This is a genomic window from Pseudomonas nitroreducens TX1 (genome assembly GCF_000313755.1).
Taxonomy (GTDB): Bacteria; Pseudomonadota; Gammaproteobacteria; order Pseudomonadales; family Pseudomonadaceae; genus Pseudomonas; species Pseudomonas nitroreducens_A.
The window spans coordinates 1-57,271 of the sequence record NZ_AMZB01000124.1 but is presented as its reverse complement, the minus strand read 5'-3'; the positions used below and the strand labels follow the sequence as shown (position 1 = coordinate 57,271).

49 protein-coding genes, 1 pseudogene and 1 riboswitch (1 of these 51 cut by a window edge) are annotated in these 57,271 nt (G+C 66.1%); of the genes and pseudogenes, 34 read left to right on the top strand and 16 right to left on the bottom strand.

Going from position 1 to position 57,271, the window contains the following annotated elements; all coding sequences use genetic code 11:
* The 3 genes from C167_RS0121830 to C167_RS0121820 all read right to left on the bottom strand — a co-directional run.
* On the bottom strand, nt 1-235 hold the 5' portion of the coding sequence (locus C167_RS0121830) for a helix-turn-helix domain-containing protein (protein ID WP_017520432.1). The gene continues 359 nt to the left of window position 1, outside the view; only the first 235 of its 594 coding nucleotides appear in the window; its start codon is at nt 233-235; its stop codon lies off the left edge, out of view.
* A gap of 160 nt (nt 236-395) precedes the next feature.
* A complete protein-coding gene (locus tag C167_RS0121825; RefSeq protein WP_017520431.1) occupies nt 396-2,345 on the bottom strand; it encodes an FAD-dependent oxidoreductase in 1,950 nt (649 codons plus the stop codon).
* A 164-nt stretch (nt 2,346-2,509) separates the two neighbouring features.
* Nucleotides 2,510-2,860 carry an AraC family ligand binding domain-containing protein gene (locus tag C167_RS0121820; RefSeq protein ID WP_017520430.1) on the bottom strand — a complete coding sequence of 117 codons (351 nt, stop codon included), beginning with the start codon at nt 2,858-2,860 and terminating at the stop codon, nt 2,510-2,512.
* A 333-nt stretch (nt 2,861-3,193) separates the two neighbouring features.
* Here C167_RS0121820 and C167_RS0121815 point away from each other — a divergent pair, with 333 nt between their 5' ends.
* Both C167_RS0121815 and C167_RS0121810 read left to right on the top strand, forming a co-directional pair.
* Nucleotides 3,194-4,267 (top strand): ABC transporter substrate-binding protein, encoded by a 1,074-nt coding sequence (locus C167_RS0121815; protein WP_017520429.1) that lies wholly within the window; start codon nt 3,194-3,196, stop codon nt 4,265-4,267.
* Between the two features lie 66 nt (nt 4,268-4,333).
* Nucleotides 4,334-5,122 carry a class II aldolase/adducin family protein gene (locus C167_RS0121810; protein ID WP_017520428.1) on the top strand — a complete coding sequence of 263 codons (789 nt, stop codon included), beginning with the start codon at nt 4,334-4,336 and terminating at the stop codon, nt 5,120-5,122.
* Between the two features lie 107 nt (nt 5,123-5,229).
* Here the strand turns inward: C167_RS0121810 and C167_RS0121805 are convergent, their stop codons facing one another.
* Entirely contained in the window at nt 5,230-6,684 is a 1,455-nt protein-coding gene (locus C167_RS0121805; RefSeq protein WP_026079200.1) for a TolC family outer membrane protein, read from the bottom strand.
* 171 nt (nt 6,685-6,855) lie between these two features.
* Nucleotides 6,856-6,963: riboswitch (TPP riboswitch) on the top strand.
* A 111-nt stretch (nt 6,964-7,074) separates the two neighbouring features.
* On the opposite strand from C167_RS0121805, the gene thiC reads away from it, so the two are divergent.
* Both thiC and cytX read left to right on the top strand, forming a co-directional pair.
* Nucleotides 7,075-8,955, top strand: a complete 1,881-nt coding sequence (thiC, locus tag C167_RS0121800) for a phosphomethylpyrimidine synthase ThiC (protein ID WP_017520426.1) — start codon at nt 7,075-7,077, stop codon at nt 8,953-8,955.
* Between the two features lie 161 nt (nt 8,956-9,116).
* Nucleotides 9,117-10,403, top strand: coding sequence for a putative hydroxymethylpyrimidine transporter CytX (cytX, locus tag C167_RS0121795; protein ID WP_017520425.1), 1,287 nt, complete (start codon nt 9,117-9,119; stop codon nt 10,401-10,403).
* Nucleotides 10,404-10,882: 479 nt separating this feature from the next.
* On the opposite strand, the gene C167_RS0121790 is transcribed toward cytX, so the two are convergent.
* Nucleotides 10,883-11,635, bottom strand: coding sequence for an RsiV family protein (locus tag C167_RS0121790; RefSeq protein ID WP_017520424.1), 753 nt, complete (start codon nt 11,633-11,635; stop codon nt 10,883-10,885).
* Here C167_RS0121790 and C167_RS34595 point away from each other — a divergent pair.
* The 12 genes from C167_RS34595 to C167_RS0121735 all read left to right on the top strand — a co-directional run bounded on the left by C167_RS34595 (nt 11,634) and on the right by C167_RS0121735 (nt 24,268).
* Nucleotides 11,634-11,795, top strand: a complete 162-nt coding sequence (locus tag C167_RS34595; RefSeq protein WP_157791863.1) for a hypothetical protein — start codon at nt 11,634-11,636, stop codon at nt 11,793-11,795. The genes C167_RS0121790 and C167_RS34595 overlap by 2 nt on opposite strands.
* Nucleotides 11,796-11,863: 68 nt before the next feature.
* Complete coding sequence (locus C167_RS0121785) at nt 11,864-12,481, top strand: NUDIX domain-containing protein (protein WP_017520423.1); 618 nt, start codon at nt 11,864-11,866, stop codon at nt 12,479-12,481.
* Nucleotides 12,472-12,930, top strand: coding sequence for a DUF1249 domain-containing protein (locus C167_RS0121780; protein ID WP_017520422.1), 459 nt, complete (start codon nt 12,472-12,474; stop codon nt 12,928-12,930). The genes C167_RS0121785 and C167_RS0121780 overlap by 10 nt, the downstream gene beginning before the upstream one ends.
* Before the next feature lie 169 nt (nt 12,931-13,099).
* A complete protein-coding gene (gene cpdA / locus C167_RS0121775) occupies nt 13,100-13,909 on the top strand; it encodes a 3',5'-cyclic-AMP phosphodiesterase (protein WP_017520421.1) in 810 nt (269 codons plus the stop codon).
* A gap of 75 nt (nt 13,910-13,984) precedes the next feature.
* Nucleotides 13,985-14,614, top strand: coding sequence for a YqiA/YcfP family alpha/beta fold hydrolase (locus C167_RS0121770; protein WP_017520420.1), 630 nt, complete (start codon nt 13,985-13,987; stop codon nt 14,612-14,614).
* 11 nt (nt 14,615-14,625) lie between these two features.
* Nucleotides 14,626-16,521 carry a DNA topoisomerase IV subunit B gene (gene parE / locus C167_RS0121765; protein WP_017520419.1) on the top strand — a complete coding sequence of 632 codons (1,896 nt, stop codon included), beginning with the start codon at nt 14,626-14,628 and terminating at the stop codon, nt 16,519-16,521.
* The gene (locus C167_RS0121760) at nt 16,521-17,561 is read left to right on the top strand and encodes an esterase-like activity of phytase family protein (protein ID WP_017520418.1); all 1,041 of its coding nucleotides are present in this window, start codon (nt 16,521-16,523) and stop codon (nt 17,559-17,561) included. Before parE ends, C167_RS0121760 begins: the two co-directional genes overlap by 1 nt.
* A complete protein-coding gene (locus C167_RS0121755; RefSeq protein WP_017520417.1) occupies nt 17,558-18,082 on the top strand; it encodes a retropepsin-like aspartic protease family protein in 525 nt (174 codons plus the stop codon). Before C167_RS0121760 ends, C167_RS0121755 begins: the two co-directional genes overlap by 4 nt.
* Before the next feature lie 7 nt (nt 18,083-18,089).
* On the top strand, nt 18,090-20,354 hold the full coding sequence (gene parC, locus C167_RS0121750; RefSeq protein WP_017520416.1) for a DNA topoisomerase IV subunit A: 2,265 nt from the start codon (nt 18,090-18,092) through the stop codon (nt 20,352-20,354).
* 151 nt (nt 20,355-20,505) lie between these two features.
* The gene (locus C167_RS0121745; protein WP_026079199.1) at nt 20,506-21,228 is read left to right on the top strand and encodes a PqiC family protein; all 723 of its coding nucleotides are present in this window, start codon (nt 20,506-20,508) and stop codon (nt 21,226-21,228) included.
* 245 nt (nt 21,229-21,473) lie between these two features.
* Nucleotides 21,474-23,033, top strand: coding sequence for an ArnT family glycosyltransferase (locus C167_RS0121740; RefSeq protein WP_017520414.1), 1,560 nt, complete (start codon nt 21,474-21,476; stop codon nt 23,031-23,033).
* Nucleotides 23,030-24,268: a hypothetical protein gene (locus tag C167_RS0121735; RefSeq protein ID WP_017520413.1), complete on the top strand. Its 1,239-nt coding sequence runs from the start codon at nt 23,030-23,032 to the stop codon at nt 24,266-24,268. Before C167_RS0121740 ends, C167_RS0121735 begins: the two co-directional genes overlap by 4 nt.
* Nucleotide 24,269: 1 nt before the next feature.
* Here C167_RS0121735 and C167_RS0121730 read toward each other — a convergent pair whose 3' ends face one another.
* Together C167_RS0121730 and C167_RS0121725 are read right to left on the bottom strand one after the other, a co-directional pair.
* On the bottom strand, nt 24,270-24,821 hold the full coding sequence (locus C167_RS0121730; RefSeq protein ID WP_017520412.1) for a metal-dependent hydrolase: 552 nt from the start codon (nt 24,819-24,821) through the stop codon (nt 24,270-24,272).
* 51 nt (nt 24,822-24,872) lie between these two features.
* Nucleotides 24,873-26,438, bottom strand: a complete 1,566-nt coding sequence (locus C167_RS0121725) for an AhpA/YtjB family protein (protein WP_017520411.1) — start codon at nt 26,436-26,438, stop codon at nt 24,873-24,875.
* Between the two features lie 235 nt (nt 26,439-26,673).
* On the opposite strand from C167_RS0121725, the gene serB reads away from it, so the two are divergent.
* Complete coding sequence (gene serB, locus C167_RS0121720) at nt 26,674-27,885, top strand: phosphoserine phosphatase SerB (protein ID WP_017520410.1); 1,212 nt, start codon at nt 26,674-26,676, stop codon at nt 27,883-27,885.
* A gap of 377 nt (nt 27,886-28,262) precedes the next feature.
* On the opposite strand, the gene C167_RS0121715 is transcribed toward serB, so the two are convergent.
* The 6 genes from C167_RS0121715 to C167_RS0121690 all read right to left on the bottom strand — a co-directional run bounded on the left by C167_RS0121715 (nt 28,263) and on the right by C167_RS0121690 (nt 36,715).
* Complete coding sequence (locus C167_RS0121715) at nt 28,263-30,347, bottom strand: EAL domain-containing protein (protein WP_017520409.1); 2,085 nt, start codon at nt 30,345-30,347, stop codon at nt 28,263-28,265.
* Nucleotides 30,348-30,412: 65 nt separating this feature from the next.
* Entirely contained in the window at nt 30,413-32,221 is a 1,809-nt protein-coding gene (locus C167_RS0121710) for a hypothetical protein (protein WP_017520408.1), read from the bottom strand.
* 128 nt (nt 32,222-32,349) lie between these two features.
* On the bottom strand, nt 32,350-33,327 hold the full coding sequence (locus C167_RS32855) for an HPP family protein (protein WP_037006303.1): 978 nt from the start codon (nt 33,325-33,327) through the stop codon (nt 32,350-32,352).
* 76 nt (nt 33,328-33,403) lie between these two features.
* The gene (asd, locus tag C167_RS0121700; RefSeq protein ID WP_017520406.1) at nt 33,404-34,273 is read right to left on the bottom strand and encodes an archaetidylserine decarboxylase; all 870 of its coding nucleotides are present in this window, start codon (nt 34,271-34,273) and stop codon (nt 33,404-33,406) included.
* A gap of 3 nt (nt 34,274-34,276) precedes the next feature.
* The gene (rhdA, locus tag C167_RS0121695) at nt 34,277-35,089 is read right to left on the bottom strand and encodes a thiosulfate sulfurtransferase (protein ID WP_017520405.1); all 813 of its coding nucleotides are present in this window, start codon (nt 35,087-35,089) and stop codon (nt 34,277-34,279) included.
* A gap of 114 nt (nt 35,090-35,203) precedes the next feature.
* A complete protein-coding gene (locus C167_RS0121690) occupies nt 35,204-36,715 on the bottom strand; it encodes an HDOD domain-containing protein (protein ID WP_416774222.1) in 1,512 nt (503 codons plus the stop codon).
* Between the two features lie 133 nt (nt 36,716-36,848).
* On the opposite strand from C167_RS0121690, the gene motA reads away from it, so the two are divergent.
* Both motA and motB read left to right on the top strand, forming a co-directional pair.
* A complete protein-coding gene (motA, locus tag C167_RS0121685; RefSeq protein ID WP_017520403.1) occupies nt 36,849-37,700 on the top strand; it encodes a flagellar motor stator protein MotA in 852 nt (283 codons plus the stop codon).
* A 15-nt stretch (nt 37,701-37,715) separates the two neighbouring features.
* The gene (gene motB, locus C167_RS0121680) at nt 37,716-38,774 is read left to right on the top strand and encodes a flagellar motor protein MotB (RefSeq protein WP_017520402.1); all 1,059 of its coding nucleotides are present in this window, start codon (nt 37,716-37,718) and stop codon (nt 38,772-38,774) included.
* 37 nt (nt 38,775-38,811) lie between these two features.
* On the opposite strand, the gene rsgA is transcribed toward motB, so the two are convergent.
* Complete coding sequence (gene rsgA, locus C167_RS0121675; protein ID WP_017520401.1) at nt 38,812-39,843, bottom strand: small ribosomal subunit biogenesis GTPase RsgA; 1,032 nt, start codon at nt 39,841-39,843, stop codon at nt 38,812-38,814.
* Nucleotides 39,844-39,932: 89 nt separating this feature from the next.
* Here rsgA and orn point away from each other — a divergent pair, with 89 nt between their 5' ends.
* The gene (gene orn, locus C167_RS0121670) at nt 39,933-40,475 is read left to right on the top strand and encodes an oligoribonuclease (RefSeq protein WP_017520400.1); all 543 of its coding nucleotides are present in this window, start codon (nt 39,933-39,935) and stop codon (nt 40,473-40,475) included.
* A gap of 103 nt (nt 40,476-40,578) precedes the next feature.
* Here orn and queG read toward each other — a convergent pair whose 3' ends face one another.
* On the bottom strand, nt 40,579-41,640 hold the full coding sequence (queG, locus tag C167_RS0121665) for a tRNA epoxyqueuosine(34) reductase QueG (RefSeq protein WP_051167987.1): 1,062 nt from the start codon (nt 41,638-41,640) through the stop codon (nt 40,579-40,581).
* A 104-nt stretch (nt 41,641-41,744) separates the two neighbouring features.
* Here queG and C167_RS0121660 point away from each other — a divergent pair, with 104 nt between their 5' ends.
* The 14 genes and pseudogenes from C167_RS0121660 (at nt 41,745) to C167_RS35505 (ending at nt 57,062) form a co-directional block, all read left to right on the top strand.
* Complete coding sequence (locus tag C167_RS0121660; RefSeq protein ID WP_017520398.1) at nt 41,745-43,241, top strand: bifunctional ADP-dependent NAD(P)H-hydrate dehydratase/NAD(P)H-hydrate epimerase; 1,497 nt, start codon at nt 41,745-41,747, stop codon at nt 43,239-43,241.
* On the top strand, nt 43,229-43,696 hold the full coding sequence (gene tsaE / locus C167_RS0121655) for a tRNA (adenosine(37)-N6)-threonylcarbamoyltransferase complex ATPase subunit type 1 TsaE (protein ID WP_017520397.1): 468 nt from the start codon (nt 43,229-43,231) through the stop codon (nt 43,694-43,696). Before C167_RS0121660 ends, tsaE begins: the two co-directional genes overlap by 13 nt.
* Nucleotides 43,697-43,703: 7 nt before the next feature.
* A complete protein-coding gene (gene amiB, locus C167_RS0121650) occupies nt 43,704-45,134 on the top strand; it encodes an N-acetylmuramoyl-L-alanine amidase AmiB (protein WP_081596704.1) in 1,431 nt (476 codons plus the stop codon).
* Complete coding sequence (gene mutL / locus C167_RS0121645; protein ID WP_017520395.1) at nt 45,131-47,038, top strand: DNA mismatch repair endonuclease MutL; 1,908 nt, start codon at nt 45,131-45,133, stop codon at nt 47,036-47,038. Before amiB ends, mutL begins: the two co-directional genes overlap by 4 nt.
* Nucleotides 47,039-47,116: 78 nt before the next feature.
* A complete protein-coding gene (gene miaA, locus C167_RS0121640) occupies nt 47,117-48,079 on the top strand; it encodes a tRNA (adenosine(37)-N6)-dimethylallyltransferase MiaA (RefSeq protein ID WP_037006300.1) in 963 nt (320 codons plus the stop codon).
* 106 nt (nt 48,080-48,185) lie between these two features.
* Complete coding sequence (hfq, locus tag C167_RS0121635; protein ID WP_017520393.1) at nt 48,186-48,434, top strand: RNA chaperone Hfq; 249 nt, start codon at nt 48,186-48,188, stop codon at nt 48,432-48,434.
* Between the two features lie 12 nt (nt 48,435-48,446).
* Nucleotides 48,447-49,748, top strand: coding sequence for a ribosome rescue GTPase HflX (gene hflX / locus C167_RS0121630; RefSeq protein WP_017520392.1), 1,302 nt, complete (start codon nt 48,447-48,449; stop codon nt 49,746-49,748).
* 95 nt (nt 49,749-49,843) lie between these two features.
* Nucleotides 49,844-51,013 carry an FtsH protease activity modulator HflK gene (gene hflK, locus C167_RS0121625; protein WP_017520391.1) on the top strand — a complete coding sequence of 390 codons (1,170 nt, stop codon included), beginning with the start codon at nt 49,844-49,846 and terminating at the stop codon, nt 51,011-51,013.
* Entirely contained in the window at nt 51,013-51,882 is an 870-nt protein-coding gene (hflC, locus tag C167_RS0121620; RefSeq protein WP_017520390.1) for a protease modulator HflC, read from the top strand. The genes hflK and hflC overlap by 1 nt, the downstream gene beginning before the upstream one ends.
* Before the next feature lie 340 nt (nt 51,883-52,222).
* Entirely contained in the window at nt 52,223-52,408 is a 186-nt protein-coding gene (locus C167_RS0121615; protein ID WP_017520389.1) for a DUF2065 domain-containing protein, read from the top strand.
* 33 nt (nt 52,409-52,441) lie between these two features.
* Nucleotides 52,442-53,620, top strand: a complete 1,179-nt coding sequence (locus tag C167_RS0121610; RefSeq protein WP_017520388.1) for an ATP phosphoribosyltransferase regulatory subunit — start codon at nt 52,442-52,444, stop codon at nt 53,618-53,620.
* 66 nt (nt 53,621-53,686) lie between these two features.
* Nucleotides 53,687-54,982, top strand: a complete 1,296-nt coding sequence (locus C167_RS0121605) for an adenylosuccinate synthase (protein ID WP_017520387.1) — start codon at nt 53,687-53,689, stop codon at nt 54,980-54,982.
* A gap of 145 nt (nt 54,983-55,127) precedes the next feature.
* Nucleotides 55,128-56,204: pseudogene (locus C167_RS35510) on the top strand (HAMP domain-containing protein); the annotation flags it as partial.
* Nucleotides 56,178-57,062 carry a methyl-accepting chemotaxis protein gene (locus C167_RS35505; RefSeq protein ID WP_416774253.1) on the top strand — a complete coding sequence of 295 codons (885 nt, stop codon included), beginning with the start codon at nt 56,178-56,180 and terminating at the stop codon, nt 57,060-57,062. The pseudogene C167_RS35510 and the gene C167_RS35505, both read left to right, overlap by 27 nt.
* On the opposite strand, the gene C167_RS35205 is transcribed toward C167_RS35505, so the two are convergent.
* A partial coding sequence (locus C167_RS35205; RefSeq protein ID WP_235154349.1) for a hypothetical protein occupies nt 57,026-57,271 on the bottom strand: 246 nt, incomplete at its 5' end. The two genes, C167_RS35505 and C167_RS35205, sit on opposite strands and share 37 nt — an antisense overlap.

Here is a 57,271-nt window from a genome sequence, read left to right as displayed (position 1 = left end):
TGGCGAAGAACCACTGGATGGTCACGCCCAGGGCGCGGGCGATGTTGAACAGCGCGGGGATCGACGGATAGGCCAGGTTGCGTTCGAGCTGGCTGATGTAGCCGGCGGTGAGGCTGCTTTGCTCGGCCAGCTCCGCCAGGGTCATGCCGCGCCGCTTGCGCAGGCCGCGAATGCGGGTGCCGAGGAACTGCGCTTCGGCGTTGGCGGGGGCTTCCTGCGGGGCTTTGCGGCTCATGCGAAGGGGTCCTGGCGAGTGGCGTCGTGGGGCATTCTAAACAATGCGCCGGGGCTGTGGACCGATTGCTCTTCGTAGGAGCGAGCTTGCTCGCGAACGAATCTTCCGGCGACTTTGGCGCTGGGCGGTTCGCGAGCAAGCTCGCTCCTACAAAAAAGGCTCAGATCGCCCAACCCGCCTTGAGCCCTTCGTAGATCGCTTCCTCCGCCGTGCGCGGCGCCAGGCAGTCGCCGATGCGGCGGACCTCGGCGAGGTCGGCGATCTGGTCGGCCAGCTCGTCCACCGGCTGGTGGCCCTGGCAGAGCACCAGGGTGTCGATGTTTTCCACCAGCATCGGCTCGCCGCTGGCGGTGTGTTGCAGGTAGACGGTGCTGTCATCGACGCCGTACAGGCGGGCGTAAGGCGTGATGGTGATGCCCAGACGGTGCAGCTCGCCGGCCATGTGGTCGCGCACGTAGAGCGGCAGGCTCTCGCCGGCGTGGGTGCCGTTCACCGCCAGATGCACCTGGTGGCCGTCGCGCACCAGGCGCTCGGCGATGCCGGGGGCGATCCAGTCGGCGCGCCAGTCGCTGACCAGCACCGAGCGGCCGAGCTGCACTTCGCCACGCAGCACCTGCCAGGCGTCCACCACCTGCAGCTCACCGGCCTCCTCGTAGGGCGGGCGGTAGGGCTTGGCGCCGGTGGCGACGATGACCACATCGGGACGCTCCTGCTCGACCAGCGCGCGGTCGACGCGGGTGTTGCGGCGCACTTCGACGCCGGCCAGTTGCATCTCGCGCTGCAGGTTGGTGGACGCGCCGCCGAATTCGGCGCGGCGCGGCAGCAGCTGGGCGAGGTTGACCTGTCCACCGAGCTGGCCACTGGCTTCGCAGAGGGTGACCTCATGGCCGCGCTGCGCCGCGACGGCGGCAGCCTTCATGCCGGCCGGCCCGCCGCCGACCACCAGCACGCGCTTGCGCTGGATGGCCATCTGGCGTTCGGCGTAGATCAGCTCGCGGCCGGTTTCCGGGTGCTGGATGCAGGAGATCGGGTAGCCGCGGTGGAAGTGGCCGATGCAGGCCTGGTTACAGGCGATGCAGGCGCGCACGTCCTCGACGCGGCCGCTTTCGGTCTTGCTCGGCATCTGCGGATCGCAGATCAGCGCGCGGGTCATGCCGCAGACATCGGCCTGGCCGCGGGCGACGATCAGCTCGGCTTCCTGCGGCTGGTTGATGCGCCCGGTGACGAACAGCGGGATCTCCAGGTTGCGCTTGAAGGTGCCGGCTTCATTGGCCAGGTAGGCCGCTTCGATGGCCATAGGCGGGACGATGTGGATGGCGCCGCCCAGCGATGCCGAGGTGCCGGCGACGATGTGCACGTAGTCCAGCTGGTTCTGCAGGGATTTCACCGCCTGCAGCGACTCGTCCTCGGTCAGGCCTTCCGGGTCGCGCTCGTCGGCGGAGATGCGCAAGCCGACGATGAAGTCTTCGTCGGTGGCGGCGCGCACGGCGGCGATCACTTCCCGGGTGAAGCGCAGGCGGGCGTCGAGGTCGCCGTTGTAGCCGTCGCTGCGGCGGTTCACCCGCGGGTTGAGGAACTGTGCCGGCAGGTAGCCGTGGCTGGCGACCACTTCCACGCCGTCGATGCCAGCGGCGTGGAGGCGTCGCGCGGCATCGGCATAACCCTGGACGATCTCGTCGATCATCGCCTGGCTCAGCTCGCGGGGCATCACCCGGAAACGTTCGTTGGGCGAGGCGGACGGCGCATAGGCCACGGCCAGCAGGCCGTCGCTGGACTCCATGATCTCCCGGCCGGGGTGGAAGACCTGGGACAGCACCACGGTGCCTTCGGCGTGGCACGCCTCGGCGATGCGCCGGTAGCCGGGAATGCACGCGTCGTCGGTGGCCATCAGCACGTGGGAGGTGTAGCGGGCGCTGTCGTGCACGCCGGCGACCTGCAGCACGATCAGGCCGACGCCGCCCTTGGCGCGGGCGGTGTGGTAGGCCACCAACTGGTCGTTGACCAGGTTGTCGGTGGGCATCGAGGTGTCGTGCCCGGTGGACATGATGCGGTTCTTCAGCATTTTGCCGCGAATGTGCAGCGGGCTGAACAGGTGGGGAAACTGGCTCATCGGGCAACTCCGGATTCTTGTTGTAAATACAGCGCTAAACATCGACCGCGCGAGCTAGAGCGCAACAAGGCGGAGACCGGAGAGGCGGCGGAGTTTACTCCAGTAAATGAGCATGCCGAGCCGGTTTCCAACGCCGTTGCGCCGACGCGCAGCCGGTCGACTGGCTAGGCGTTGCGCGCCTGCCAGTCCACCGGGTAGAGGGCGTAGAACACGCAGGCTTTCTCACCCTCGTAGGCCAGCGGCGTGCGTTCGGGGACCCAGATCACGTCGCCCGGCCTGGCGTCGATCACCTGGTCGGCCAGGCGCAGGCGGAAGTTGCCTTCCAGTACCACGATCAGTTCGTCGTAGAGCACGGTCCACTCGATGGAGACCCCGTCGAAGCGGGCGAGGCCCGCCCCCATGGTCTCGCTGTCCGCCGGGCCGATCAGCCGGCAGATGGCGGCGCTTTCGAGGTCCTGGCCAGCGTAGGGCTGGAACTGCAGGGCGGATTGCTGGAAGTGGCGGACCTGGGACACGGCGGCTTCTCCTGAGTCGGAAAGTGTTCTTAAGTTACGCCTATGGAAATTTACCGAAAGTAAAAAATCAACTTGTTTTTTTAAAAGTGACTGAGTAGTTTCAATCCCGCTCCGGACGATTCCGGGGTCACCGCGACGTGCTCCACAACAACTACAAGAGGAGAGGCGCATGAACCGTTCCGTACGGTCCCCCCTCGCATGGCGGGCTCACCCGCTGGCAATCGATAGTTCTCTGCCCTGCCTTTCCTGCAACGTTGTTTCGGCGCGCCCGTCCAGCGTGTGCGCGGCCATCCCGGCTGCGCCCATGGCCACCTACGACTGGGGGTATGCTCGATGACTTTTCACCGCAACACCTGCCACAAACGCTCCTTCTTCAGGACCGCCGTCTCGCCGCTGCTGCTCGCCCTCGGGCTCTGCTGCGGCACCGCCCAGGCCGCCGAGAACATGGTGGTGGTCGGCTACGGCGGCGCCGGCCAGAAGGCGCAGGATGCGGCGTTTTTCCAGCCGTTCAGCAAGCAGTCCGGGGTCGGGGTGACCCAGAGCGAATACAACGGCGAAATGGCCCGTATCAAGGTGATGGCCGACACCGGCCATGCCGATTGGGACGTGGTGCAGATCGAGGGTCCGGACCTGGCCCGTGGCTGCGACGAAGGCCTGTTCGTGCCGCTGGACTGGCAGCAGATCGGCGGCAAGGACCAGCTGATCGCCAATGCCGCCAAGGACTGCGGTTCCGCCGCCCTGGTGTGGGGCGTGGCGATCGCTTATGACGCCGACAAGCTCAAGCCGGCGCCGCAGTCCTGGGCGGATTTCTGGGACGTACAGAAATTCCCCGGCAAGCGCGGTCTGCGCAAGCGCGCCATCTACAACCTCGAGTTTGCCCTGATGGCCGACGGGGTGAAGCCCGCCGATGTCTACAAGGAACTGGGCACCCAGGCCGGCGTCGACCGCGCCTTCGCCAAGCTCAACCAGATCAAGCCCTACGTGCAGTGGTGGGAAGCCGGCGCACAGCCGGCGCAGTGGCTGGCTGCCGGTGACGTGGTGATGACCACCACCTACACCGGACGTATCGCCGATGCCTACAAGGGCGGGCGCAACCTGCAACTGGTCTGGCCGGGCAGCCTGTATGGCATGGACTACTGGGCGATCATCAAGGGCTCGCAGCACGTCGATGCGGCGAAGCGCTTCATCGCCTTTGCCAACCAGCCCGATGCCCAGGTCGACTACGTGAGGCACATTGCGTATGGTCCGACCAACAAGCAGGCCGCCGAGCGCCTGCCGTCCGACCTCGCCGGCTGGGTGCCGACCTCCACGCAGAACCTGCCCCAGGGCCTGGCGATGGACGATGAGTTCTGGGTCGACCACGGGGAGGAGCTGGAAGAGCGCTTCAATGCCTGGGCTGCCCAATGACCAGAACCTGACCGTGACGCCGGGGCCCGTGCCTCGGCGTCTTCCCGCCTTGAGGAGAAGTGCACCATGACGTCGCTGCAGGCGCCCAGCCGCGCCACCTGTTCGCCCGGGGAATGGAAGCTGCGCGAGGAGCTGGCGGCCTGCTACCGCCTGATCGCGCATTACCGCATGACCGACCTGATCTTCACCCACATCTCGGTGCGCATCCCCGGTCCCGACCACCATTTCCTGATCAACCCCTATGGCCTGATGTTCGACGAGATCACCGCCTCCAGCCTGGTGAAGATCGACCTCAGCGGCCGCGCCGTGGAGCCGTCGCCCTACAAGGTCAACCCGGCCGGCTTCGTGATCCACAGCGCCATCCACGGCGCTCGCGAAGACGCGCAGTGCGTGCTGCACACCCATACCCGCGCCGGCTGCGCGGTGGCGGCGCAGGCTTGCGGGCTGCTGCCGCTGAACCAGATATCCCTGGAGTTCTACGGGCGCATCGGCTACCACGACTACGAAGGCATCGCCCTGTCGATGGACGAGCAGGAGCGCCTGGTGCGCGACCTCGGCGATCACTTCGGCCTGATGCTGCGCAACCACGGCCTGCTGACCGTAGGACAGACGGTGCAGCAGGCGTTCCTGCGCATGTACTACCTGGAGAAGGCCTGCGACATCCAGCTGGCGGCCCAGGCGGGCGGCGAGCTGGTGATCCCGCCGCAGGAGGTGTGCCGCCATACCGAGCAACAATTCAACGCCCCGGCGCGGCCGCTGGCGGAAGGCGAGTTGAGCGACCCGGATGGCTACGACCTGGCGTGGAGTGCGCTTCTGCGGATGCTGGACCGGGTATCGCCGGGATATCGCGACTGAGCCACGGGGAAGGTCTGGCGTTGGTGTTGGACGATCGGGTTCGCTTCGCCGAGCTATCGACATGAGCAAAAAAGCCCCGCATCGCGGGGCTTTTTCATGGGGCCGGATCAGTACTGGGGCTTGGACTTGAGCTGCGCCTCGGCGGCCTTGGCCAGGTCCGGCGGCAGGAAATCCTTGTCCGGGTTGTAGTCCGGCTTCAGGTAGGCGCCCAGTGCCTCCAAGTCGCTCGGCGCGAGGGTGCCGGCGGTCTGCTTGAGGCTCAGGTTGTCGAGTATGTAATCGTAGCGGGTGTTGTTGTAGTCGCGCACCGAGTTGTACAGCGAACGCTGGGCGTCCAGTACGTCGACGATGTTGCGGGTACCCACCTGGTAACCGATCTCGGTGGCTTCCAGCGAGCTCTGGTTGGAGATGATCGCCTGGCGACGCGCCTTCACCTGTTCGACGTCGGTGTTCACCGCGCGGTGCTGGTTGCGGGCGTCCTGCACCACCTGGCGGCGCTGGCTTTCGCGCAGCTGCTCGCTCTGGTTCAGGCGCTGGTAGGCCTCACGGACCTGGGAACTGGTCAGGCCGCCGCTGTAGATCGGTACGTTCAGCTGCAGGCCGATGCTGGTCTGGTCGACGTACTTGCCGTAGTGCGGCTCGCCCGGCTGCCCGGTGTTGGCGAAGCCCAGGGCATCGTTGTCGCCCTTCTGGTACTGGGCCACGGCGTCCACGGTCGGCAGGTGGCCGGCCTTGCGCTGGCGCAGGGTTTCTTCGGCGGCGTCGACCGCGTAGTTGCTGGCCTGCAGGCGCAGGTTCTGCTGGACCGAGGTGTCCACCCAGGCCTTGGCGTCGTTGGGGACCGGCGCGACGACCGGCAACGAGTGGAGGATGCCCTCGATGGAGCTGTACTCGCGGTTGGTCAGGGTCACCAGGGCCTGGAAGGCGTCATCCACCTGCTGTTCGGCCACCAGGCGGTTGGCCCGCGCGGTGTCGTAGCTGGCCTGGGATTCGAGCACGTCGGTCTTGTCGGAGAGGCCGACGTCGAAGCGTTCGTTGGACTGGTCGAGCTGGCGCTTGAACGCCGCTTCCTCGGCCTTGCTGGCGGCCAGGTTGTCCTGGGCACGCAATACGCCGAAGTAGGTCTGGGCGGTCTGCAGGATCAACTGCTGTTGGGTTGCGGAGAATTCCAACTGGGCCTGTTCGGTGGTGTTTTCCGCGGCCTTGAGCTGGAACCAGCGGTCCGCGCGGAACAGCGGCTGGCTCAGGCTCGCCTGGACCAGCTGGGTGTTGCGGTTCAGCGTAGCGCTGGGGGTGTCCAGCGAAGTGCGGGTGCTGCCCGTGCTGGCGCCCGCATTGATCTGCGGCAGCAGGCCGGAACGTGCCTGGGGCACGGCTTCCTTGCGCGCCAGGAAGTCGGCCTGGGCGGCGGCGAGGTCGGCGTTGTTGTCGACGGCATCTTTATAGACGCTGATAAGGTCCGTCTTGGAGGGCAGCATTGGAGCGGCCGGAGCGGGCTGGGCAGCCCAGGCAAAGCCTGTCGTTGCGGCTACAGCGACAGCCAGAGAGAGTCTGCGCAGCATTCGTTCATCCTGGAAAGTGATGCGAGGTGGAGCAAGGCTACGGTTGCCGCCGATGGCGGTCAAGGCACGTTCGTACGAGCCCTTCGAGGCAGGAGTGTAGCTGTGTGTAGGTAATTGCGCGTTTCGGCCGGACGGCGTTGGCTAATCCGCGCGCACTTGATTAGACTGCGGACGTTCTTGTCGGGGTGCCCCATTGCGAGGGGCTGAGATCGGATAGTTCCGGATCCCGTTGAACCTGATCGGGTTAAGACCCGCGTAGGGAACAAGAAGTACGCATCCCGCGGCGCATTCCGCCCCGGCCCCAGCCCTTCCCGGGGTGCGTCCCTTCGCTGCGGCAAGCAGCTCCTCTCGTCCCAGGTTCTCCCCGGCAATCACCCCAGGAGAGCCAGGATGAGCACCCAGAAAAACAACGTCACCCGCCTTGAACAGCTCGACCGCCAGTCGACCCAGCCCTTTCCGAATTCGAAGAAGGTCTACCTGACCGGCTCGCGCCCGGACATCCGCGTCCCCGTGCGGGAAATCTCCCTCGCCGACACTCCCACTGCCTTCGGCGGTGAGAAGAACGCCCCGGTGATGGTCTACGACACCTCCGGCCCCTACACCGACCCGGACGTGCGCATCGACCTGCGCAAGGGCCTGCCGGACGTGCGCTCGCGCTGGATCGACGAGCGCGGCGACACCGAGATCCTCCCCGGCCTGACCTCCGAGTTCGGCCAGTCGCGCCTGGCCGACCCCAGCCTCGACGCCCTGCGCTTCGCCCACGTGCGCACCCCGCGCCGCGCCAAGGCTGGCAAGAACGTCACGCAGATGCACTACGCGCGCCAGGGCATCATCACCCCGGAGATGGAATACATCGCCATCCGCGAGAACATGAAGCTGCAGGAAGCCCGCGCCGCCGGCCTGCTCGATGCCCAGCATCCGGGCCAGAGCTTCGGCGCCAGCATCCCGAAGGAAATCACCCCCGAGTTCGTCCGCGAGGAAGTGGCCCGCGGCCGTGCGATCATCCCGGCGAACATCAATCACACCGAACTGGAGCCGATGATCATCGGCCGCAACTTCCTGGTGAAGATCAACGGCAACATCGGCAACAGCGCGCTGGGTTCCTCCATCGAGGAAGAAGTGGAGAAGCTCACCTGGGGCATCCGCTGGGGCGCCGACACGGTGATGGACCTGTCCACCGGCAAGCACATCCACGAAACCCGCGAGTGGATCCTGCGCAACAGCCCGGTGCCCATCGGCACCGTGCCGATCTACCAGGCGCTGGAGAAGGTCAACGGCATCGCCGAGGACCTGACCTGGGAAATCTTCCGCGACACCCTGATCGAACAGGCCGAGCAGGGCGTGGACTACTTCACCATCCACGCCGGCGTGCTGCTGCGCTACGTGCCGCTGACTGCCAAGCGCGTCACCGGCATCGTTTCCCGCGGCGGCTCGATCATGGCCAAGTGGTGCCTGGCCCATCACCAGGAGAACTTCCTCTATACGCATTTCGAAGAGATCTGCGAAATCATGAAGGCCTACGACGTCAGCTTCTCGCTGGGCGATGGCCTGCGTCCGGGCTCGGTGGCCGACGCCAACGACGCCGCGCAGTTCGGGGAGCTGGAGACGCTTGGCGAGCTGACCCGCATCGCCTGGAAGCATGACGTCCAGGTACTGATCGAAGGCCCCGGCCACGTACCGATGCACCTGATCAAGGAGAACATGGAGAAGCAGCTGGAGTGCTGCGACGAGGCGCCGTTCTACACCCTCGGCCCCCTGACCACCGACATCGCGCCGGGCTACGACCACATCACCTCCGGCATCGGCGCGGCGATGATCGGCTGGTACGGCTGTGCCATGCTCTGCTACGTCACCCCCAAGGAACACCTGGGCCTGCCGAACAAGGATGACGTGAAGACCGGCATCATCACCTACAAGATCGCCGCGCACGCCGCCGATCTTGCCAAGGGCCATCCGGGCGCGCAGATCCGTGACAACGCGCTGTCGAAGGCGCGCTTCGAGTTCCGCTGGGAAGACCAGTTCAACCTTGGCCTGGACCCGGACACCGCCCGCGCCTTCCACGACGAGACGCTGCCCAAGGACTCGGCCAAGGTGGCGCACTTCTGCTCCATGTGCGGGCCGAAGTTCTGCTCCATGAAGATCACCCAGGAAGTCCGCGACTACGCCAAGGAGAACGGCCTCACCGATGAGCAGAAAGCCATCGAGGCCGGGTTCCAGCAGCAGTCCGCGCGCTTCAAGGAAGAAGGCTCGGTGATCTACAAGCAGGTATGACCGGTCGTGCTCACCCTTGACGACAAGGGTGGGCAGACTTGTAGGAGCGAGCTTGCTCGCGAACAGCCCAACTGCGGAGCTGGCGGCGGGCACCGTTCGCGAGCAAGCTCGCACCTGCGAAAACAACAACATTCAATCCAACTTCGAGCCCTGCACGCATCGTGACCACCACCGCCACCAACTATTCCCCCACCGTCGCCGTCGACACCGCCCAGCGCGTGCTCGGCCTGCGCGATGTATTTTCCCTCTGGTTCTCCCTGGGCATCGGCCTGATGGTGCTGCAGACCGGCGCATTGCTGGCGCCGGGCCTGGGCCTGGCCGGTGCGCTGGGTGCGATTCTGCTGGGCACCCTGGTCGGCGTGCTGCTGCTGGCCAGTGCCGGGGTGATCGGCACCGACACCGGCCTGGCGGCCATGGCCTCGCTCAAGCTGAGCCTGGGTAGCCGCGGCGCCGCGCTGCCGGCGCTGCTCAACCTGCTGCAATTGGTGGGCTGGGGCGCCTTCGAGATCATCGTCATGCGCGATGCCGCCAGCCTGCTGGCGGGCCGCGCCTTTGGCGACGGCAGCGGCTGGACCAGCCCGGCACTCTGGACCCTGGTGTTCGGCGCCCTGGCGACCTTGCTGGCAGTCAGCGGGCCGCTCGCCTTCGTTCGCCGCGTGCTGCGCCGCTGGGGTATCTGGCTGTTGATCGCCGCCTGTATCTGGCTGACCTTCGACCTGTTCCAGCGCGCCGACCTGGCCGCGCTCTGGGCCAAGGCTGGCGACGGTTCGATGCCGTTCGCCGTGGGCTTTGATATCGCCATCGCCATGCCGCTGTCCTGGTTGCCGCTGATTGCCGATTACTCGCGCTTCGGCAAGCGCGCCGGGCACACCTTCGGCGGCGCCGCGCTGGGCTTCTTCATCGGCTGCTTCTGGCTGATGGGTCTGGGTGTGGCCTACACCCTGGCCTTCGCCGAGGGCAGCGACGCCAACGCGCTGCTGCTGGCACTGGCCGGCGCCGGCATGGGCATCCCGCTGCTGCTGATCCTGCTGGACGAATCGGAGAAGGCCTTCGCCGACATCCACTCGGCGGCGGTGTCCAGCGGCCTCCTGCTGCCGCTCAAGGTCGAGCACCTGGCGCTGGCCATCGGCGTGATCTGCACCCTGATCGCCTGGTTCGCGCCGCTGGCGCAGTACCAGAACTTCCTGCTGCTGATCGGCTCGGTATTCGCCCCGCTGTTCGGCGTGGTGCTGGTGGACCACTTCGTCCTGCGCCGTCGCGCGCCGGCCGCCATTCCCCATGGCCTGCGCTGGGGTTCGCTGCTGGCCTGGGCCGGTGGCGTGGCGGTCTACCACCTGCTAGCGAATTACCAGCCGGACCTGGGCGCGACCCTGCCGGCATTGGTCGTGGCGGGCGTGCTGCAGCTGCTGCTGGGGCGGGGTGGGGCGAAGGTGCCGGCTTCGGCCTGAGGCAGGCCCTGCGCCAAACGGGGGCAGGTAATCGCAGATGAGTCCGCTCCACGAGCCCGAAAGCCCTCTCCCTAACCCTCTCCCGCAAGCGGGAGAGGGGACCGTACGGCGCAGCATGACACCTTGACGTCAGCCGGCACGGGCAGCTCCCTCTCCCTTCGGAGCGGGGCGCGCAGCCAGGGCTGGGGAGAGGGAAAATCGCAGACACGACCTCACAAGAAGACAGTTGTTCCTACCTGAAGTATCGCGCCAAGGCCCGCCCTCTCCCTGAACGGAGAGGGCGCAGTGCGGTGTCGCCGGTCGGCTCAGTGCTCCGCTTGATGCCGGTCAGTCCCCTCTACCTTCAGGGAGAGGGCTAGGGAAAGGGAAACGTCAGACACGAAGTTTCGGTGAAAGACAGTTGCTCCTACGCACATGCTGAAACCTGGCGTAGGAGCGGCCTTCGTCCGCGATGATTCGCCGGCAATTCCAGCGCTGATCTACTGCGCACCGCGCCCCGGGAAGTAATAGGTCTTCACGATGCCATTCAGGCGCGGATACGGAATCTTCAGCTCCGGGTGTCCGACCGAGTGCGGGGCGATGCGGTCGATGTCGTACTTCAGCGTCATGGCGCCGTAGGTGAGGGCGAAGTGCTCGGTCGGCTGGAACGGCCAGTCCTTCGAGAAGTTCGGGTCCTGCTCGTCCAGCTTGTTCTGCAGAATCCACGCCTGGTGCGCCATGCGTGCCACCTTCCAGAAGTTGTCCTCCTGGCCGGGCAGGAGAATGTCCTGCAGGCTGAGCACTTTGTGAAGGCGTCGATCATAATTGATGAACGCGCGGCCGGGCTGGCCGTACTCGCCGCCGGTGAAGCGATAGCTGGACAGCTCGATGATCACCAGACCGTCATGCTGTTCGCGGATCTTGGCCTGCAGGTAACTGCTCCAGCCCGGCTCGGCCGAATCGAGGAAGCGCTTCTCGTAGACCTCCAGGTTCGCGAGGATCGCGCCGTCGCCTTCGCGGGCCAGTTGCAACAGTTGCCCGTTGATCGCTTCGTTGAGCGCCGGTTCGTCGTCGAAGCTGACGGTGTCGAGATTGAACAGCGGGCATTGATCGCCCTGGCAATCCGGCTTGGCGTGTTCGAAGGCGGTGTGTTGCGCGGTCAGCGGTTCGTCGAGCGCGGGCTTGAACAGACCCTGGCAGGCCCCCAGTAACAGGCTGATGCCGCAAAGGGCTGCTAGTTTCAGAAGTCGCATGGGATTCCTTGTCGTGGACATTCGCCGGCAATGGAGTGGTTCGACCGCCACTGGCGCTGCCGGTTCGGCGGTGGATTATGAACCACTTTGCGAACCGCGGCTGCGTGCGGCGGTCACAGCCCATCTGGCCATTCGCCTGCTGGCAAAAGAGGCTGCGTGAGCCTCGGCGGCGCGATAGGATGGCGCGAAGTTCAACGTACAGTCAGTAGGAACGGGAGTAGGAACGGGATGTCGGAAACGTTCAAGCCAGGCCCCCAGGACATCGAGATCCAGAAGCGCGAGCAGTGCTTCAAGGGCTTCTACAAGGTCGACCGCCTGCACCTGCGCCACCGCCAGTTTGCCGGCGGCATGGGGCCGGTGCTCAAGCGCGAGCTGTTCGTGCGCCACGATGCCGTGTGCGTATTGCCCTACGATCCACAGCGCGATGAAGTGGTGCTGATCGAGCAGTTCCGCGTCGGCGCCATGGACGCCGGGGTCAATCCCTGGTTGATGGAACTGGTGGCCGGGCTGATCGACAAGGACGAGGAGCCCGAGGAGGTCGCCCGCCGCGAAGCGGTGGAAGAAGCCGGCCTGACCCTCGGCGCGCTCTGGCCGATTGCGCAGTACCTGCCATCGCCCGGCGGCAGCAACGAACTGGTCCACCTGTTCGTCGGCCGCTGCGACAGCAGCAATGCCTCGGGTATCCATGGCCTCGAAGAAGAGGGCGAGGACATCCGCGTCCATGTCATGCCTTTCGAGGAAGCACTGCAGGCCGTGCGTGACGGCCGCATCAACAACGCGGCGAGCATGCTCGCCCTGCAATGGCTGGCGCTGAACCGCGCCGAGGTAAGGGGGTTATGGGTGTGAATCTGCTGCGCGAGCGCTATCGCGTCGACCTGGCGGGGTTGCAGGCGACCTGCGAGGCGAACTACTTGCGCCTGATGCGCCTGTTGCCGGAAATGCGCGAGGCCCAGGTCTCACGCCGTGTGGCGCTCAGCGAAGGCGAGCGGCTGCTCGGCGTGCTGGCGCTGGATGTGATCGAAGCCTGCCCGTACACCACCGTACTGCAGGTGCGCCAGGAACTGGGCCTGCCCTGGCTGCCGGCGCCCAGGCTGGAAGTGCGGGTGTACCACGACGCGCGCATGGCCGAAGTGGTCGGCGCCGAGCAGGCGCGCCGCCTGCTGGCGATCTATCCCTACCCGAACCAGGCGATGCACCAGCCGGACGAGAAGAACCAGCTCAACCAGTTCCTCGGCGAATGGCTGAGCCACTGCCTGTCCTGCGGCCACGAACTCGAGCCGGTGCTGCAACGCTGATATCTCGATGATGGCCAAATGGCATGGCGGCGCGTGATATCCTGCCCGCCCATCGCAGACTCGTGTCCCTAACTGTGATCTGTGACGCTTTCCCGGTTTGCTCAGGGGGGCGCCTGTCACCATACTTCGTCACGAATTCCCGCACGCCCGCCTCACAGGAGAAGGCGTTTTGCCCACCCAGCCCACCGCTTCCGATTCCGTCCTGGTCGTCCAGCTTTCCGACAGCCACCTGTTCGCGCAAGAGAACGGCCGGCTGCTGGGCATGGATACCGCCGATAGCCTGACGCAGGTCGTGCGCCTGGTCGGCGAGGAGCAGCCGGCGATCGACCTGGTGCTGGCCACGGGTGATCTCTCCCAGGATGGCTCGGTGGAGTCGTACCAGCGCTTTCGCGCCATCACCGCGCCGATTTCCGCGCCCATCCGCTGGTTTCCCGGCAATCACGACGAAATGCAGCCCATGCGCGAAGTCGCCGCCGGTACCGACCTGCTCGACCCGGTGATCGACCTGGGCGCGTGGCGTGTGATCCTGCTGGATTCCACCATCCCCGGCGCGGTGCCGGGGCAGATGAGCATCGAACAGATCCAGTTGCTGGAGCGCGCCATTCAGGCCGCGCCGGACAAGCACCTGCTGATCAGTTTCCACCACCATCCGGTGCCTATCGGCAGTCAGTGGATGGACCGTATCGGCATCTACAACCCGGAGCGGTTGTTCGCCGTGCTCGACCGCTACCCGAACGTGCGCTGCCTGCTCTGGGGGCACGTGCACCAGGAAATCGACCGCCTGCGCGGTGACGTGCGCCTGCTGGCCTCGCCCTCGACCTGCGTGCAGTTCACACCGGGCAGCGAGGACTTCTGCGTCGACAGCCCCGCGCCTGGCTACCGGTGGTTGCGCCTGCTGCCCGACGGGGGAGTGGAAACCGGCGTTTCGCGGGTGACCGACATCGCGTTCGAAGTCGACTACAGCATCAAGGGCTATTGATCGGTCACGCTTCGAACGCCTTGCGACGCTGACCCACTTGCGGCATGCCACTTGCAGCTTGTAGCCTCCCGGCCCATGACCGCATTCCTCTATATCCACGGATTCAACAGTTCGCCCGGCTCGCACAAGGCGCGCCAGTTCATGGCGGCCATGGAGCGCCTGGGCCTGGCCGATCAGGTGCGCGTACCTGCGCTGCATCACCATCCGCGCAAAGCCATGGTGCAGTTGGAGGCCGCCGTTGCCGAACTGGGCCAGCCGCTGCTGATCGGCAGCTCCCTGGGCGGCTACTATTCGACTTACCTGGCCGAGCGCCATGGCCTGAAGGCGGTGCTGATCAACCCGGCCGTGGCCCCGCACCGGCTGTTCGACGGCCAACTCGGCCCGCAGACCAACTACTACAGCGGCGAGACCTGGGAGCTGACCCTTGACCACGTCGCCGCGCTGGCGGAACTGGAAGTCCCCGCACCTACCGACGGATCGCGCTACCAGGTGTGGCTGCAGACCGCCGACGAAACCCTCGACTACCGCGCCGCCGAGCGTTATTACCGGGCCGGGGCGCTGCGCATCGAGTCCGGCGGCGACCACGGCTTCCAGCGCTTCGTCAGCCATCTGCCGGCGCTGCTGGCTTTCGCCAACGTGCCGTCCAGCCAGTGGCGCGACGTCGACTTCTCCGAATTTGAAGCCATCACCTCTTCGACCGATTAAGCAGGAACCCCATGGCCCAGCAGAACGCCTATAACGCAGATGCCATCGAGGTTCTCTCCGGCCTCGACCCGGTGCGCAAGCGCCCGGGCATGTACACCGACACCACCCGGCCCAACCACCTGGCCCAGGAAGTCATCGACAACAGCGTCGACGAAGCCCTCGCCGGCCACGCCAAGAGCGTGCAGGTGATCCTCCACGAGGACAACTCGCTGGAAGTGATCGACGACGGCCGCGGCATGCCGGTGGACATCCACCCCGAAGAGGGCGTGCCCGGTGTCGAACTGATCCTCACCAAGCTGCACGCCGGCGGCAAGTTCTCCAACAAGAACTATCAGTTCTCCGGTGGCCTGCACGGCGTAGGCATCTCGGTGGTGAACGCGCTGTCGACCCTGGTCGAGGTGCGCGTCAAGCGTGACGGCAACGAATACCGCATGACCTTCGCCGACGGCTTCAAGTCCAGCGACCTGGAAGTGGTCGGCACCGTCGGCAAGCGCAACACCGGCACCAGCGTGCATTTCTGGCCGGACGCCAAGTACTTCGACTCGCACAAGTTCTCCGTCAGCCGCCTCAAGCACGTGCTCAAGGCCAAGGCCGTACTGTGCCCGGGCCTGCTGGTGACCTTCGAGGACAAGTCCAGCGGCGAGCGCATCGAGTGGCACTACGAGGACGGCCTGCGCTCCTACCTGGTCGACTCGGTGTCGGAGAACCTGCGCCTGCCTGACGAGCCGTTCTGCGGCGCGCTGGCCGGCAACAAGGAAGCCGTGGACTGGGCCCTGCTGTGGCTGCCCGAGGGCGGCGAATCGCTGCAGGAAAGCTACGTCAACCTGATCCCCACCGCCCAGGGCGGTACCCACGTCAACGGCCTGCGCCAGGGCCTGCTGGATGCGATGCGCGAGTTCTGCGAATTCCGCAACCTGCTGCCGCGCGGCGTGAAGCTGGCCCCGGAAGACGTCTGGGAGCGCATCGCCTTCGTCCTCTCGATGAAGATGCAGGAGCCGCAGTTCTCCGGTCAGACCAAGGAGCGCCTGTCCTCCCGCGAAGCCGCCGCGTTCGTCTCCGGCGTGGTCAAGGATGCCTTCAGCCTGTGGCTCAACGCCCACCCCGAGCTGGGCCTGCAACTGGCCGAACTGGCCATCAGCAACGCCGGTCGCCGTCTGAAGGCGGGCAAGAAGGTCGAGCGCAAGAAGATCACCCAGGGCCCGGCATTGCCCGGCAAACTGGCCGACTGCGCCGGGCAGGACCCGATGCGCGCCGAGCTGTTCCTGGTGGAAGGTGACTCCGCCGGCGGCTCGGCCAAGCAGGCGCGGGACAAGGAGTTCCAGGCGATCATGCCGCTGCGCGGGAAGATCCTGAACACCTGGGAAGTGGACGGCGGCGAAGTGCTCGCCAGCCAGGAAGTCCACGATATCGCCGTGGCCATCGGCGTCGACCCGGGGGCGGCCGACCTGACCCAGCTGCGCTACGGCAAGATCTGCATCCTCGCCGACGCCGACTCCGACGGCCTGCACATCGCCACCCTGCTCTGTGCATTGTTCGTCCGCCACTTCCGCCCGCTGGTGGAAGCCGGCCACGTCTACGTCGCCATGCCGCCGCTGTTCCGTATCGACCTGGGCAAGGAAGTCTTCTACGCCCTGGACGAAGCCGAGCGCGACGGTATCCTCGATCGCCTGGCCGCCGAGAAGCGCCGGGGCAAGCCGCAGGTCACCCGATTCAAGGGCCTGGGCGAGATGAACCCGCCGCAGCTGCGCGAAACCACCATGGACCCGAACACCCGCCGCCTGGTCCAACTGACCCTGGAAGACACCGACGGCACCGTGGAAATGATGGACATGCTGCTGGCCAAGAAACGCGCTGGCGACCGCAAGTCCTGGCTGGAAACCAAAGGCAACCTGGCGGACATCGCCTGATGCGCGGATTGCTGGCCTGCTCCTGGCTGATCACGGGGCTTTGCGCGGGACTTGCCGTCGCCGCCCAGGCACCCGAGCAGGCTCCCAAGGCTGCCGCGCCCATGGCGCCGGCGTCGTTGCAGTTCGTCGCGGAACATCCGGTGGACGGCATGCCCAGCGGCAATCTCTCCGGATTGGCGTTGTGCGGCAGCGAGATGTGGACGGTGTCCGACCGCGACGACGATCGCATCTACCGCCTGCTCATCGACGAGACGCCGGGCAAGGCCTGGCGGGCCACCGCCGAACCTTTCGTGGTGCCGGGCACGCCGGAAAGCGGTTTGTCCTGGGGCACGCGCGCGCGGGTCAGCATCGGCGGCCTGCTGCGTGGCGGCGCCATGGATTTCGAAAGTATCAGCTGCGACCAGGCGGGCAACCGTTATGTGGTCAGCGAGGGCTATGCCGCCGTCCTGCTGTTGCCCGCCGTTGGCGAGCCGAGCTGGCTGCCGCTGCCGCAGAGCCTGCTGCGCCAGGCCCGTGCCAGCGGCCTGCTGATGGAGTTCAACGCACTCTACGAAGGCGTCGCCGTCAGCGCCGACGGCAAGCAGCTGTGGCTGGCCGCCGAGCGCCAGCGCCGTGGCCTGCTCAAGGTGCACAACGAGAATGGCACCTGGAAGTGCGAGGGCAACTGCGTGATGCTCAGCGAGGGCGGCACCGCACTGCCGCCGCCGGAGCTGGGCGCCGAGCGCGCGCTGCCGATCGATTTCTCCGACCTCGCGCTGTACAAGGACAGGCTGTTCACCCTGGAGCGCCTCGCGCACCAGATCTGCCGCCGCGATGCGAAGACCGGCGTGCAGGAACAGTGCTGGTCCTTCGCCGCAGGCGCGCTGGCACCGGAGCGGCGCTATGACCTGCCCTACGGCGTGGCCGAGGCGCTGATCCTCGACGATGCGGGCGCCTGGATCGGCCTGGACAACGGCGAGCACGCCCGCGCTGACGGCGATAGTCGTCCCTATGTGCTGCGCTTCGCAGCACCGGCCGGCGGCTGGCTCGGTGGCAAATGAACGACGCGGTGCCGGGCAAGCGGATCGGCAAGATCATGATGTTCCTCGCCTGGGGCGCGGGCATCCTGCTGGCCACCCGCTATTTCGGCGCCTGGGAAACCCGCCAGCACAACCCCAACCCGCAGCCGCAATCGACCCATGCCAGCGGCCAAGTGGAAGTGCGGCTGGTGGGCAATCGCTCCGGCCACTATGTGGCGGATGGCCGGATCAATGGCGAGGCGGTGACCTTCATGCTCGACACCGGCGCCACCCAGGTGGCCCTGCCGCAGCGCCTGGCCGACCGCCTCGGCCTGCCGCGTGGCTTGCCGGTGACCCTGGACACCGCCAACGGCCGCAGCCAGGGCTGGCGCACGCGCCTGCCCAGCCTGCAGCTTGGCGACATCCGCCTGACCGATGTGCCGGCGCTGATCGCGCCGGGCATGGAAGGCGACGAGGTGCTGCTCGGCATGAGCGCACTCAGACAACTCGATTTCACCCAGCAGGACGGCACCCTGGTGCTGCGCCAGCGATCCAAACCGTGAGGCACGCATGAGCGAAACCCTCGATCTGAGTCTGGAGGGCGTGGAGCGCCGGTCACTGGCCGACTTCACCGAACAGGCTTACCTGAACTACTCCATGTACGTGATCATGGACCGTGCGCTGCCGCATATCGGCGACGGTCTCAAGCCTGTGCAACGGCGTATCGTCTATGCCATGAGCGAACTGGGCCTGGACGCGGACGCCAAGCACAAGAAATCGGCGCGTACCGTCGGCGACGTGCTGGGTAAATACCACCCCCACGGCGACTCGGCGTGCTACGAAGCCATGGTGCTGATGGCGCAGCCGTTCTCCTACCGCTACCCGCTGGTGGATGGCCAGGGTAACTGGGGGGCGCCGGACGATCCCAAGTCCTTCGCCGCCATGCGCTACACCGAGGCGCGCCTGTCGCGCTATGCCGAGACCCTGCTCTCCGAGCTGGGCCAGGGCACCGCGGACTGGGTGCCGAACTTCGACGGCACGATGGAAGAGCCGGCCGTGCTGCCGGCGCGCCTGCCCAACCTGCTGCTCAACGGCACCACCGGTATCGCCGTGGGCATGGCCACCGACATTCCGCCGCACAACCTGCGCGAAGTGGCTGCTGCATGCATCCGTCTGCTGGACGAGCCGCAGGCCACCGTCGCCGACCTGATCGAACACGTACCGGGCCCGGACTTCCCCACCGAGGCGGAAATCATCACCCCGCGCGCCGACCTGCAGAAAATCTACGAAACCGGCCGCGGTTCGGTGCGCATGCGTGCCGTGTACCGCGTCGAAGACGGCGACATCGTGGTCACCGCGCTGCCGCACCAGGTTTCCGGGGCCAAGGTGCTGGAGCAGATCGCCGGCCAGATGCAGGCCAAGAAGCTGCCGATGGTGGCCGACCTGCGCGACGAGTCGGATCACGAGAACCCGACCCGCATCGTCATCATCCCGCGCTCCAACCGCGTGGATGCCGAAGAACTGATGACCCATTTGTTCGCCACCACCGACCTGGAAAGCTCGTACCGGGTGAACATGAATGTCATCGGCCTGGACGGCAAACCCCAGGTCAAGGACCTGCGCCAGGTGCTCAGCGAGTGGCTGACCTACCGCACAGACACCGTGCGCCGCCGCCTGCAGTTCCGCCTGGACAAGGTCGAGAAGCGCCTGCACCTGTTGGAAGGCTTGCTGGTCGCCTTCCTCAACCTCGACGAGGTCATCCACATCATCCGCACCGAGGACCAGCCCAAGCCGGTCCTGATGCAGCGCTTCGAGCTGTCCGAGCTGCAGGCCGACTACATCCTCGACACCCGCCTGCGTCAGCTGGCGCGTCTGGAAGAGATGAAGATCCGCGGTGAACAGGACGAACTGGCCAAGGAGCGCGCCAAGCTGCTGGCGATCCTGGGTTCCAACGCCAAGCTGCGCAAGCTGGTGCGCGACGAGCTGATCGCCGACGCCGAGACCTACGGCGACGACCGCCGTTCGCCCATCGTCGCCCGCGCCGAGGCCCGCGCCCTGTCGGAAACCGAGCTGATGCCGACCGAGCCGGTGACCGTGGTGCTCTCCGAGAAGGGCTGGGTACGCTGCGCCAAGGGCCACGATATCGACGCCACCGGCCTGTCCTACAAGGCCGGCGACGGCTTCAAGGCGGCCGCGCCGGGGCGCTCGAACCAGTACGCGGTGTTCATCGACTCCACGGGCCGTAGCTACTCGCTGGCGGCCCACAGCCTGCCCTCTGCCCGTGGCCAGGGCGAACCGCTGACCGGCCGCCTGACGCCGCCGCCGGGCGCGTCCTTCGACCGTGTGCTGCTGCCGGAGGATAATGCCCTGTATGTGCTGGCCTCGGATGCGGGTTATGGCTTCGTCGCCAAGGGCGAGGACATGCAGGCCAAGAACAAGGCCGGCAAGGCGCTGCTCAGCCTACCCAGTGGCGCGCAAGTGATGGCGCCGCGGCCGGTAAATGATTTGGAACAGGACTGGATCGCCGCAGTCACTACCGAAGGCCGCCTGCTGTTGTTCAAGGTCTCCGACCTGCCGCAACTGGCCAAGGGCAAGGGCAACAAGATCATCAGCGTGCCGGGCGAGCGAGTGGCGAGCCGCGAAGAGTACCTGACTGACCTGGCGGTTCTGCCGTCGGGCGCGACCCTGGTACTGCAGGCAGGCAAGCGCACGCTCTCCCTCAAGGGCGACGACCTGGAGCACTACAAGGGTGAACGGGGCCGCCGGGGCAATAAACTGCCGCGCGGTTTCCAGCGAGTGGATGCCTTGCTGGTAGAATCGCTGTCTCAGGATTGAAACGCGGTTCGATACATTCTGCCTCTGGAGCTCAGGCGCCGGTTAAGGGATGATACGTCCCTTTGGCTACCGGCGCCTTGGCGCGTTGCCTGAAGTTATTGTGAAATTTGTTGGAAGTAGCGCCGAAATCCGGCGAATGACGGTGATCCAGATGAGCGCGTGGCGCGTCTTGGCCTTTCTTTCCCTCGCCAGCCTTCTCGGGCTGACGGGGTGTACAGTGAACCGACCGACCCAGCTGTACCAGCTGGATGCCGGTGCGGTTCCTGTCCCGACCCGTGACAACGGAGTCGCAGTACTGCTCGGCCCGGTGTCCCTGGCCGATTACCTGAAGCGCGAGACCATGGTCCAGCGTCAGGCCGACGGTATCCTCAATCTGTCCACCGAAGCCCGCTGGGCCGGCAGCCTGGAGACCAACGTCAGCCAGCAGCTGATGCGCCTGCTTTCGGGGGAGCTGGACAGCACCCGCCTGGCGCTGTTCCCGGAGAAGCCCGGCTTCACCCCGCAGGTGCAGGTCATGCTGACCATCAGTCGCCTGGACTCCGGCCCCAAGGAGCCGGCGGTACTGGAGGCGCGCTGGCGCTTGCTCGACCAGAAGGGTGAGTTGCGCGACAGCCGTGTTTTCCGCGAGGAAGAGGCACACTCGGGCAGCGTGCAGGACCAGGTGCGCGCCCAGGGCGATCTGCTGCGCAAACTGTCCGTGCAGTTGGCCCGCGACGTGCGACCGGTCGCTGCGGCGATTGCCGAGCAACAGGCCGCTCCGCCGCGCAAGCCGGCGGTGGCGAACACCGAGCAGGTGGCCAAGCCCAAGGAAGAGGGGCCGAAAATTCCGCTGGTGGTGCCGATCCGCACCGATGTCGAGGTTTACCGCTTCTAAGCCTCAGTCAGTCGATACGCACTTTCACGGCCCGCAAGGCATGCCTTTGCGGGCCGTTCTGCGTCTGGCGTGGCCGCGTTTGACATCTTCTTGACGGCCTCCGTGGTATTTACGGGCCCTTGTGCAGGCGATTGGCGCCCGGACGTTTCCGAGCGGAACCTGCAAGAGACTCGCGCGTGTCTTCACTCCCCCCTATTCCCGGTGTTCAGGCGGATTCCGCCCTGAGTCGTCAGACGTTTTGCGTCATGCTGGCGACCCTGCTGCTGTTCCTGTTTGGCGTGCAGGGCGATGCCTTCGTCGGCTTCGACTCGCGCTTCGTCCTGTTCGCCCGCGAAATGCTGCGCCATGGTCCGGGCTGGTTCCCGACCACCTATGGCTTGCCCTACCCGGACTATCCGGCGACCTCGACCTTCCTGACCTACCTGCTGTCGCTGCCGCTGGGACGGGTCAGCGAATTCACCGCCTGGCTGCCCACTGCACTGGCCGGGGCGATTTGCGCCGGGGTGGTCTATCGCCTGGTGGCGCCTTTTTCGCGCTCATGGGCGTTGATCAGCGTGGCGATGCTGCTGCTGACCGCCACCTTCGTCAGCGAGACGCGCGCGGTTTCCCTCGACCTGATGGTCGCCGCCGTGGGCCTGCTGGCCTTCTTCGCCGCCTTCCACGCCCATCGGTATGGCGTGCCGGGACTGTTGGTGCGCGTGCTGCCCCTGCTGCTGCTGGGCTTTGCGCTGCGTGGCCCGCTGGGGCTGGTAGTGCCGGCGGGTATGGTCTGCAGCCAATTGCTGCTGGATCGACGCTGGAAGCCGCTGTTCGCCTTTTCCGCCAGTGCTTTGGCGCTACTGATCCTCTGCGTGTTCGTGCTGATCGCCCTGGCGCGCTCCTCGGGCGGCGAGGCTTTCGTCCAGGACGTCCTGCAGATGCAGGTGATCGGCCGCCTGGATGGCTCTGCCGGTTCCAGCGATGCGCTCTATTACTTCCGCAGTTCGCTGGGCAACTACGCGCTGGCGTTCCCCCTGGCGCTGCCAGCGCTGATGCTGCTCTGGCAGCGTCGCCACGAGCCCGCGTTCCGTCTGGTGGCGGGTTGCGCCCTGGCGGCGCTGGTGGTCATGGCCGGCCTGTCGGTGCCACAAGCCAAGAAGGCCCGCTACATCATCGCGCTGGCGCCCCTGGCCGCGATCATCGCGGGCTATCCGTTCATGGTCGCTGGCGGTCGGTTGGCGCAGCTGCTTCGCGGTTTGCTGCGCATCCTGTGGTTGATCCTGCCTGCCTTGCTGCTGGCCGGCTTGTGGTTGGCCTGGAAGCGTTATCCGCAGGAGGTCGCTGCGCTGGGCTGGCGCGTGCCGGCCTGCATAGTCGCGCTCGCGGCGCTGCTGGTTTTCGGCGCGTTGCGCTGGCAGCGCCCGGCGGCGCTGGCGCTGGGGGCGGCGCTGTCGCTCTGGGCCAGCTACATCCTGGTCTTCGAGCCGACGGAGCATCGCCTCTACGACTCCCAGGCGTTCTCCCGCGAACTGGTCCGCCAGCTTGACGCGCAGCCTGCGCCGCTGGCGCTCTATGGCATGGCGCCGGACGCGCGGGCGATCAAGCTGATGGTCAACCTCGACCGCGACCTTCAGCCGCTGTTCCTCGATCGCCCTGGTCAACTCGCGGCGCAGAATGGCCCGTTCTATCTGATGATCCAGGCGCGCGATGCCGAGCGTATCGCCGCTGCTCTGCCCGCGGCCTCGCAGCTGCTGTTCGAAGGCCGTTTCGACAATGATACCTACCGCCTGCTGCGCCTCCCCGGAGTGGGCTCCAACCCCTTATGAAAGCACTGATTTCCCTGCTTGCCTGCTGCCTGCTGCTGGGTGGCTGCGGTGATTCGGATACCCAGGATGTCGTCGAACGAGACCAGGCATTCTTCCGCCAGCATCCGTTACCGCCCCTGGAGGTCGTCTCCGGCGGCGGCAGCTTCGTCCTGCCGTTGCTGCCGGACACCCAGTTCTACGCGGAGAACAACCACCGCAAGCGCCATCTGTTCCGTAGCGAGGAGCGCTTCCCCGACCTGCCGTACCAGCCGGCATTGGCCTTCTTCGCCCAGACCTCCTGGCTGGCCAGGCACGCCGAGGTGTTGCAGGTTCCGCTGGTAGTGCACCTGGGGGACGTGGTGGAGAACGCCGGTGTCGCCACTCAATGGCAGACCGCCAGCGGCGCGATGCGCATCCTGGAGGAGCGCGGCGTTCCCTATAGCATCGCTACAGGGGAGCGTGACGTGCATGAAGAGGCCAGCACCGATGATCGGCGTTCCTTCCTCGATCGTTTCTCCGATCACTTCGGCCCCGAGCGCGCCGCCTGGCAGAGCACCTATGTCGGCAGCGACCCGAAGGGGCTGAGCCAGGTTCACATGTTCCAGCGCTACGGTCAGTCGTTCATGCTGCTGGCGCTGGACTGGAATCCCTCGGACACCACCCTCGTCTGGGCGCAGAGCGTCATCGACCAGCATCCGCACGTGCCTGTCATCCTCGCTTCGCACAGTATCCTGCGGCGCAATCCCAGCGGTATTGCGGAGCTATCCCGCGAGGACAACGCCAGCGGCGAGTTGCTGTGGGACCGCTTGATCCGCCGCAACGACCAGATTTTCCTCACCCTGAACGCCCATGCCGATGGCGCAGTGCACACGCGGATGCTCAATGACCTGGGGCACAGCGTGGACATGGTGATGGTCGACTACCAGCACCAGTACCTGGGTGGCAACGGCCTGCTGCAACTGCTCGAACTGGATCTGCGGCGCAACCGCATTGCCGGGCTGGCCCTGTCACCCTGGGTGTTGTGGAAGCGCCAGGTCTACCCGCAAGCCTATAAGCCCTGCGAGTCGCCCGAGGCACTTCGCGATTGCGACCAACTGATGCCGGAGGATTCGCCTGGCTGGGACAACCGATTCCAGATCGAGCTGGATTACCAGGCGCGGTTCGGCAGTTTCCAGGGCTATAGCGCGCAGTTGCCGCAACAGAGCGGGCAAGCATCGTTACTGGATCAACTCCAGGCGCAACTCGACAAGCACTGAGTCAGCCGGCGCTGCGTGAGTCGCGGCGACAGAGCAGGCGGCGCGCAGTGATACCGGCAATGGCTACGGCGAGGCAGGGCAGCCAGACCCAGCGCGCCTCGGACAGCAGCACCTCCAGCCCGCGCGGGCTGAAGAAGCGCGACACGCCGATGGGCGAGACTTCGATGGGGTGCAGCGGCAGGAAGTAGCGCCGGTCGCTCCACGGCCAGAGCCAGGCCACCCCAAGCCCACCATCAGTCATCGCATCCAGCATGCTGTGGGATGCGGTCGCCAGGCCGATCCACAGGCCGGCTTTCAAGGGCCCGCTACCCAGCAGGCGGCAGCAAAGCGCCCCGAGCACTCCCAGGCAGGCTGCGAACAGCAGCGAATGGCTGAAGCCGCGGTGACCAAAGGCATCGCTATAGGCGATGCCAAGCTTGAAGGCGACCACGTCGAGGTCGGGCAGGCAGGCGGCAAGCATGCCGGCCAGCAGCAGGCGCGGCGGGATGAAGCGCGAGCCGAGCGCCAGGCCCACGGCAAGCGCGGGCAGGGGATGGGTGATCAGGGTAGTCATGGAATCCTTTCCACGAGGGGGCCCGGCGGCCCCCGCTCTTTCCAGTGGGGATCAGGTCGTGCGCAGGGCGCGCATACGCGAGAGCTGACGCTCCAGCATGGACGGGTAGGGTTCCTTCAGCCATTCCACGCAGCAGGCGTTCTCCGGGCTGGCGATGGGGCGGATGCGTGCCCGCTCGCGGACCTTCTCGTCGTCGCCGATGGATTTCTCCACCAGCAGCAGGTTGCGGCTGTGCTGGCTGAGCGCCAGGGCGTCCTGGGCCGAAGCGTCCTGCAGCAAATCGGCCTGTTCCAGGTCCGCGATATCCTCGCCCAGTACCAGGCCCAGTTGCAGTTGCAGGGTAATGCCGCTATCGGCCACCTCGATCTGCAGGGCATGGCCCAGGGCGCGCATCAGCTCGCCGCAGCACAGCGCGTTGGTGAGGAATTCCTCGTCCTGGTCGCGGCTGTGGAAGAGGATCAGGCTGCCGCCATCGCTGAGGGTATAGAGCGCACCCTTGTACAGGCGCGCGGCCTGCTCAAGGCAGTCGCGGTAGCGTTGCAGCAGGTCGACCAGGCGAGCGCGCGGCAGGCGACGCAGTTGTTCCTGTGCGCCCAGTTGCACGGCCAGCACGGCGCTGGGCCCGGCGGAAATCGGCTCCGGTTCGGCTTCGGGCGCTTCTTCGACGCCGATTTCGTCTTCGGCTTCCTCTTCCACCGCCGCCTCGAACTCTTCCTCGGGGAAGTCTTGTTCCTCGCCCGCCTTGCGGCGCGCGGCAGGGGCGAGCAGTTCTTCGTCGGAGAAAATGTTCTCGTCGAATTCGTGTTCGTCTGTGGAACCGGTTGCTTCCAGTGACGGATCCCTGGCGGTGGGCTTGCCTGCCTTGGCCGGCGCTTTCGGGCGCGGAGCGGGGGCACTGGCCACCGGCTCCGGGGCCGGCGGCTTTTCGGGCACCAGTCGCGCTTGCAGTTGGCGGGCGAGGTCGCCGATCTCGTTCTGCAGGCCGGCGCCTGGCGCGGGGTCGTCCGGGTCGCGCAGCCAGACACGAAGCTGCAACAGTGGTGTGGAAATCTGCCGCCCCAGGCGCAGGCCGAAGGTCAGGGTGAGCAGCAGCAGGATCAGGCTGATGAGCCCCATGCTCTGCAGGCTGACGGTCATCGGTTGCTCGAACTGATGCATGTCGAGGCTGATGCGCAGGTGGCCGGCGATCACTTCCTGGAAGGTGATGGGCGTGGAGTACAGGCCCTCGGCGTCGCCCAGCAGGCCCTGCTTGGGCCGCGTGCCGGACTCCGCGAGGATGCGGTTGTCCACGCTGTAGATGGCCGCATGGGCCACCAGCGGGTTCTTCGTCAGGTTGTTGAGCAGCACATTGAGGCTGAGGAGGTCGTTGGACACCAGCAGCTCGGTGGCCGACTGCGCGGTCTGCGTGGTCAGGCTCTGGCCAAGGGCGTCGGCCTGCTGCTGCATGGCCTGCTTGAACTGCATGCCCATCACCCAGGCGTAGATCACCAGGGCGGCGGCCACCAGCAGCAGGCCGTGGATGGCGATGCGCAGCGCAATCGGCACGCGGCGCTGGCGCAGGGCGTGGAAGAGCAGCAGGAAGAAATTGTCGGGCTTGACGGAGGTGGGCCGGGTCACAGCGGGCTCGGTCTTCTCTAAGGCAGATGCGGGCCAGTATAACGAGGCCCTAACGGGGGGCAAAGCGCCGCAGGTTCCGTCAAGGCGGCGAAAGTCGGCAGGCCGCACCGATCTGCCGCGCATTCCGATCGGCGGTGCCGTCTCTCGAACGGTGGGTGGGCGGGCGAGCGGAGCATCCGAGAGGCAGTGAAAGCAGGTAGAATGTCGGCCTTTTTTCCATGGCGGAGACAGCGCCTTGCGCGAAATCGTCCTGATCAACATCACCGGGGAAGACCGCCCCGGCCTCACCGCGGCCATTACCGGCGTCCTGGCGCAGGGTGGCGTGAACATCCTCGACATCGGCCAGGCGGTGATCCATGACACCCTGTCCTTCGGCATCCTGGTGGAAATTCCGGATACCGAGCGGGCCTCCTCGGTGCTCAAGGACGTGCTGTTCACGGCCTACAAGCTCGACCAGCAGGTGCGCTTCACGCCGGTGTCCGAAGACGACTACCGGCAGTGGGTTGGCGGCCAGGGCAAGCCCCGCCACATCGTGACCCTGCTCACCCGCCGGGTGACCGCCGAGCAGTTGCAGCGGGTCAGCTCCATCACGGCCAAGTACGGCCTGAACATCGACCAGATCGATCGCCTGTCCGGGCGCATGCCGCTGGATACGCCGGCCGACGAAGGCAAGGGCTGCATCGAGTTCTCCGTCCGCGGCGAGCCTGCCGATCCGGCGGCCTTGCGCGCCGAGTTCCTCAGCGTGGCCCAGGAGCTGAACGTCGACATCGCCTTCCAGCAGGACTCGGTGTTCCGCCGCAACCGCCGCCTGGCGGTGTTCGACATGGACTCGACGCTGATCGAGGCCGAAGTGATCGACGAGCTGGCCAAGGCCGCCGGTGTTGGCGAGCAGGTCTCCGAGATCACCGAGCGCGCCATGCGCGGCGAGCTGGACTTCCGTGCCAGCTTCAAGGAACGCCTGGCGCTGCTGCAGGACCTGTCCGAGGACGTGCTGGAAGAGATCGGCGCGTCGCTGCGCCTGACCGAAGGCGCCGAAACCCTCTTCGCCGAACTCAAGCGCCTGGGTTACAAGACCGCGATTCTCTCCGGCGGCTTCAGTTACTTCGCCAAGCAGTTGCAGGCGAAGCTGGGCATTGACTACGTGTTCGCCAACGAACTGCAGATCGTCGATGGCAAGCTCACCGGCGTGGCCATCGAGCCCATCGTCGACGCCCAACGCAAGGCCGACCTGCTGCGCGAACTGGCGGCGAAGGAAGGCCTGCAACTGGAGCAGACGATTGCCGTGGGCGACGGCGCCAACGACCTGCCGATGCTGGGGCTGGCCGGGCTGGGCGTGGCTTTCCGCGCGAAGCCGCTGGTCAAGCAGTCGGCCAAGCAGGCGATTTCCACCCTGGGGCTGGACGGCATCCTCTACCTGCTCGGCTTCCGCGATCGCGAAGGCGCCTGATCCGCACGGATCGGCGCCGGAATGAAAAAGCCGCCCCTCGGGGCGGCTTTTTGTTGTCGCATGCCATGGATGGCTCGGCGTGAAGCCAACGATCGTGGACGGCGTCCGCTCCTACGCTCAGGCTGGGGGTAGGAGCAACTGTCTTCTTGGGAGGTCGTGTCTGCGATTTTCCCTCTCCCCAGCCCTGGCTGCGCGCCCCGCTCCGAAGGGAGAGGGAGCTGCCCGTGCCGGCTGACGTCAAGGTTTCATGCTGCGCCGTACGGTCCCCTCTCCCGCTTGCGGGAGAGGGTTAGGGAGAGGGGCTTTCGGGCTCGTAGGAGCGGACTCTGTCCGCGATGGATCACCCCCCGATGCTGGAGCTGCGCCCTGACTGGCGCTTATTCATCCGAGGCGAAATCGTAGTCCATCGCCTGGCTCGGGCCCTGCAGGTAGCGGCCCTGGATGTAGTTGGCGCCGGCCTGCCAGAGCGTGGCCAGTGCGGTGGCGCTTTCCACCATGGGCACGATGGTCAGTTTGGCCTGGGCGTGCAGGCTGGCCATCAGGGTCTTCAGGTTTTCCTGGTTTTCCGGAATGTTCAGGTCCTGCACGTAGGAGCCATCGACCTTCACGAAGTCGACGTTCATGTGCTTGAGCGTGTTGAACGGGTTGAGCGCGCAACCGAACTGGCACAGCGCGATCTGGCAGTGCAGCTCCGCCAGCCCTTGGCTGAGGATCTTGGCCTGGCGCAGATAGGCGATGGCGTCCGGTTCGCTGATCTGCACGATCAGCGCGTCGGCCGGCAGGCGCGAGGCCTTCAGCGCCACGCTCAGCCACGGCAGCAGTTCCGGGTCCTGCAGGCTGGGGCCCGAGAGATGCACGAAGAGCTTGGTCTCATGGCCCTTGGCGCGATGCTCGGAGAGCAGCTTGATGGAGTTGAGCAGCACCCAGCGGTCGATCTTCTCGGCCAGGCCGCTGGCCTTCGCGGCATTGAGGAAATCTGCCGGAGGCACTTCCTCGCCCTGCGGGTTGAGCAGGCGCAGCAGCACTTCGTAGTGCTCGTGGGTATCGCCGCGCAGGCTGATGATCGGCTGGAACAGCAGGCGGAAGCTGTTCTGCTCCAGCGCCTGGCGGACGATTGCGCTGACGTCGCCACGGTACGCGGCGGCGGCCAGCTCATCGGCCGGGTTGAAGACCTTCAGGCCGTTGCCGTCCTTCTGCGCGATCTCGTCGGCGCCGCGGTGGGCGCGTTCGATGACGTCCTGGGGACGGGTGGTCTTCTCGTCCAGCCCGGCGGTGCCGATGGACAGGGTGACCTGCGCGGTGCGGCCATGGATGTCGAACAGGTGGCCTTCGACCTTTTTCAGCAGGGCGCTGAAGCGAGGTGCGGATTGTTCCGGGGTTTCGCCCGGCAATAGCGCGGCGAAGACGTCGTCACTCAGGCGGGCCAGTTGGGCTTGCTCGGGGAATTGACCGCGCAGCAGGTTACCCAGGTCCGCCAGCAGCAGGTCGATGCTGGCGACGCCGAGGTCGAGCTGGAGGGCCTGGGCGCGATCGAGTTGCATGTAGGCGAAGGTCGCCGGCTGGCCGGCGGTTACTGCGCGCTCGACGGCGCCATCCATCAGGTCGAGGAAGTGGGCGCGGTTGAACAGGCCGGTGACCAGGTCCTGGCTGCTGACTTCGCGCAGTTTTTCTTCGAGCTGGGCATTGTCGGATTCGGCGCGGATCACTACCTGGATGCAAGGCTCGCCGTCGTAGGTCGCCGGCGAGAAGGTCATGCGCGCGGCGAACGCCTGGCCGTCGCTGCGGATGCCGCTGCAGGCCAGGTCGAGGTTGTCCTCGCTGCTGTCCTTGGAGGGATGGTAGCCCTTGAGGAAATCCTTGAAGTTGGCCTGGTCGCAACCGGCGATCAGGTCGATCATCGGCATGCCTTCCAGCTCCTCGGCGTCTTCATAGCCGAACAGGCTGACGTAGGCGCGGTTGGCATAGATGTGCATGCCGTCGTGGACGTAGGTGATGGCGTCCACCGAGCTGTCCAACAGCAGTTGGCAGCGCTTCTCCGCTTCGCGCAGGGCGACTTCCGCGGCGCGGCGCGCGCGGCGTTCCTCGAGGTTGGCCAGTTCGCGGTTGGCCACCAGGATCAGCCGCTCATCCTCCCCTTGCGGCAGGGCATCCTGCGCGCCGAGGGCCAGGGCCTCGGTCACGGCGTCGGAATCGTTGCCGCCGACCAGTTGGATGAAGGGGATGTCCTTGGCCTGGCGGCGGATCGCGCCCAGCGCTTCGCTGGGGTCCAGCGCCTCGGCTTCGGGCGCTGCGATCAGCAAGTCCCAGCCCTGGGGCAGGATGTCCGTCAGGTCTTCGCTGGAGGTGATACGGTGAACGCGGGTCGCGCGACCGGCGTTGCGGAACAGGCTGACCAGGCGCTCGGCTTCGTTCTGCGAGTCTTCCAGGATCAGCAGGCGGATGGTTTTCTTTTCATTGGCCATGGGGAAGGCTGCTTATACCGCGCTGGACGGCAGCAAAGAGGCGACGAAAGGGAATCCTACGGAATCTACAGAGACTTCCATAGGGAGTCAAAGTCTTCCTCCCCACTATTGGGACGAGCGTTCGACCCTGTGATGGGCTTATCGCTCGGAAGGCCAGCCGCGTCCTGCGCCTGGTATTCGAACTGAGTGAAGCTGGCAGTGGCGGTGACCTTGCGGGTCAGGGTGGCGCGGCGCTCGTCGCCGTTCAGGTTGAGCTGCACGCGGTTGCCTTCCTGGAAGGGCAGGCGCGGGGTGATGACGGTGGCCGGGCGCGAGATCGCGGCGATCTCCGGCAGCAGCAGGGCGCGCAGATACTGGCTGCCCTGTTCGGTCTTGCGCAGCAGTTGCAGGCCGCAAGGCTGGGCCAGCGGAGCGACGAGCTCGATGCCCATCTGCGTGCCACCGCCACGGACCTGGCGGATCCAGCGCACCACGGCGACGCTCCAGCTGTGCTCCGGCGTGTCCTGGATGCCCAGCAGTTCGCCGGCCTGCAACTGGCTCGGGATTTCCTTCGGCCAGGTCAGGCAGTAGCCGCCGGGGCTGTGGTTGACGATGGCAAGGGTGTGGACGGGGTAGTCGTCACGCGTGCTTTCCGCGGTGAGGCTGCCGCCGCGGTCGTCGGCGTTGCGCGGTGCGGTGTATTCGATCTCTTCCAGCGGCATGCCGGGCTGCCAGTCGTTGACCTTCTGCGCGTCGAAAGCGCCGGACCAGGCGTCCTTCACTTCCGCCTTGAAGGTCGGTATCTGCTCCTGAACCTGGATTTTCAGCAGCTCGTTGAAGCTTTTGCGGCCGGCAAGGAAATAGTGCAGGGCGCTCATGCCGATGCACAGGGTCAGTTGACCCTGGCCGGGAGTGCGGTGGAATGTGCGTTCGGCGATGTCGCCCCAGGCGGCCGCGAGGTGCTGCAGCAGGTCGATGCTGATGCCCTCGGGCACCTTCAGGCGCGCCTGCGCACGATTCTCCGACGGCAGCAGCAGGTACTCGCGGATGAGGTCCACCAGTGGTTGCGGGTCGATGCCCAGGCCGCCGGCGAGATCGCTTTCCTTGAACAGGGTGCGGTAGCGTGGCGGGCCATCGACCTGGGGCACGACCACGAACAGCGTGGAGGCTGCATCGGCGGCCTGGACTCTTACCTGAGTCGTCCAGCTCTCGAGAGCTTCGGCAACGCGGGCGATGTTGTTCTGGCGCATCTGGTTGCAGCGTGCAGAGCCGAGCATCAGCGCCACCAGGTAGGCGTGCTCGATGGACAGCCCTTGGGACTGGCGCGCCAGGGCGTCACGCACCGGGGTGTGCTGCAGGCCGTGCTGGCGGGCCAGTTGGTAGAGCTGGTGGAGCTCCAGCCACAGGTGCTCGGGCACCGGGCAATACAGCTGCGAGGCGCGCACCAGCGGGCCGCAGAGACTGCGAATGGCGCGCTGGATGGCGGCGGTCATGACCTGGGCGCGCTCGCGGGTGAAGCGCGAAGCTTCACGTACGACGATGAGCTTGTAGCCGATGGCCAGATGGTTCTGCAGCGCCTGGCAGAGATTGGCGACCTTGCGCGGGCGCTCGTCCAGGACAATGGACTGGTTGAGGAAATGCCGCTCCAGGTTATGGCAGACGAAGTGGACTTCCGGGCGGAACAGCTCCAGCAATTGCAGACGCGTTTCGACCGGCAGCTTGAGCTGGTTGAGTTCGATCAGGCCTTGGTAGAGCTGGCGGGCAGTCTCCCCGAGGTTGGCCTTGGGCAGGTGATCCAGCCAGTTTTTCAGCTCGCGCGTGTTGGCGTTGCAGAAGCTCAGGCTCTCGTGCGTCGGGGTGGGGACACGTAGAAACTGCTGGGGACTGTTGTCCATGGCGGGAATGGTTTCTCCACAATCCGCTTCGTTGTACGAACCGGTTGGTCATGACTGTCGGCTTTTTCCGAACTCTAGCAGCATCCGTGGCCTGCCGCAGCCCATCGCCCGACTGGTGCGCGGACAGGTCACGGCAGCGGCGTTTCGCCTTTTATCTGGCGTTGCAGAGCGTCGCGCGACGAATCCTGGGCGGTGACGCGGACCCACCCGTCTCCCTGGGGCATCACCGCATGCGCGGCCCAGTCGAGCAGGTCCTGGCGCCGGCAGACGCCGGTGTTGCCCTTGCCGGCGCCGGCGACCACCTTGTAGACCACCTGGTCCTGGCGGCTGCGCTTGTCCGGGTGGTCGTCGATCACCTGGCGCACGGCCCAGGCATCCCCGCTCAGGGCGTTGCTGTAGCTGGCGCCGAGCAGGATGTCGTCGGGCGTCAGGCGCTGCGCCTGGGCGTGCTCCTGGGCCAGCTGGAGAATCTTCAGCAGGTCGTCGAACTGCACGTCGATGTACGAATCCATCTTGCGCAGCGCGTGGTACAGGTCCTCCGGCGCGGGCCCTGCCGGCAGCTGCGGCGTGGCGGGCAGGCGCGCCAGCGGCGCGGGATAGCGGCGCCAGGCGAACAGGCCGTTGAAGGCCACCGCGACGGCAAGGATCAGTACCACATTGAGCAGCACCGGGCTGAGCACGTAGTGGAACCCCAGGGCGCTGATCGCCGGGCCCCCGGACACCGCCGCCAGTGCGGTGGCGCCGCCGGGTGGGTGGATGCAGCGGGCGTAATGCATGACCAGGATTGCCGTCGCCACCGCGAGTGCGGGAGTGAAGCTCTGGTCAGGGAAGAGTTTCTGGCAGATCACCCCGACCAGGGCCGAGAGTACCTGGCCGCCGAGTACGGCCCAGGGCTGCGACAGTACGCCGTGGGGCACGGCGAACAGCAGCACGGCGCTGGCGCCCATGGAAGCGACGACCCAGATGGCCGCTTCGCCGGGCAGGACCCAGTGGGTGACGGCATAGATGGCGGCAATGCCGCACAGCGCTCCGATCGCGGAGAGCCATTTTTCAAGATGGCTGGTGGCGTTGGCGCGCCAACCCATCAGGTGCAGAAAGCGTTTCATGGCAGGAAATTGGCACGATGAGGCGAAAAGCAGTGGCGGGCGACTCGTTGGCCGCCCGCCTTATGGAGAGCGGGCCTTAGCCCTGGCGCGCACCACCCAGGCGCTCGCCCATGCGTACGGCGCTGGTGGCGGCGAGGTTTTCCGCCCAGCGGACCTGCTCGGGGCCGAACAGCACGATGGCGGTGGAGCCCAGCTTGAAGCGGCCCAGTTCGGCGCCTTTCTCCAGATGGATCGGCGCGCGGGAAGCTTCGTCGTAGGAGAAGGACTTCAGCTCACGCTTGGGCGGCGTGACCAGGCCGGCCCACACGGTTTCGATGGAGGCGACGATCATCGCGCCCACCAGCACCACGGCCATCGGCCCGCGCTCGGTGTCGAAGATGCACACCACGCGCTCGTTGCGGGCGAACAGCTCCGGCACCTGCTCGGCGGTCAGCTGGTTCACCGAGAACAGGCGACCCGGCACGTAGACCATCTCGCGCAGGGTGCCGGCCAGCGGCATGTGCACGCGGTGGTAGTCCTTGGGCGACAGGTAGACGGTGGCGAATTCGCCGCCCATGAAGGGCGCGGCGCGCTCGGCGTCGCCGCCCAGCAGTTCCATCAGGCTGTAGCTGTGGCCCTTGGCCTGGAACACACGGCCATGTTCGATCGGGCCGAGCTGGCTGATGGCGCCGTCGGCGGGGCAGAGCACTGCGCCTTCGCTTTCGTCCAGCGGACGCGCACCTTCCTTGAGAGCGCGGGTGAAGAAGGCGTTGAAGTGCTCGTAGGCACTCAGGTCCTCGACCTGGGCTTCGCGCATATCGACCTGGTAGCGGCGGGCGAACCAGGGAATCAGGCGGTCCTTGAACCAGGGCGCGCGGCACTCGGCAGCGCAGCCGATCAGGCGCGACAGCAGGTGATGCGGCAGCAGGTACTGGGCGAGGATGAACAGACGATCTTTGAACGACATTCCTTAAACCTCTACGGGGGTGTCGGGATGGTTGCCCCATTCCGACCAGGAACCGGCATAGCCCTTGACCCGCGGATAACCGAGGGCCTTGGCCACCAGGTAGGTGAAGCCGGAGCGATGGTGGGTCTGGCAGTGGGTGATCACTTCCTTGTCCTTGGTGATGCCCAGGTCCAGGAGGATCTGCGGCATATCGGTACGGATGCGCAGGGCGCGGGCCGGGTCCATGCCGGCGGTCCATTCGAAATTGACGGCGCCGGGTACATGGCCGGCCTTGGCGGCGAGGACTTTCTGGCCGCTGTACTCGCTGGGGTTGCGGGCGTCCCAGACGGCCAGGTCGGCGGCGCCCAGCCGGCTCTGCAGGTACTCGCGGGTGGCGGTGGGTTCGTCGTGCAGGGTCAGCGGCAGCGGGCCGCCGGCAGGCGCAGGGACGTCCTGGCTCAGTGGCAGTCCGTCAGCGAGCCAGGCATGCAGGCCGCCGTCGACGTAGTGATAGTTGTGGTGGCCAATCACGTCCAGCAGCCAGATGAAGCGACCGGCCCAGCCACCGCCTTCGTCGTCATAGACCACGTAGACGGCATTGGGGTTATGGCCCAGCTCGCCGAACAGCGTTTCCAGATCGGCCTTGGCTGGCAGCAGGCCCGGCGCCGGGCCGCCCAGTTGAGTGCGCGCAGGCGCGACGAAGCGGGCGCCGGGGATGTGGCCTTCGGCATACCGTGCGGCGCTGGTCAGGTCGACCAGGATCAGTTCGGGGGCTTCGAGGCGGCTGGCGAGGTCAGCCGGTTCGATCACCAGGGGTAGGGCGGAGAAGGCGGACATGTCGGAGTCTCCCGGCGGGAACGGTGGCGGAGGCAACGTGAGCAGGCGCCCTGGGCTACCCCTTGAGGGCGGTTAGTTTAAAGGGGACGCGGCGGGGCGCAAACCTTTCGCCAATCAGGCGCCTCGCGCCATGTGCCTCACCGCGTGCTCGATGCACTGAGCGGTCCGGCCGAACGCTTGGGCGTGAAGGTCCGCCAATGGCTGGCCGTTGCGGTCGCAAACCACCAGCATGACCACCCGCGCGCCATTGCCCAGCGAACGCAGCAGCAGGTGTTCGCTGGGGATCAGAGCTTTCAGCGAACCGGGAAGCAATGCCGAAAACTCGGCGATGTTGGCCGGGCTCAGGCGCAGCTGACCGGGTTGTTGCAGGAGTTTTCGCAGCACCGGGCTGGCGGCGACTTCCAGCTTGAAGTCGCCGATCTCGCCGTCCAGGCCGAAGTGCCGGCGAGCTTGCAGCCAACTGCCACTTTTGTCGGCCAGCAGGATCATCCCGCGCTGCAGGCCGCAGGCCAGCAGCGCGTCGGTGGCGCAGTCGAGCAACTGCACGGCGTTGCCAAACGGGCTGGGCGACTGCATCAGGCGCGTGCAGTGCTGGCGCCATTCGGCCAAGGTGTCCGGCGCCGTGGCCGGTTCCTCGGTTTTCGGCCCATTGAGCCAGCGGCGCGCCGCCCAGGGCCAGAGCAACGCCTCGGCCGGGTGCCAGAGCAGCGGCCGCGCGTGGCGGCGAGCGCTTTGTGCGGCAAGACCGTGGACGGTCTGCTGCAATTCTTCCAGCGGCATTTGCAGGTAAAGGCTGGTCAGGCGTTGCCAGCGCAGCATGTGCACGCCGCCCCAGGACTGGTGCGCGGCCATGGCGAGGCTGTTGGCGAGGAGGATGGTGTTAGCCGGACGGGTCAGCCAGCGCTGCAGTTCGGGGTCGGCATCCAGGCGCTGCTGCTGGCCCAGCGGATCGTGCTCGGTATGGGCGACGTGCAGGGCGCGCACCAGCAGGCGTTTGTCGTCGCTGAGCAGGGCGTAGCCCTGGCCGACCCAGTCCGGCAGCCGCCAGCTCTCGGCCAGTGCGCGGCACAGCGGCAGCAGGCGGGTGCCGAGCAACTCTTCCTCCACTTCGCTGCTGCAGCGGCCCAGGCCATAGACCTGGCGCTGCCAGTTCTCCAGCAGCTCGGGTTTGGCGGTGGCCAGCGCCCACAGCGGCGCGAGGGTGAACAGGCTGCCCCAGTGGATTTCCTGCCACAGCCGCGCCAGGCGGTTGGCGAACAGGCCGCTGGCCTGCTGCATGGCGTGACGGCTGATCAGCAGTAACTGGTTCAGTGCGCGCGGCATCTGTGCCTCGGGTACCGCCGGCAGGCTGTCGAGCAATTGGCTGGCGCGGCTCAGGCCCAGGCGGTTGAGCGCGACTTCCAGGCTTTCCGCCGGATTGTCCCTGGCGCTCGCCGCGCGGTTGGCCTCGCGCAGGATGGCGAAAGCCAGTGTCGGCGCGTCCTGCAGCAGGTCGGCAATGTCCCGTATCGAGCGGCGGCTGTCGTTCAGCGCCCGGCGAATGTGATCGCGCTGCTCCAGGGGAACGGGCAAAGGCAGAGATTCCAGCTGGTCTAGCCAGGCCTTGAGACGCTCTGGATGAAGCATTTGCTTTGACATGCGTGAGGCGCCGAACTGGTTTTTAGTGTTTTCGGCCTATAGTCTTGCCCGAAATCTCCGATAACAACAGGGAGGCGGGAATAGTGCCTCTCTTTCTGTTCACCGTTTCAGTCCGGTCCCCATGGCAAAAATCATCGGCATCATCGTCATTCTGGGCAGCGTCCTCGGCGGCTACATGCTCTCCGGCGGCAAGATCGCGGCCATCATCCAGCCGTTCGAAGTGCTGATCATCGGCGGCGCGGCACTGGGTGCCTTCCTCCAGGCCAACCCTGGCAGCACCTTCATGACCGTGCTGAAGAAGGCGCCGAAGATGTTCGGCAACCGCTTCACCCACACGTTCTACCTGGAAGTGCTGGGCATGCTCTACGAGGTGCTCAACAAGAGCCGCCGCGAAGGCATGATGGCCATCGAAGCCGACGTCGAGGATCCGGCCGCCAGCCCGATCTTCAGCAAGTACCCGGCGGTGCTCAAGGACGAACGCATGACCGCCTACGTCTGCGACTACCTGCGCATCATGTCCTCCGGCAACATGGCGCCCCACGAGCTGGAAGGCCTGTTCGACATGGAGTTGGGCAGTCTCAAGGAAGACCTGGAGCACCCGGCCCACGCCGTGACCCGTGTCGCCGACGCCCTGCCGGGCTTCGGTATCGTCGCCGCGGTACTGGGCATCGTGATCACCATGGCCCTGCTCGGCCAGGGCAGCCAGGCCGAGATCGGCCACCACGTCGCCGCGGCGCTGGTGGGCACCTTCCTCGGTATTCTCGCCGCCTACGGCTTCGTCGGCCCGCTGTCCAACGCCCTGGAGCACGACGCCAAGGAAGAGCTGAACCTGTACGAATCGATCAAGGCCTGCCTGGTGGCTTCTGCTTCCGGCATGCCGCCTTCGCTGGCCGTGGAGTTCGGCCGCAAGGTGCTGCTGCCGGCGCACCGCCCCAGCTTCAGCGAGCTGGAGCAGGCCGTTCGCGGTCGCTGACGGGGCGTCTGACGCATGGATAACAACCAGCCGATCATCGTCAAGCGCGTCAAGCGCTACGCGGCCGGCCACCATGGCGGTGGTTGGAAGATCGCCTTCGCCGACTTCGCCACCGCCATGATGGCGTTCTTCCTCGTGCTCTGGCTGCTGTCCTCGGCCACGCCGGAGCAGAAGAAGGCCATCTCCGGCTACTTCCAGGACCCGATCGGTTTCACCGAGAGCGCCAGCCCCTATGTCATCGACCTGGGCGGCACGCCGACGCCGGCGCCGGACAAGACGCTGAACCCGCAGATCCAGGCCCAGCCGGACGCCGACGAGACGCGCATCAACCCCGACGAGAACGCCAAGGTTACCGAGCAACAGGCGCAGGACGTTGCCGAGCAGGTGGAAAAGGAGCGCCTGGAGCTGCTGTTGCAGGAGCTGCAGAACAAGGTCGACGAGAACCCGACTCTCAAGCGCTTCAAGGACCAGATCCTGTTCGAGATCACCCAGGACGGCCTGCGCATCCAGATCGTCGACTCGGACAACCGGCCGATGTTCGACCTGGGCAGCGCGCGCCTGCAGCCGTACTTCGAGGATATCCTGCTGGCGCTGGCCGAGACCATCAGGCAGGTGCCGAACAAGATCAGCATCAGCGGCCACACCGACGCCAAGCCTTACGCCGGCAACGGCGAGTTTGGCAACTGGGAGCTCTCGGCCAATCGCGCCAACGCTGCGCGCCGGGCGCTGGAGGCAGGTGGTTACCCCGAAGACCAGATCGCCCGCGTGGTGGGCTACGCCTCCTCCGCGCTGTTCGACCGCGACCAGCCGCTGAATCCGGTGAACCGCCGCATCGACATCATCGTGCTGACCAAGAAGGCCCAGCGTGCCATCGAGGGGCAGGACGGCGGTGGCGACAAGCCTGCCGAGGGCGCAGCGCCGGTTGCTCCGGGAGGCTCAGCGCCAGCGGAGGCTCCGTCCCGGCCGGCGGCCGGCCAGGGCGACCCGTTGCCGCCGGACCAGCTCAAGCAGAAGCTGAACCTGTTCGACGATGGCGGCACGTTGAAGCTCGACGAGTTGAACAAACAGCAGTGAGAAACCAGAAGGCCAGCTGAACAGCTGGCCTTCTGGTTTAGTACTCGTCTTGGGGCAGGCTGGCGAGGATGTGCCGGTAGCTGGCCATGCGCTGCGGTGAAATCCGTCCCTCTTCCAACGCCTTGAGCAGTGCGCAGCCGGGCTCGCGGTCGTGCTTGCAGTCGCGGAAGCGGCAGTGGCCGAGCAGGTCGTGGAACTCGATGAAGCCGGCCTCTACGTCGTCGCGGCTGACGTGGCCCAGGCCGAATTCGCGGATGCCGGGTGAGTCGATCAAATCGCCACCGGCGGGAAAGTGGAACAGCCGCGCGGTGGTGGTGGTGTGGGTGCCCTTGCCGGTGACTTCCGACAGGTCGCCCACGCGGGTGTCGACGCCCGGCAGCAACGCATTCACCAGCGATGACTTGCCCACGCCGGACTGGCCGACGAACACGCTGACGTGCTCGTTCAGCGCGGCGCGCAGGGCGTCCAGCGCCAGGCCATTGGCGGCCGAGACCTCCAGCAAGGGGTAGCCCAACTCGCGGTAGGTGCCCAGCAGCGAGTCGAGGAAGGGCGCATTGTCCTCATCGATCAGGTCGGCCTTGTTCAGCAGCAGCAGCGGCTTGATGCCGGCGTGCTCGGCCGCCACCAGGTAGCGGTCGATCAGGTTGGCGTGGGGTTCGGGGCGTGGTGCGAAGACGATGACGATGCGGTCGACGTTCGCCGCCACCGGCTTGAGTACGCCGCGCATATCCGGGCGACGCAGTTCGGAGGTGCGTGGCAGCTGCGCGACGATCACGCCGATGCCCTGGTTGCCCGGCCGCCAGACCACCTGGTCGCCAGTCACCAGCGGTGGCAGGTTGGCGCGCAGGTGGCAGCGGAACACCTGGCCGGCGGCGTCGCCGTCCTGGGCCTCGACTTCCACCTGCACACCGAAGTGGGCAATCACCTGGCCGGTCTGTTCCGGGCCGAGGTCGCCGCCTTCCAGTTCTTCCAGGGCACGTGACTCGCGCTTCGCCGCGCGGGCGGCGCGTTCCTCCTGGACTTTTTCGATCCGCCAGCTCTGCCGGCGGGTGAGGTGACGCTTGGCCATAGGGTATCCACAAGGAAAATCGCGCCGCAGTTTAGCATGCGCTCGCCCGCTTCCCGCTAAACTAGAGGGCTGAGCTGAGGAGCCCCATCATGCAGAACCCACAGAACCTGATCTGGATCGACCTGGAGATGACCGGGCTCGACCCGGACAAGGACGTCATCATCGAGATGGCGACCATCGTCACCGACAGTGACCTGAACATCCTCGAGGAAGGCCCGGTGATCGCCGTGCACCAGAGCGAGGAGCTGCTCGCCGGCATGGATGAGTGGAACACCCGCCAGCACGGCCAGTCCGGCCTGACCCAGCGCGTACGTGAGAGCGCCATCTCGGCTGCCGAAGCCGAGGCGATGACCATCGCCTTCCTGGAAAAGTGGGTGCCCAAGCGCAGCTCGCCGATCTGCGGCAACAGCATCTGCCAGGACCGCCGCTTCCTCTACCGCCACATGCCGAAGCTGGAAGGCTACTTCCACTACCGCAACCTTGACGTCTCCACCCTCAAGGAACTGGCCGCGCGTTGGGCGCCGGCGGTGCGTGACGGCTTCAAGAAGGGCAACACCCACCTCGCGCTGGACGACATCCGCGAGTCCATCGCCGAGCTGCGCTACTACCGCGAGCATTTCATCAAGGTATAAGCGGAGCGATTCTGCTCTATGTAGGAGCGAGCCTGCTCGCGAACAAGCCCCGCAATGGGATTCAGGTTCGCGAGCAGGCTCGCTCCTACGAAACGCCATCGCGTCAAACGTTGTGCCGTGCCAGCGCCCAGGTCACATGTTCGCGCACCAGTTCCGACGGGAACTCCCGCCGCGCGCGCAGCGCCTCGAGCACCGGGATGGTCGACGGTGCATTGCCCAGCCCCACGGCCAGGTTGCGCAGCCAGCGCTCGTAACCCGCGCGCCGCAGCGGCGAGCCCTCGGTGCGGCTGAGGAATTCCTCCTCCGTCCACAGGAACAGCTCCGCCAATGCGGCATTGTCCAGGCTGTGGCGCGGCTGGAAGTCGCCCTGGTCGGTGGCGCGGGCGAAGCGGTTCCAAGGGCAGACCATCTGGCAATCGTCGCAACCGAACACGCGATTGCCGATCAGCGGGCGCAGCTCCTCGGGAATCGAGCCCTTCAGCTCGATGGTCAGGTAGGAAATGCAGCGCCGCGCGTCCAGCACATAGGGCGCGACGAAAGCCGCAGTAGGGCAGATGTCCATGCAGGCCGAGCAGCGCCCGCAATGCTCTGTGCCGTGCGGAGCGTCCACCGGCAGCGGGAGGTCGGTGAACAGCTCGCCGAGGAAGAAGTAGCTGCCGGCCTTGCGGTTGAGCACCAGGGTGTTCTTGCCGATCCAGCCCAGGCCCGATTGCTCGGCGATGGCCTTTTCCAGCACCGGCGCGCTGTCGACGAAGGCGCGGAAACTGAACGGCCCGATCCGCTGCTGGATGCGCTCGGCCAGCTGCTGCAGGCGCTTGCGGATCAGCTTGTGATAGTCGCGGCCCAGGGCGTAGCGCGAGATATAGGCCTTCTGCGGATCAGCCAGCACCTGCGCCATGCGCGTGTCGCCGGGCAGGTAGTCCATGCGCAGCGACACCACCCGCAGGGTGCCGGGCACCAGTTCGTCCGGCCGCCAGCGCTTGCTGCCGTGGGCGCCCATGTAGTCCATCTCGCCGTGGTAGCCCGCTTCCAGCCAGCGCTGCAGATGCTCGCCGTGGGCCTCGAGGTCGAGCCCGCTGATGCCGACCTGCTGGAAGCCGAGTTCACGCCCCCACTCCTTGATGGAGAGGGCGAGGTCGGCATAGTCGAGTGTCGAATCGTGCATGGAAGGCGAGAAAGCGAAGTCCGGGTGGGTATAATTCTGCCAGACCTTGCCGGCGTCGGCCCGTCCGAACGCCAAGGCGACACATTCTGCCGCCCGGAACCGCGATGACTGCCCACGACGATTTGCCTCTGAATCTGTACAGCGCCCAGCAGGTGCGCGACCTCGACGCGCGCCTGATCGCCGCCGGTACGCCCGGCTTCGAACTGATGCGCCGCGCCGCCCACGCCGCCTGGCGCGCGCTGCGCCGGCAATGGCCGGGTGCCGGCGAGATCACCGTGCTGGCCGGCCACGGCAACAACGCCGGCGACGGCTACCTGATCGCCGCCCTGGCCCTGCGCGCCGGCTGGAGCGTGCGTGTGCTGGCGGTGGGCGATGCTTCCCGCCTGTCCGGTGATGCCGCCGCGGCCCATGGCGAAGCGCGTTCGGTCGGTGTGGATATCGAGGCCTGGAGCGACCGCGCCGAGCTGCGCGGTGTGCTGGTGGACGCGTTGCTGGGCACCGGCCTGGGTGGCGAGGTGCGCGAGCCTTACGCCTCGGCTATCGCTGCGATCAACTCCAGCGGCCTGCCGGTGCTGGCCGTGGACATTCCCTCCGGCCTGAGTGCCGACACGGGACAAGTGTTGGGCTGTGCGGTGAATGCCGACCTGACCGTGACCTTCATCGGCCTCAAGTTCGGCCTGTTCACCGCTCAAGGCCCCGATCAATGCGGCGAGCTGGTGTTCGACGGACTCGATGCCGATCCTGCGCTGATTTCTGCGGATGGCGTGGCGCGCCGTCTCGCTCCGGCTTCGCTGGCTGCTCTGGCCGCGCGTCCGAAGGCCGCACACAAAGGCCAGTTCGGTCATGCACTGGTGATCGGTGGCGAAACCGGCATGGGCGGCGCCGTGCTGCTGGCCGGCGAGAGTGCGCTGCGCTGCGGCGCCGGGCTGGTGTCCCTGGCAACCCGTGCCGCCCACGTGCCCGCTGCACTGGCCCGCCGGCCCGAGCTTATGGCCCGCGGCGTTTCCTCTTCCGCCGAGCTGCTTCGCCTCGCCGAGCGCGCCGATGTGCTGGTGGTCGGCCCCGGTGTCGGTCGCGAAGCCTGGGGGCGCGTACTGGTCAGCGCCGCCGCGAGCCTGGAACGCCGGCAGGTGTGGGACGCCGACGCGCTCAACCTGCTGGCTGAAGGTCTGGTCGCTCGTCCGTCCGGTGACTGGGTGATCACGCCCCATCCGGCCGAAGCTGCGCGCCTGCTGGGTATTCCCACCGCCGAGGTCCAGGCTGACCGGCCAAAAGCCGCGCACGCGCTGGCGCAGCGCTATCAGGCAGTGGTCGTGCTCAAGGGTGTCGGCAGCCTGGTCGCCTCACCGGATGGCCGGTTGGCGCTGTGCAACCACGGGCATCCCGCCATGGCCGGCGCGGGGCTGGGGGATGTGCTGTCCGGCATCCTCGGTGCGCTGCTGGCGCAGGGGCTGCCTGCTTTCGATGCCGCCTGCCTAGCCGTCTGGCTGCATGCGCGCGCCGGCGAGTCGCTAGGCGCAGAGGGTCGCGGTCTGGCTGCCGCCGATCTGATTCCTGCCGTTCGTCAGTTGCTCGAGGAGTTGTCCCCATGCCTGAACTGAATCTGTTCGCCGATGGCGAAGAGGCCATGGTCGATCTCGGCCGCCGGATTGCCGAGGTGACCGGGGGGCGCGGGATCCTCTACTTGCATGGCGACCTGGGAGCGGGCAAGACCACGCTGTCGCGCGGCATCCTGAGGGGATTGGGTCATGGCGGATCGGTAAAAAGTCCAACCTTTACCCTGGTCGAACCCTACGAAATCGGCGATCTGCGCGCCTTCCACTTCGACCTCTACCGCCTTGCCGACCCCGAGGAGCTGGAGTTCCTGGGTATTCGCGACTACTTCGAAGGCGATGCGTTGTGCCTGATCGAGTGGGCGGAGCGCGGCAAAGGCATTTTGCCAAAGGCCGACATGGACATTACCATTGTTCCGCATGCGGGCGGACGCATGCTGCGCCTCGACCCGCACGGAACACGGGGCGAAGCCTGGTGTGCCGCCCTGGCCACGGGAGCATAGAAAAAAGATGGGTTGGGGGTTGCGCCTTCGGGCGTTGTTTATCGGGGTGTCCGTTCTGCTGGCATTCTTTGTCGGCGAGGTGTCTGCCGCCACGCAAATCAAGAGCGTGCGCATCTGGCGCGCGCCGGACAACACACGCCTGGTGTTCGATCTGTCCGGTCCCGTGCAGCACAGTCTGTTCACCCTGAGTGCGCCCAACCGCATCGTCGTCGACATCAACGGCGCGCAGATGTCCGCTGCCCTCGACAAGCTCAAGCTCGGCAATACCCCGATTACCGCGATGCGCTCCGCCCAGCGCTCGCCCACCGACCTGCGCCTGGTGCTGGACCTGAAGAACGCGGTCACGCCCAAGAGCTTCGTGCTGCCGCCAAACCAGCAGTATGGCAATCGCCTGGTCGTCGATCTCTATGACCAGGGCGCCGATATCGCTCCGGACGTCCCTGCGACCCCGACGCCCAGCGTGCCCGCCACGCCGGTCAGCCCCGCGCAGTCGGTGGCCAAGATTCCCGCACCCAGCAGCGGCGGCAAGCGCGACATCGTGATTGCCATCGATGCCGGTCACGGCGGCGAAGACCCCGGCGCCCTCGGCCCGAACGGCCTGCACGAGAAGAACATCACCCTCTCGATCGCCCGCGAGCTGCAGCGACAGATCAACCAGATGAAGGGCTTCCGCGCCGAACTGACGCGCACCGGCGACTACTTCATCCCGCTGCGCAACCGCACCGTGATAGCCCGCAAGAAGGGCGCGGACCTGTTCGTCTCCATCCACGCCGACGCCGCGCCCAGCCGCAGCGCCTTCGGGGCCTCGGTGTTCGCCCTGTCCGACCGTGGCGCAACGTCCGAGACCGCGCGCTGGCTGGCTGACACGGAAAACCGCTCCGACCTCATCGGCGGCGACGGCGGCGTAAACCTCGACGACAAGGACAAGATGCTTGCCGGTGTGCTGCTCGACCTGTCGATGACCGCCACCATGTCTTCCAGCCTGGACGTCGGCCACAAGGTGCTGACCAGCGTCGGCCGTGTCACCCCGCTGCACAAGCGTCGCGTGGAGCAGGCCGGCTTCATGGTGCTGAAGTCCCCGGACATCCCGTCGATCCTGGTGGAAACCGGCTTCATCTCCAATCCGAACGAATCCGCCAAGCTGGCCAGTGGCTCACACCAGCAGGCGCTGGCGCGCTCCATCGCCAGCGGTGTGCGCCAGTATTTCGTACAGACTCCGCCGCCGGGCACCTACATTGCTTCGCTGCGTGACGGCGGCCAGCTGGCTTCCGGCCCGCGCGAATACGTCGTGCGCAGTGGCGACAGCCTGGCGATGGTTGCCAGCCGCTTCGACGTCAGCACCGCATCGATCCGCAGCGCCAATTCGCTCAAGAGCGACGAGCTGAAGATTGGCCAGGTGCTGAAGATTCCGGGCACCTCTCTGGCGTCGCAGCAATGAGTGAGGTGCGCCGAATCCAGCTGCTCACCCCGCGGCTGGCGAACCAGATCGCTGCCGGCGAAGTGGTCGAGCGGCCTGCGTCGGTTATCAAGGAACTGCTGGAAAACTGCCTGGACGCCGGCGCCAGGCGCATCGACGTCGAAGTCGAGCAGGGCGGCGTCAAGCTGCTGCGCGTGCGCGACGATGGCAGCGGAATTCCCGCCGACGACCTGCCGCTGGCCCTGGCGCGCCACGCCACCAGCAAGATCCGCGAACTGGAAGACCTCGAGCGGGTGATGAGCCTGGGCTTCCGTGGCGAAGCGCTGGCTTCGATCAGTTCCGTCTCGCGCCTGACCCTGACCTCGCGCACCGCCGACGCCGACCAGGCCTGGCAGGTGGAGGTCGAGGGCCGCGACATGGAGTCCACGGTGAAGCCGGCGGCCCATCCGGTGGGCACCAGCATCGAAGTGCGCGACCTGTTCTTCAATACTCCGGCGCGGCGCAAGTTCCTGCGTGCCGAGAAGACCGAATTCGATCACCTGCAGGAAGTCATCAAGCGGCTGGCCCTGGCGCGCTTCGACGTGGCGTTCCACCTGCGGCACAACGGCAAGACCATCCTCTCGCTGCACGAGGCCAAGGACGAAGCGTCCCGCGCGCGCCGCGTGGGTGCCGTGTGCAGCACCGGGTTCCTGGAGCAGGCGTTGCCCATCGAAGTGGAACGCAACGGTCTGCACCTGTGGGGTTGGGTCGGCCTGCCGACCTTCTCCCGCAGCCAGCCGGACTTGCAGTACTTCTATGTGAACGGCCGCATGGTGCGCGACAAGCTGGTCGCGCACGCCGTGCGCCAGGCCTACCGCGACGTGCTGTACAACGGTCGTCATCCGACCTTCGTGCTGTTCTTCGAAGTCGACCCTTCGGTGGTGGACGTCAACGTTCACCCGACCAAGCATGAAGTGCGTTTCCGCGACAGCCGCATGGTGCATGACTTCCTCTACGGCACCCTGCACCGGGCACTGGCGGAAGTGCGCCCGGACGACCAGCTGGCGCCGCCGGGAGCAACCACGCTGACCGTGCCGCGCCCCACCGGTGCGGAGGCCGGCGAGTTCGGCCCGCAGGGCGAGATGCGCCTGTCCGAGACGGTGCTCGAAGCCCCGGCCGCTGCGCGTGCCTGGCAGCCGAGCCCGGCTTCCGGCAGTTCCGGTGGCGGCGGTGGTGGTTACAGCTACCAGCAGACGCGCCCGGAGATCCCGCCGATCCAGGAAGCCCAGGGCGCCTACAGGGCCTACTTCGCTCCGCTGCCCGACCAGGCGCCGCAGGCGCTACCGGAAAGCAGCCAGGACGTACCGCCGCTGGGTTATGCCCTGGCGCAGCTCAAGGGCATCTACATCCTTTCCGAGAACGCCCACGGCCTCGTGCTGGTGGACATGCATGCCGCCCACGAGCGCATCATGTACGAGCGCCTGAAGACCGCCATGGCCAGCGAAGGCCTGCGCGGCCAGCCGCTGCTGGTGCCCGAGTCCATCGCGGTCAGCGAGCGCGAGGCGGACTGCGCCGAGGAACATGGCGCCTGGTTCTCCAGGCTTGGCTTCGAATTGCAGCGGCTCGGCCCGGAAACCCTGGCCATCCGGCAGATTCCCGCGTTGCTCAAGCAGGCGGAGGCCACCCAGCTGGTGCGCGACGTGCTCGCCGACCTGCTGGAATACGGCACCAGCGACCGCATCCAGGCGCACCTCAACGAGTTGCTCGGCACCATGGCCTGCCACGGCGCGGTGCGCGCCAATCGCCGCCTGACGCTGCCGGAGATGAACGGCCTGCTGCGCGACATGGAAGTGACCGAGCGCAGCGGCCAGTGCAACCACGGCCGGCCGACCTGGACCCAGCTGGGGCTCGACGAACTGGACAAGCTGTTCCTGCGGGGACGTTGATTTTCGTAAGCCTGCGTTCAGGAAAGTGCAGTAAACTGCACGCCAATCGATTCAGCAGTGCGCGATAACGAGCTTCCGATGTCCCTGCCTCCCGCAATATTCCTCATGGGTCCCACCGCTGCCGGCAAGACCGACCTGGCGTTGGAGTTGGCGCGCCTGCTGCCGGTGGAGTTGGTCAGCGTGGACTCGGCGCTGATCTATCGCGGCATGGATATCGGCACTGCCAAGCCGTCCCGCGAGGTGCTGGAGGAGTTTCCGCACCGCCTGATCGATATCCGCGACCCCAGCGAGGCCTATTCGGCAGCGGAATTCCGTACCGACGCCCTGGCGGCCATGGCCGAGATCACCGCGGCCGGGAAGATCCCGCTGCTGGTCGGCGGCACCATGTTGTATTTCAAGGCGTTGCTGGAAGGCCTGGCCGATATGCCCAGCGCCGACCCTGCCGTGCGCGCTGAGCTTGAAGCCTGGGCCGCCACCGAAGGCTGGAGCGTCCTGCACGAAGAGCTGGCCCGCGTCGACCCGGAGTCGGCCGCACGTATCCATCCCAACGACCCTCAGCGGCTTGTCCGTGCCCTCGAGGTCTACCGTGTGAGCGGTATGTCCATGACTGCACACCGACTACGCCAGGCGAGTGAAAACGCGGGTCTCGGCGCGCAAGGCGGTGGACAATTACCGTATACTGTGGCTCATCTGGCGATCGCGCCTCTGCAGCGCCAGGTGTTGCACGAGCGTATCGCGCAACGTTTTGATCAGATGCTGGAACAGGGCTTCATCGCCGAGGTCGAACGCCTTCGCGCAAGAAGTGACTTGCACGTAGGGCTGCCGTCCATAAGGGCGGTGGGTTACCGACAGGTATGGGAATACCTCGAGGGCAAACTGTCCTACGCTGAGATGGTGGAGCGCGGCGTCATCGCCACGCGGCAGCTGGCCAAGCGCCAGTTCACCTGGCTCCGCAGTTGGAGCGATCTACACTGGTTGGACAGTCAGGCAAGCGACAATTTGCCGCGTGCCTTGAAATACTTTGAGGCGGTCTCCATATAGGCTCGAGACCTTAATTCCGGCCGTCTATCCTTGGGGTTCAGGACGGCGTTAAGCCAAATTCGACTACTACTAAATCAGTTATTTACCCTTACAAGGAGTGCGGCATATGTCAAAAGGGCATTCGCTACAAGACCCTTACCTCAATACCCTGCGCAAAGAACGCGTTCCGGTTTCCATCTATCTCGTCAACGGCATCAAGCTGCAGGGCCAGATCGAATCCTTCGACCAGTTCGTCATCCTGCTGAAGAACACTGTCAGCCAGATGGTCTACAAGCATGCTATCTCCACCGTGGTTCCCAGCCGCCCCGTGCGCCTGCCCACCGGTGATCAACCGGCCGAGCCGGGTAACGTTTGACGGGAGTCCGCCTTGTTCTTTGAGCGCCCGGGTGGTGGGGAACGGGCCATTCTGGTCCATCTGGAAGGTCAGGACCCCGAGGCGCGCGAAGACCCGCAGGAATTCCAGGAGCTGGCCCGTTCGGCAGGCGCGGAAGCGGTTGCTTTCGTCAGCATTTCGCGCCATCAGCCCTCAGCCAAGTACCTGATCGGCAGCGGCAAGGTCGAAGAGTTGCACGACCTCGTCCACGCCGAGAAGGTCGAGCTGATCATCTTCAATCACACCCTTACGCCGAGCCAGGAGCGCAACCTCGAGCGAGCGCTCGAATGTCGCGTGCTCGATCGTACGGGGCTGATCCTCGATATTTTCGCCCAGCGTGCCCGTACCCACGAGGGCAAGCTGCAGGTGGAGCTCGCCCAGCTGGAGCACATGAGCACGCGTCTGGTGCGCGGCTGGACTCACCTTGAGCGCCAGAAAGGCGGTATCGGCCTGCGTGGCCCGGGTGAAACCCAGCTGGAAACCGACCGCCGCCTGCTGCGTGGGCGCATCCGCCAGATCAAGTCGCGCCTGGAGAAGGTCCGCAGCCAGCGCGAGCAGGCTCGTCGCGGTCGCCGCCGTGCGGAGATTCCGGCGGTGTCCCTGGTGGGCTACACCAACGCCGGCAAGTCCACGCTGTTCAATGCGCTGACCACTTCCGAGGTCTATGCGGCTGACCAGCTGTTCGCCACCCTCGACCCGACCCTGCGCCGCCTGGAGCTGGATGACGTCGGGCCGATCGTGCTGGCCGACACCGTAGGCTTCATTCGCCACCTGCCGCACAAGCTGGTGGAGGCGTTTCGAGCTACCTTGGAAGAGTCCAGCAACTCCGATCTGCTGCTGCATGTGATCGACTCCCACGAGCCGGATCGCGATGCGCAGATCGAACAGGTGCTGGCTGTCCTGAAGGAAATCGGCGCGAACGAGTTGCCGATGCTCGAGGTGTACAACAAGATCGACCTGCTGCCGGATATCCAGCCGATGATCCAGCGCGACGAGCTGGGCAGGCCGGTCCGTGTCTGGCTCTCGGCGCGGGAATCGCGTGGGTTGGAGTTGCTGGAGCAGGCGATTTCCGAGTTGCTGGGGGAGGACATGTTCGTGGGAACGCTCTGCCTGCCACAGCGCCTGGGACGACTGCGGGCTCAGTTCTTCGAGCTGGGTGCGGTACAGTCGGAGAATCACGACGACCAAGGGCGCGCCGTATTGCAGGTTCGCCTGCCGCGTGTCGAGTTGAACCGCATGGTGAGCCGCGAAGGCTGGCAGCCTGCGGAGTTCATTGCGCAACACACTTTGCAATAAAGCCCGGCACACTGTTTTTGGCAGGGTAAGGGGCATTCGGTAGCATAGGTGGGCGCGCCGTAGGCGCGTTTTCGCGTTATCAGATGGAGAGCGCTATGGCTTGGAATGAGCCGGGTGACAACTCGAACAAGAACGACCAGGACCCCTGGGGTGGACGCCGTGGTGGTGGTCGCCAGGGCCCGCCTGATCTGGATGAAGCGTTCCGCAAGCTGCAAGACAGCCTGAACGGAATTTTCGGAAAACCCAAGCGCGGCAGCGGCTCGGGCGGTGGCGGCAACGGTCGGGGCGGTAGCCTCGGTCTGTTCGGTATCGGCCTGGCGATCCTCGCCGTGCTGTGGCTGTACAACGCCATCTACGTAGTGGACGAGCAGGAGCAGGCGGTGATCCTGCGCTTCGGCCAGTACCACGACACCGTAGGCCCCGGCCTGAATATCTACTTCCCACCGATCGACAAGAAGTTCCAGGAGAACGTCACCCGCGAGCGCGCCTACAGCAAGCAGGGGCAGATGCTCACCGAGGACGAGAACATCGTCGAGGTTCCGTTGACCGTGCAGTACAAGGTCAGCAACCTGAAGGACTTCGTGCTCAACGTCGACCAGCCTGAAGTGAGCCTGCAGCACGCTACCGAAAGCGCCCTGCGCCACGTGGCTGGCTCCACCACCATGGACAAGATCCTCACCGAGGGCCGCGAACAGATGGCCACCGAGGTGCGTGATCGCCTGCAGCGTTTCCTCGATACCTACAAGACCGGTATCACGGTGACCCAGGTGAACATCCAGAGCGCCGCCGCGCCGCGTGAAGTGCAGGAAGCGTTTGACGACGTGATCCGTGCCCGCGAGGACGAGCAGCGCGAGAAGAACCAGGCCGAAGCCTACGCCAACGGCGTGGTACCTGAAGCCCGTGGCCAGGCGCAGCGCATCATTGAGGAAGCCAATGGCTACCGCGATGAAGTGGTCTCCCGCGCCCAGGGTGAGGCTGACCGCTTCGCCAAGCTGGCCAGCGAGTATCACAAGGCGCCGGAAGTCACCCGTCAGCGTCTGTATCTGGACACCATGCAGGATGTCCTGAGCCAGACCAGCAAGGTGCTGGTGACCGGCCAGCAGGGTCAGAACAATCTGATCTACCTGCCGCTGGACAAGATGATGGATGGCCGTGGTTCGGCAGCTCCGAGCGCCGCGCCGAGCGCGAGCAGCACGCCGGATATCGGTTCGCGGGTTGCCAACGACCTGCAGCAGCGTGACACGCGTACCCGGGAGAGCCGCTGATGAGTAACAAGTCCCTGATCGCCCTCATCGCGGGTGTGGTGGTTGCTGTTGCCGTCTGGAGCAGCGTCTACGTGGTGCAACAGACCGAACGCGCGGTACTGCTGCGCTTTGGTCGCGTGGTCGAGCCGGACGTGAAGCCCGGCCTGCACTTCAAGATTCCGTACGTCAACACGGTGCGCAAGTTCGACGGCCGCCTGCTGACCCTGGACTCGCCGACCCAGCGCTTCCTGACGCTGGAGAAGAAAGCAGTGATGGTCGACGCCTACGCCAAGTGGCGCGTCTCCGATGCCGAGCGCTTCTACACCGCGACTTCGGGCATGAAGCAGATCGCCGATGAGCGTCTGTCCCGTCGTCTGGAAGCCGGCCTGCGCGACCAGTTCGGCAAGCGCACCCTGCACGAAGTGGTGTCGGGTGAGCGTGATGCCCTGATGGGCGATATCACCGCTTCGCTGAACCGCATGGCGCAGAAAGAGCTGGGTATCGAGGTGGTCGACGTTCGCGTCAAGGCCATCGACCTGCCCAAGGAAGTGAACCGCAGCGTGTTCGAGCGCATGAGCACCGAGCGTGAGCGCGAAGCCCGTGAGCACCGGGCCAAGGGTCGCGAACTGGCCGAAGGTATCCGTGCCGATGCCGACCGTCAGCGTCGTGTACTGCTGGCCGAGGCCTATCGCGAGTCGGAAGAGACCCGCGGTGACGGCGACGCGAAGGCGGCGGCGATCTATGCCAAGGCCTACGCCGCCGATCCGGAGTTCTACGCCTTCACTCGTAGCCTCAAGGCCTATCGCGAAAGCTTTGCGGACAAGAAGGACGTGCTGGTGCTCGATCCGAGCAACGACTTCTTCCGCTACCTCGAAAAAGCTAAACCCTGAGGGTCCGTCGACGCTTCGTCGTGATCGCGCCGACCCCCGTGTAGCGAGTGTCCCGATGCCGAGTTGAGGTTCGGGCGCCGCGCTACACGGGGTTCGTCCCTTCGGGTTGCGCGGCACATCCCGCCATGCGTCGTTGCGGAACTAGGCAAGGGACGGCGATTACCGTCGTCCCGCGTCTAGCCTGGCGTGATGTGACCCAGCAACGCGATTCACGCCGAAACATCAACGGACCCTCGCATCTCTCCGGCGGGCGGCAGCGCCCGCCGGAGAAATCGTGTTATCATGGGGCAGCCGGGAAATCCCGGCTTTTTTGCGTCCGCGAGAATGATGTACGAGAGCCATGTGGCAGGAATTCGGCAAGGCGTTCTGTCTGTTGCTGGTGCTGGAAGGCCTCCTTCCATTCCTGTATCCGCGTGGCTGGCGAGACGCCGTGAGCGGGCTCGGGCGCCTTGGCGACCGCAGTCTGAGACTCATCGGGCTGGGCAGTATGCTGCTCGGCATCGTCCTTCTTTACTGCATTCATTGAAGTGCCGCCCGGCCTAAAAAGGAGAGAGGCGACATGGCAACGGTAGACCGCTGGCTGCTGCCAGATGGAATCGAAGAAGTGCTGCCACCGGAGGCGGCGCGCGTTGAAGCAGCCCGCCGTCAGGTGCTGGACCTGTTCCAGCGCTGGGGTTACGAGTTCGTCGTCACCCCGCATATCGAATACCTCGAATCCCTGCTGACCGGTGCTGGCCAGGATCTGGACCTGCGTACCTTCAAGGTCACCGATCCGGCGTCCGGCCGACTGATGGGCTTCCGTGCGGACATCACGCCGCAAGTGGCGCGCATGGATGCCCACAGCCTGCGTCGCGAAGGCCCGAACCGCCTGTGCTACGCCGGCAGCGTGCTGCATGCCCGCCCGCGTGCGCTGGCCACTTCGCGCAGCCCGATCCAGCTGGGCGCCGAGCTCTACGGCAACACCGGCTCCGCCGGGGACGTCGAAGTCATCAGCCTGCTGCTCGACATGCTCGAGATGGCCCAGGTGCCGGACGTGCACATGGACCTCGGCCACGTCGGCATCTACCGCGGCCTGGCCCAGGCTGCAGGCCTGTCCGGCGAGGTCGAACAACTGCTGTTCGACGCCCTGCAGCGCAAGGCCGTGGATGAGATCGCAGCGTTGACCGAGGGCCTGCCGAGCGAGCTCGCCGGCATGCTTCGCGCGCTCGCTGAACTGTGTGGTAGCCGCGAGGTGCTGGAGCTGGCGCGCGAAGTGCTCGCTGGCGCTCCGGCCAATGTCCAGGCGGCGCTGGCCGATCTGACAGCCATTGCCGACTCGCTGGCGGCGCGCTTCCCGCAGCTGCCGCTGTACTTCGACCTTGGCGAGCTGCGCGGCTATCACTATCACACGGGTGTGGTGTTTGCCGCGTTCGTGCCTGGGGTTGGCGAATCCATCGCCCAGGGCGGCCGTTACGACGACATCGGCGCAGATTTCGGCCGTGCGCGTCCGGCCACCGGTTTCTCGACCGACCTCAAGACCCTGGTCACTCTTGGTCGCGCCCAGCTCGACGAGCCGCGCACCGGAGTCTGGGCGCCGGCCGAAGGGGCTGGCTTGTGGCAGGCGGTGCAGCAGTTGCGCCGTCAGGGTCTGCGCGTGGTACAGGCGCTGCCCGGGCAGGATGCGGCTTCGGCTTCCGAAGCGGGCTGCGACCAGCAATTGCTGGTTCGCAATGGCAATTGGCAGGTGGCGCCGCTCTGAGGCGCGCCACTTCGAGTTTCCGCCGGCCGCGGCCGGCACCGAACATCCACGATGGGGACAAGTGTTATGGGTAAGAATGTCGTAGTCCTGGGCACCCAATGGGGTGATGAGGGCAAAGGCAAGATCGTCGACCTGCTGACCGACCAGGCTGCTGCCGTGGTGCGTTACCAGGGCGGCCACAACGCCGGTCATACCCTGGTAGTCGGCGGCGAGAAGACTGTTCTGCACCTGATTCCGTCGGGCATCCTGCGCGAAGGCGTGCAGTGCCTGATCGGCAACGGCGTGGTGCTGGCGCCCGACGCGCTGATGCGTGAAATCGCCAAGCTGGAAGAGAAGGGCGTACCGGTGCGCGAGCGCCTGCGCATCAGCCCGTCCTGCCCGCTGATCCTGTCGTTCCACGTGGCCCTGGACCAGGCGCGCGAGAAGGCCCGTGGCGACGCGAAGATCGGCACCACCGGTCGCGGCATCGGCCCGGCTTATGAAGACAAAGTGGCCCGTCGCGGCCTGCGCGTGGGCGACTTGTTCCACCGCGAGCGTTTCGCCGCCAAGCTGGGCGAGGTTCTGGACTACCACAACTTCGTCCTGCAGCACTATTACAAGGAGCCGGCCGTCGACTTCCAGAAGACCCTGGATGAGTGCATGGCCTATGCCGATGAGCTGCGTCCGCTGATGATCGACGTGACCTCGGCGCTGCACGACCTGCGTCGCGCCAACGAGAACATCATGTTCGAAGGCGCCCAGGGCTCGCTGCTGGATATCGACCACGGTACCTACCCGTTCGTCACCAGCTCCAACACCACCGCTGGCGGCACCGCTACCGGTTCGGGCTTCGGTCCGCTGTACCTGGACTACATCCTGGGTATCACCAAGGCCTACACCACCCGTGTCGGTTCCGGCCCGTTCCCGACCGAGCTGTTCGATGACGTCGGCGCGCGCCTGGCCAAGGTCGGTCACGAGTTCGGTGCCACCACCGGCCGTGCCCGCCGTTGCGGCTGGTTCGATGCCGTTATCCTGCGCCGCGCCATCGAGATCAACAGCCTGTCCGGCCTGTGCCTGACCAAGCTGGACGTCCTTGACGGCCTGGAAACCGTGCGTATCTGCACCGGTTACAAGAACGCCGCTGGCGAATTGCTGACCGACGCGCCGACCGACGCCGACAGCTACATCGGCCTGCAGCCGGTCTATGAGGACCTGCCGGGCTGGAGCGAATCCACCGTCGGCGTGCAGAGCCTGGAAGGCCTGCCGGCCAATGCGCGTGGTTACATCAAGCGCATCGAGGAGCTGGTTGGTGCGCCCATCGACATCATCTCGACCGGCCCGGACCGCGCCGAGACCATCGTCCTGCGCCATCCGTTCGGCTGATCCACAGCTGCACACTGCAACGGGCCGCTCTTGCGGCCCGTTGCCGTTTCCGGGGTTTGGCTTTGCGTAGCGGCACGCGCTTTGCTGGAGAAACGGATTGGCGCCTTTCGCGCCAGACATCCGTTACGTCCGGAGGAAATCCGCCGTGTCCGCCGTCCTGTCCCTATTACGCAGTCGCTTGCTGCGACCCGCTTTTATCGCCCTGGGCGTCGCGCTGCTGGTGCAGCTGGCGATTGCCCTCTGGCTTACCCGTAGCACTGTCGATGGCCTGGTCAGCGACCTGGGGACGCGCCTGGGTAACGAATCGCAACGCCTGGCCGCTGAGTTGGAGCAGGCGGGCAGGGAGGTCACCTCCGGGTTGAACGACCTCTCCGCGCGAACTCGCGAGCGCCTGGGTTCTGCGCTTTCAGCGCGCCTGGAGGAAGAGCAGGGCCAGCTCCGCGAGGGGCTGGAGCAGAGCTTGCGGCAGTCCGCCACGGAATTGGCGCAGCTGCTGGCGGCGGTGGCGCCCAAGGCCATGTGGGATAACGACGTGCCGCTGCTGTCGGACTATGCGCGGCGCGCCCAGGCCAACCCCAACGTGCTCTTCGTGGTCTACGACGATCCCCAGGGCCAGCACCTGACCCGTTACCTCAATCGCGAGGATGCGCGGGTCAAGGCGCTGCTGGAGAAGGGCAAGGGCGAGCGCGCGCTGGACAAGGTGCTCGAAGCGGCGAGTCACGACGGTTCGGTGTTCCTCGTCGAGGCGCCGATCAGCCCCAATGGGGTCGTCATCGGCACGGTGCGCCTGGGCGTTTCCACTGAGGCCATCGAGAAGCAGATCGCTGCGCTGGATCAGCGCTTTTCCGCCCTGGTCGCCAGTGGCGATCAACTGGTGGGCGACAGCCTTGCCGGGGCGGCGGCTGATAGCGCCAAGGCGCTCACCGCGCGTCTGCAATCCGCGAAGCAGGCTGCGGATGGCATGAGCCTGGGTGCGAAGGCTTCCATCGAAGATGCGGCGGGAACGCTGCGCTGGCGTATCGGCATGGGGCTGCTGCTGGTCGGTCTCGGTGTGCTGCTGTGGCTGGCGATCGTGCTGGGCCGTCGTGTGGTCAATCGTCTGCGCCTGCTGATCGATGCGCTGAATGACCTGGCGGCCGGGGAGGGTGACCTGACCCGGCGCGTCCGGCTGGACAGCCGTGATGAGCTGGGCGAGATGGCGACGGCGGTAAATCGTTTCGTCGACAAGCTCCAGCCCATCGTGCGGGAGGCGGGGCAGGTGGCGCAGCAGACCGGCAGCGAGATCGCCGCACTGGCCAGCCGCAGTGCCAGTGCCGAAGCGGCGGCGGACAGGCAGCGCAATGAGGTGGCGGGTAGCCTGGAGGCGCTCTCCGGCATGGCGGCAGAAGCTGAAATGGAGAGTCGCTCCATGCAGGCGGCTCTGGCGCGGGTCGGTGAGATCCGCAAGGCGGCGCAGGACAATGCGGCCATCGCTCGCAAGGTGGGTGGCCTGATCGAGGCCCTGGAGTCGCGCGTGCAGAACGGCGCCGGCGTGATCGAGCGCTTGGCACGGCAGAGCGAGCAGATCGAAGTGGTGCTCTCGGTGATTCATGGCATCGCCGAGCAGACCAACCTGCTGGCATTGAATGCGGCCATCGAAGCGGCGCGCGCTGGCGAGAGCGGGCGAGGGTTCGCCGTGGTGGCGGATGAGGTGCGCGCGTTGGCCAGCAAGACCCAGCAATCCACCGGTGATATCCAGTCGCACATCGGTGCGCTGCAGGAGGGTGCGCGCGAGGCGGTATCGGCCATTGGGCAGGCACGCGAGCAGGCGGTGCAGGGTTTGGCTGCGCTGCAGGACAGTGAGCGGCTGCAGCGCGAAGTGCAGAGTGCCGTCGAAGAGGTGCACGGCGCTATCGAAGCGGCGACCCATTCGGCGCAGCAGCAGGCGGCCGGCGCTGCGGCGGTGCGTGGGCGGGTCGAGGTGATCCATGCCGAGGCGAGCCGCGCGGCCGAAGCGGTGAGCGCGACCGCCAGCAGTGGGCGCGTGCTCGATGGCCTGGCGGGTCAGTTGCGCGCCAGTCTCGGGCAATTCAAGGCGTGAAGGTGCGCAAGGTTCTGCTTTTTTCGTAGGAGCGGACTCCGTCCGCGATTGATTGCCAGCAGCTCGGAGCCGGCCTGTTGCACATCGCGGACAAGGACCGCTCCTACGCCAGGTTTGGATTCCGGATAGCGGAAAGCCGAAAACAAAAAAGCCGAGCTATGCTCGGCTTTTTCGTTTGAAGATGGTGCCCAGGAGAAGACTCGAACTTC

Bases quoted from the DNA above. Each gene is read 5' to 3' on its own strand.
- C167_RS0121825 (WP_017520431.1), bottom strand. From the start codon at position 2,345: ATGAGCCAGTTTCCCCACCTGTTCAGCCCGCTGCACATTCGCGGCAAA.
- C167_RS0121815 (WP_017520429.1), top strand. From the start codon at position 3,194: ATGACTTTTCACCGCAACACCTGCCACAAACGCTCCTTCTTCAGGACC.
- C167_RS0121810 (WP_017520428.1), top strand. From the start codon at position 4,334: ATGACGTCGCTGCAGGCGCCCAGCCGCGCCACCTGTTCGCCCGGGGAA.
- C167_RS0121805 (WP_026079200.1), bottom strand. From the start codon at position 6,684: ATGCTGCGCAGACTCTCTCTGGCTGTCGCTGTAGCCGCAACGACAGGC.
- thiC (WP_017520426.1), top strand. From the start codon at position 7,075: ATGAGCACCCAGAAAAACAACGTCACCCGCCTTGAACAGCTCGACCGC.
- C167_RS34595 (WP_157791863.1), top strand. From the start codon at position 11,634: ATGGGATTCCTTGTCGTGGACATTCGCCGGCAATGGAGTGGTTCGACC.
- C167_RS0121790 (WP_017520424.1), bottom strand. From the start codon at position 11,635: ATGCGACTTCTGAAACTAGCAGCCCTTTGCGGCATCAGCCTGTTACTG.
- C167_RS0121785 (WP_017520423.1), top strand. From the start codon at position 11,864: ATGTCGGAAACGTTCAAGCCAGGCCCCCAGGACATCGAGATCCAGAAG.
- C167_RS0121780 (WP_017520422.1), top strand. From the start codon at position 12,472: ATGGGTGTGAATCTGCTGCGCGAGCGCTATCGCGTCGACCTGGCGGGG.
- C167_RS0121770 (WP_017520420.1), top strand. From the start codon at position 13,985: ATGACCGCATTCCTCTATATCCACGGATTCAACAGTTCGCCCGGCTCG.
- parE (WP_017520419.1), top strand. From the start codon at position 14,626: ATGGCCCAGCAGAACGCCTATAACGCAGATGCCATCGAGGTTCTCTCC.
- C167_RS0121760 (WP_017520418.1), top strand. From the start codon at position 16,521: ATGCGCGGATTGCTGGCCTGCTCCTGGCTGATCACGGGGCTTTGCGCG.
- C167_RS0121755 (WP_017520417.1), top strand. From the start codon at position 17,558: ATGAACGACGCGGTGCCGGGCAAGCGGATCGGCAAGATCATGATGTTC.
- parC (WP_017520416.1), top strand. From the start codon at position 18,090: ATGAGCGAAACCCTCGATCTGAGTCTGGAGGGCGTGGAGCGCCGGTCA.
- C167_RS0121745 (WP_026079199.1), top strand. From the start codon at position 20,506: ATGAGCGCGTGGCGCGTCTTGGCCTTTCTTTCCCTCGCCAGCCTTCTC.
- C167_RS0121740 (WP_017520414.1), top strand. From the start codon at position 21,474: ATGCTGGCGACCCTGCTGCTGTTCCTGTTTGGCGTGCAGGGCGATGCC.
- C167_RS0121735 (WP_017520413.1), top strand. From the start codon at position 23,030: ATGAAAGCACTGATTTCCCTGCTTGCCTGCTGCCTGCTGCTGGGTGGC.
- C167_RS0121730 (WP_017520412.1), bottom strand. From the start codon at position 24,821: ATGACTACCCTGATCACCCATCCCCTGCCCGCGCTTGCCGTGGGCCTG.
- C167_RS0121715 (WP_017520409.1), bottom strand. From the start codon at position 30,347: ATGGCCAATGAAAAGAAAACCATCCGCCTGCTGATCCTGGAAGACTCG.
- C167_RS0121710 (WP_017520408.1), bottom strand. From the start codon at position 32,221: ATGGACAACAGTCCCCAGCAGTTTCTACGTGTCCCCACCCCGACGCAC.
- C167_RS32855 (WP_037006303.1), bottom strand. From the start codon at position 33,327: ATGAAACGCTTTCTGCACCTGATGGGTTGGCGCGCCAACGCCACCAGC.
- asd (WP_017520406.1), bottom strand. From the start codon at position 34,273: ATGTCGTTCAAAGATCGTCTGTTCATCCTCGCCCAGTACCTGCTGCCG.
- rhdA (WP_017520405.1), bottom strand. From the start codon at position 35,089: ATGTCCGCCTTCTCCGCCCTACCCCTGGTGATCGAACCGGCTGACCTC.
- C167_RS0121690 (WP_416774222.1), bottom strand. From the start codon at position 36,715: ATGCTTCATCCAGAGCGTCTCAAGGCCTGGCTAGACCAGCTGGAATCT.
- motA (WP_017520403.1), top strand. From the start codon at position 36,849: ATGGCAAAAATCATCGGCATCATCGTCATTCTGGGCAGCGTCCTCGGC.
- motB (WP_017520402.1), top strand. From the start codon at position 37,716: ATGGATAACAACCAGCCGATCATCGTCAAGCGCGTCAAGCGCTACGCG.
- rsgA (WP_017520401.1), bottom strand. From the start codon at position 39,843: ATGGCCAAGCGTCACCTCACCCGCCGGCAGAGCTGGCGGATCGAAAAA.
- orn (WP_017520400.1), top strand. From the start codon at position 39,933: ATGCAGAACCCACAGAACCTGATCTGGATCGACCTGGAGATGACCGGG.
- queG (WP_051167987.1), bottom strand. From the start codon at position 41,640: ATGCACGATTCGACACTCGACTATGCCGACCTCGCCCTCTCCATCAAG.
- C167_RS0121660 (WP_017520398.1), top strand. From the start codon at position 41,745: ATGACTGCCCACGACGATTTGCCTCTGAATCTGTACAGCGCCCAGCAG.
- tsaE (WP_017520397.1), top strand. From the start codon at position 43,229: ATGCCTGAACTGAATCTGTTCGCCGATGGCGAAGAGGCCATGGTCGAT.
- amiB (WP_081596704.1), top strand. From the start codon at position 43,704: ATGGGTTGGGGGTTGCGCCTTCGGGCGTTGTTTATCGGGGTGTCCGTT.
- mutL (WP_017520395.1), top strand. From the start codon at position 45,131: ATGAGTGAGGTGCGCCGAATCCAGCTGCTCACCCCGCGGCTGGCGAAC.
- miaA (WP_037006300.1), top strand. From the start codon at position 47,117: ATGTCCCTGCCTCCCGCAATATTCCTCATGGGTCCCACCGCTGCCGGC.
- hfq (WP_017520393.1), top strand. From the start codon at position 48,186: ATGTCAAAAGGGCATTCGCTACAAGACCCTTACCTCAATACCCTGCGC.
- hflK (WP_017520391.1), top strand. From the start codon at position 49,844: ATGGCTTGGAATGAGCCGGGTGACAACTCGAACAAGAACGACCAGGAC.
- hflC (WP_017520390.1), top strand. From the start codon at position 51,013: ATGAGTAACAAGTCCCTGATCGCCCTCATCGCGGGTGTGGTGGTTGCT.
- C167_RS0121615 (WP_017520389.1), top strand. From the start codon at position 52,223: ATGTGGCAGGAATTCGGCAAGGCGTTCTGTCTGTTGCTGGTGCTGGAA.
- C167_RS0121610 (WP_017520388.1), top strand. From the start codon at position 52,442: ATGGCAACGGTAGACCGCTGGCTGCTGCCAGATGGAATCGAAGAAGTG.
- C167_RS0121605 (WP_017520387.1), top strand. From the start codon at position 53,687: ATGGGTAAGAATGTCGTAGTCCTGGGCACCCAATGGGGTGATGAGGGC.
- C167_RS35505 (WP_416774253.1), top strand. From the start codon at position 56,178: ATGGCGACGGCGGTAAATCGTTTCGTCGACAAGCTCCAGCCCATCGTG.